The organism is Lactobacillus intestinalis, from assembly GCF_024397795.1.
GTDB lineage: Bacteria > Bacillota > Bacilli > Lactobacillales > Lactobacillaceae > Lactobacillus > Lactobacillus intestinalis.
This window is the reverse complement of the sequence record NZ_CP072983.1, coordinates 1557131-1614801: the sequence shown is the minus strand read 5'-3', so window position 1 is coordinate 1614801 and position 57671 is coordinate 1557131. Positions and strand designations below refer to the sequence as shown.

Annotated in this window: 56 protein-coding genes, 2 tRNA genes, 1 pseudogene and 1 other annotated feature (2 of these 60 running past the window's edge); of the genes and pseudogenes, 41 read left to right on the top strand and 18 right to left on the bottom strand. The window is 36.7% G+C overall.

The window, feature by feature from the left end:
- The 5 genes from KBW87_RS07655 to KBW87_RS07635 form a co-directional block, all read left to right on the top strand.
- Window positions 1-414 carry the end of an amino acid permease gene (locus KBW87_RS07655; RefSeq protein ID WP_157055107.1) on the top strand. The gene continues 882 nt to the left of window position 1, outside the view, so the window shows 414 of its 1296 coding nt (coding positions 883-1296); its start codon lies beyond the left edge, outside the window; its stop codon occupies window positions 412-414.
- A gap of 53 nt (window positions 415-467) precedes the next feature.
- Window positions 468-1844: an amino acid permease gene (locus KBW87_RS07650; RefSeq protein WP_004040042.1), complete on the top strand. Its 1377-nt coding sequence runs from the start codon at window positions 468-470 to the stop codon at window positions 1842-1844.
- 109 nt (window positions 1845-1953) lie between these two features.
- Complete coding sequence (locus KBW87_RS07645; RefSeq protein WP_057808972.1) at window positions 1954-2682, top strand: gamma-glutamyl-gamma-aminobutyrate hydrolase family protein; 729 nt, start codon at window positions 1954-1956, stop codon at window positions 2680-2682.
- Between the two features lie 9 nt (window positions 2683-2691).
- Window positions 2692-4086, top strand: coding sequence for an APC family permease (locus KBW87_RS07640; protein WP_057808970.1), 1395 nt, complete (start codon window positions 2692-2694; stop codon window positions 4084-4086).
- Window positions 4087-4152: 66 nt separating this feature from the next.
- On the top strand, window positions 4153-4860 hold the full coding sequence (locus KBW87_RS07635; protein ID WP_057808968.1) for a DUF4097 family beta strand repeat-containing protein: 708 nt from the start codon (window positions 4153-4155) through the stop codon (window positions 4858-4860).
- Window positions 4861-4930: 70 nt separating this feature from the next.
- On the opposite strand, the gene asnA is transcribed toward KBW87_RS07635, so the two are convergent.
- From asnA to KBW87_RS07615, 4 genes are all read right to left on the bottom strand, one after another.
- Window positions 4931-5941 carry an aspartate--ammonia ligase gene (gene asnA / locus KBW87_RS07630; protein WP_057808965.1) on the bottom strand — a complete coding sequence of 337 codons (1011 nt, stop codon included), beginning with the start codon at window positions 5939-5941 and terminating at the stop codon, window positions 4931-4933.
- A 57-nt stretch (window positions 5942-5998) separates the two neighbouring features.
- Window positions 5999-6235 (bottom strand) — a binding site (T-box leader).
- 72 nt (window positions 6236-6307) lie between these two features.
- Window positions 6308-6381: transfer RNA gene (locus tag KBW87_RS07625), tRNA-Pro, on the bottom strand.
- Window positions 6382-6390: 9 nt separating this feature from the next.
- Window positions 6391-6464: transfer RNA gene (locus KBW87_RS07620), tRNA-Arg, on the bottom strand.
- Between the two features lie 93 nt (window positions 6465-6557).
- Window positions 6558-7550, bottom strand: coding sequence for a GMP reductase (locus KBW87_RS07615; RefSeq protein ID WP_057808963.1), 993 nt, complete (start codon window positions 7548-7550; stop codon window positions 6558-6560).
- A 200-nt stretch (window positions 7551-7750) separates the two neighbouring features.
- Here KBW87_RS07615 and KBW87_RS07610 point away from each other — a divergent pair, with 200 nt between their 5' ends.
- The 7 genes from KBW87_RS07610 to KBW87_RS07580 all read left to right on the top strand — a co-directional run bounded on the left by KBW87_RS07610 (window position 7751) and on the right by KBW87_RS07580 (window position 14602).
- A complete protein-coding gene (locus tag KBW87_RS07610; RefSeq protein WP_057808961.1) occupies window positions 7751-9040 on the top strand; it encodes an adenylosuccinate synthase in 1290 nt (429 codons plus the stop codon).
- A 3-nt stretch (window positions 9041-9043) separates the two neighbouring features.
- Window positions 9044-10339 (top strand): adenylosuccinate lyase, encoded by a 1296-nt coding sequence (purB, locus tag KBW87_RS07605; protein WP_057808959.1) that lies wholly within the window; start codon window positions 9044-9046, stop codon window positions 10337-10339.
- A gap of 538 nt (window positions 10340-10877) precedes the next feature.
- The gene (locus tag KBW87_RS07600) at window positions 10878-11753 is read left to right on the top strand and encodes an SEC10/PgrA surface exclusion domain-containing protein (RefSeq protein ID WP_057808957.1); all 876 of its coding nucleotides are present in this window, start codon (window positions 10878-10880) and stop codon (window positions 11751-11753) included.
- A gap of 194 nt (window positions 11754-11947) precedes the next feature.
- Entirely contained in the window at window positions 11948-12301 is a 354-nt protein-coding gene (locus tag KBW87_RS07595) for a hypothetical protein (RefSeq protein WP_004040191.1), read from the top strand.
- 17 nt (window positions 12302-12318) lie between these two features.
- Window positions 12319-12660, top strand: a complete 342-nt coding sequence (locus tag KBW87_RS07590) for a hypothetical protein (RefSeq protein ID WP_004040192.1) — start codon at window positions 12319-12321, stop codon at window positions 12658-12660.
- Between the two features lie 82 nt (window positions 12661-12742).
- Window positions 12743-13675 (top strand): DMT family transporter, encoded by a 933-nt coding sequence (locus KBW87_RS07585; protein ID WP_057808954.1) that lies wholly within the window; start codon window positions 12743-12745, stop codon window positions 13673-13675.
- A gap of 3 nt (window positions 13676-13678) precedes the next feature.
- Entirely contained in the window at window positions 13679-14602 is a 924-nt protein-coding gene (locus KBW87_RS07580) for an EamA family transporter (protein ID WP_057808952.1), read from the top strand.
- Between the two features lie 67 nt (window positions 14603-14669).
- Here KBW87_RS07580 and KBW87_RS07575 read toward each other — a convergent pair whose 3' ends face one another.
- Both KBW87_RS07575 and thiD read right to left on the bottom strand, forming a co-directional pair.
- Entirely contained in the window at window positions 14670-15353 is a 684-nt protein-coding gene (locus KBW87_RS07575; RefSeq protein WP_057808950.1) for a type 1 glutamine amidotransferase, read from the bottom strand.
- Window positions 15354-15454: 101 nt separating this feature from the next.
- A complete protein-coding gene (thiD, locus tag KBW87_RS07570) occupies window positions 15455-16261 on the bottom strand; it encodes a bifunctional hydroxymethylpyrimidine kinase/phosphomethylpyrimidine kinase (protein ID WP_004040225.1) in 807 nt (268 codons plus the stop codon).
- A 137-nt stretch (window positions 16262-16398) separates the two neighbouring features.
- On the opposite strand from thiD, the gene glpK reads away from it, so the two are divergent.
- From glpK to KBW87_RS07520, 10 genes are all read left to right on the top strand, one after another.
- Complete coding sequence (glpK, locus tag KBW87_RS07565) at window positions 16399-17901, top strand: glycerol kinase GlpK (protein ID WP_057808948.1); 1503 nt, start codon at window positions 16399-16401, stop codon at window positions 17899-17901.
- Window positions 17902-18019: 118 nt separating this feature from the next.
- Window positions 18020-18793 (top strand): tyrosine-protein phosphatase, encoded by a 774-nt coding sequence (locus KBW87_RS07560; RefSeq protein WP_057808946.1) that lies wholly within the window; start codon window positions 18020-18022, stop codon window positions 18791-18793.
- Window positions 18794-18802: 9 nt separating this feature from the next.
- Complete coding sequence (locus tag KBW87_RS07555) at window positions 18803-19753, top strand: LacI family DNA-binding transcriptional regulator (protein WP_004040233.1); 951 nt, start codon at window positions 18803-18805, stop codon at window positions 19751-19753.
- A gap of 108 nt (window positions 19754-19861) precedes the next feature.
- A complete protein-coding gene (locus KBW87_RS07550; protein ID WP_057808944.1) occupies window positions 19862-21538 on the top strand; it encodes an alpha-glucosidase in 1677 nt (558 codons plus the stop codon).
- On the top strand, window positions 21529-23247 hold the full coding sequence (locus tag KBW87_RS07545) for a glycoside hydrolase family 13 protein (protein ID WP_057808942.1): 1719 nt from the start codon (window positions 21529-21531) through the stop codon (window positions 23245-23247). The genes KBW87_RS07550 and KBW87_RS07545 overlap by 10 nt, the downstream gene beginning before the upstream one ends.
- 173 nt (window positions 23248-23420) lie before the next feature.
- On the top strand, window positions 23421-25694 hold the full coding sequence (locus tag KBW87_RS07540; RefSeq protein ID WP_057808940.1) for a glycoside hydrolase family 65 protein: 2274 nt from the start codon (window positions 23421-23423) through the stop codon (window positions 25692-25694).
- 50 nt (window positions 25695-25744) lie between these two features.
- Window positions 25745-26851: an ABC transporter ATP-binding protein gene (locus KBW87_RS07535; RefSeq protein ID WP_004040240.1), complete on the top strand. Its 1107-nt coding sequence runs from the start codon at window positions 25745-25747 to the stop codon at window positions 26849-26851.
- An 86-nt stretch (window positions 26852-26937) separates the two neighbouring features.
- Entirely contained in the window at window positions 26938-28155 is a 1218-nt protein-coding gene (locus KBW87_RS07530; RefSeq protein ID WP_057808937.1) for an extracellular solute-binding protein, read from the top strand.
- A 69-nt stretch (window positions 28156-28224) separates the two neighbouring features.
- On the top strand, window positions 28225-29583 hold the full coding sequence (locus KBW87_RS07525; RefSeq protein WP_057808935.1) for a carbohydrate ABC transporter permease: 1359 nt from the start codon (window positions 28225-28227) through the stop codon (window positions 29581-29583).
- 3 nt (window positions 29584-29586) lie between these two features.
- A complete protein-coding gene (locus KBW87_RS07520) occupies window positions 29587-30444 on the top strand; it encodes a sugar ABC transporter permease (RefSeq protein ID WP_004040245.1) in 858 nt (285 codons plus the stop codon).
- 59 nt (window positions 30445-30503) lie between these two features.
- On the opposite strand, the gene KBW87_RS07515 is transcribed toward KBW87_RS07520, so the two are convergent.
- Both KBW87_RS07515 and KBW87_RS07510 read right to left on the bottom strand, forming a co-directional pair.
- A complete protein-coding gene (locus KBW87_RS07515) occupies window positions 30504-31124 on the bottom strand; it encodes a hypothetical protein (protein ID WP_057808933.1) in 621 nt (206 codons plus the stop codon).
- A gap of 27 nt (window positions 31125-31151) precedes the next feature.
- Entirely contained in the window at window positions 31152-31772 is a 621-nt protein-coding gene (locus tag KBW87_RS07510; RefSeq protein WP_057808931.1) for a hypothetical protein, read from the bottom strand.
- A 118-nt stretch (window positions 31773-31890) separates the two neighbouring features.
- On the opposite strand from KBW87_RS07510, the gene KBW87_RS07505 reads away from it, so the two are divergent.
- Window positions 31891-32394 (top strand): O-acetyl-ADP-ribose deacetylase, encoded by a 504-nt coding sequence (locus tag KBW87_RS07505; RefSeq protein ID WP_057808929.1) that lies wholly within the window; start codon window positions 31891-31893, stop codon window positions 32392-32394.
- Window positions 32395-32480: 86 nt separating this feature from the next.
- Window positions 32481-33521, top strand: a complete 1041-nt coding sequence (locus KBW87_RS07500) for a hypothetical protein (protein ID WP_057808921.1) — start codon at window positions 32481-32483, stop codon at window positions 33519-33521.
- Between the two features lie 33 nt (window positions 33522-33554).
- Here KBW87_RS07500 and KBW87_RS07495 read toward each other — a convergent pair whose 3' ends face one another.
- Window positions 33555-34796 (bottom strand): MFS transporter, encoded by a 1242-nt coding sequence (locus KBW87_RS07495; protein WP_057808919.1) that lies wholly within the window; start codon window positions 34794-34796, stop codon window positions 33555-33557.
- Between the two features lie 145 nt (window positions 34797-34941).
- On the opposite strand from KBW87_RS07495, the gene KBW87_RS07490 reads away from it, so the two are divergent.
- A complete protein-coding gene (locus tag KBW87_RS07490) occupies window positions 34942-35922 on the top strand; it encodes a cytochrome C5 (RefSeq protein ID WP_157055102.1) in 981 nt (326 codons plus the stop codon).
- A 58-nt stretch (window positions 35923-35980) separates the two neighbouring features.
- Here KBW87_RS07490 and KBW87_RS07485 read toward each other — a convergent pair whose 3' ends face one another.
- On the bottom strand, window positions 35981-36340 hold the full coding sequence (locus KBW87_RS07485; protein ID WP_057808918.1) for an aggregation-promoting factor C-terminal-like domain-containing protein: 360 nt from the start codon (window positions 36338-36340) through the stop codon (window positions 35981-35983).
- Between the two features lie 195 nt (window positions 36341-36535).
- Here KBW87_RS07485 and KBW87_RS07480 point away from each other — a divergent pair, with 195 nt between their 5' ends.
- The 3 genes from KBW87_RS07480 (at window position 36536) to KBW87_RS07470 (ending at window position 42042) form a co-directional block, all read left to right on the top strand.
- A complete protein-coding gene (locus KBW87_RS07480) occupies window positions 36536-39067 on the top strand; it encodes a M1 family metallopeptidase (RefSeq protein ID WP_057808916.1) in 2532 nt (843 codons plus the stop codon).
- Window positions 39068-39227: 160 nt separating this feature from the next.
- The gene (locus KBW87_RS07475) at window positions 39228-40706 is read left to right on the top strand and encodes a peptide MFS transporter (RefSeq protein ID WP_057809158.1); all 1479 of its coding nucleotides are present in this window, start codon (window positions 39228-39230) and stop codon (window positions 40704-40706) included.
- A gap of 82 nt (window positions 40707-40788) precedes the next feature.
- Window positions 40789-42042 carry a CPBP family intramembrane glutamic endopeptidase gene (locus KBW87_RS07470; protein ID WP_057808914.1) on the top strand — a complete coding sequence of 418 codons (1254 nt, stop codon included), beginning with the start codon at window positions 40789-40791 and terminating at the stop codon, window positions 42040-42042.
- A gap of 28 nt (window positions 42043-42070) precedes the next feature.
- Here KBW87_RS07470 and KBW87_RS07465 read toward each other — a convergent pair whose 3' ends face one another.
- Entirely contained in the window at window positions 42071-42223 is a 153-nt protein-coding gene (locus KBW87_RS07465) for a hypothetical protein (RefSeq protein ID WP_004040283.1), read from the bottom strand.
- A gap of 146 nt (window positions 42224-42369) precedes the next feature.
- The gene (locus KBW87_RS07460) at window positions 42370-43581 is read right to left on the bottom strand and encodes a L,D-transpeptidase family protein (protein ID WP_057808912.1); all 1212 of its coding nucleotides are present in this window, start codon (window positions 43579-43581) and stop codon (window positions 42370-42372) included.
- Window positions 43582-43724: 143 nt separating this feature from the next.
- Between KBW87_RS07460 and KBW87_RS07455 the strand changes: the two genes are divergently transcribed.
- Window positions 43725-44540 carry a DUF4931 domain-containing protein gene (locus KBW87_RS07455; RefSeq protein WP_057808910.1) on the top strand — a complete coding sequence of 272 codons (816 nt, stop codon included), beginning with the start codon at window positions 43725-43727 and terminating at the stop codon, window positions 44538-44540.
- Window positions 44541-44551: 11 nt separating this feature from the next.
- On the opposite strand, the gene KBW87_RS07450 is transcribed toward KBW87_RS07455, so the two are convergent.
- On the bottom strand, window positions 44552-45190 hold the full coding sequence (locus KBW87_RS07450) for a hypothetical protein (RefSeq protein ID WP_057808908.1): 639 nt from the start codon (window positions 45188-45190) through the stop codon (window positions 44552-44554).
- A gap of 60 nt (window positions 45191-45250) precedes the next feature.
- On the opposite strand from KBW87_RS07450, the gene yaaA reads away from it, so the two are divergent.
- The gene (yaaA, locus tag KBW87_RS07445; protein ID WP_057808906.1) at window positions 45251-46012 is read left to right on the top strand and encodes a peroxide stress protein YaaA; all 762 of its coding nucleotides are present in this window, start codon (window positions 45251-45253) and stop codon (window positions 46010-46012) included.
- Here yaaA and KBW87_RS07440 read toward each other — a convergent pair.
- On the bottom strand, window positions 46009-46764 hold the full coding sequence (locus KBW87_RS07440; RefSeq protein WP_057808904.1) for an alpha/beta hydrolase: 756 nt from the start codon (window positions 46762-46764) through the stop codon (window positions 46009-46011). The two genes, yaaA and KBW87_RS07440, sit on opposite strands and share 4 nt — an antisense overlap.
- A 100-nt stretch (window positions 46765-46864) precedes the next feature.
- Here KBW87_RS07440 and KBW87_RS07435 point away from each other — a divergent pair, with 100 nt between their 5' ends.
- From KBW87_RS07435 to KBW87_RS07420, 4 genes are all read left to right on the top strand, one after another.
- Window positions 46865-47464 carry a histidine phosphatase family protein gene (locus tag KBW87_RS07435; protein WP_057808902.1) on the top strand — a complete coding sequence of 200 codons (600 nt, stop codon included), beginning with the start codon at window positions 46865-46867 and terminating at the stop codon, window positions 47462-47464.
- 110 nt (window positions 47465-47574) lie between these two features.
- Entirely contained in the window at window positions 47575-48105 is a 531-nt protein-coding gene (locus tag KBW87_RS07430) for a TetR/AcrR family transcriptional regulator (RefSeq protein ID WP_057808900.1), read from the top strand.
- Window positions 48105-49166, top strand: a complete 1062-nt coding sequence (locus KBW87_RS07425) for an FtsX-like permease family protein (protein WP_057808898.1) — start codon at window positions 48105-48107, stop codon at window positions 49164-49166. The genes KBW87_RS07430 and KBW87_RS07425 overlap by 1 nt, the downstream gene beginning before the upstream one ends.
- Before the next feature lie 2 nt (window positions 49167-49168).
- Complete coding sequence (locus KBW87_RS07420) at window positions 49169-49843, top strand: ABC transporter ATP-binding protein (RefSeq protein WP_057808896.1); 675 nt, start codon at window positions 49169-49171, stop codon at window positions 49841-49843.
- Between the two features lie 56 nt (window positions 49844-49899).
- Here the strand turns inward: KBW87_RS07420 and KBW87_RS07415 are convergent, their stop codons facing one another.
- Window positions 49900-51309 carry a C69 family dipeptidase gene (locus KBW87_RS07415; protein WP_057808893.1) on the bottom strand — a complete coding sequence of 470 codons (1410 nt, stop codon included), beginning with the start codon at window positions 51307-51309 and terminating at the stop codon, window positions 49900-49902.
- Between the two features lie 79 nt (window positions 51310-51388).
- Between KBW87_RS07415 and KBW87_RS07410 the strand changes: the two genes are divergently transcribed.
- The 6 genes from KBW87_RS07410 (at window position 51389) to KBW87_RS07385 (ending at window position 55476) form a co-directional block, all read left to right on the top strand.
- Window positions 51389-51631, top strand: a complete 243-nt coding sequence (locus KBW87_RS07410; protein WP_004040295.1) for a hypothetical protein — start codon at window positions 51389-51391, stop codon at window positions 51629-51631.
- 125 nt (window positions 51632-51756) lie between these two features.
- Window positions 51757-52380 carry a TetR/AcrR family transcriptional regulator gene (locus tag KBW87_RS07405; protein ID WP_057808892.1) on the top strand — a complete coding sequence of 208 codons (624 nt, stop codon included), beginning with the start codon at window positions 51757-51759 and terminating at the stop codon, window positions 52378-52380.
- 163 nt (window positions 52381-52543) lie between these two features.
- Window positions 52544-53083, top strand: a complete 540-nt coding sequence (locus KBW87_RS07400) for an NADPH-dependent FMN reductase (protein WP_057808890.1) — start codon at window positions 52544-52546, stop codon at window positions 53081-53083.
- Between the two features lie 12 nt (window positions 53084-53095).
- Window positions 53096-53644 (top strand): NADPH-dependent FMN reductase, encoded by a 549-nt coding sequence (locus KBW87_RS07395; protein WP_057808888.1) that lies wholly within the window; start codon window positions 53096-53098, stop codon window positions 53642-53644.
- 93 nt (window positions 53645-53737) lie between these two features.
- A complete protein-coding gene (locus tag KBW87_RS07390) occupies window positions 53738-54529 on the top strand; it encodes a tyrosine-protein phosphatase (RefSeq protein WP_057808886.1) in 792 nt (263 codons plus the stop codon).
- A 2-nt stretch (window positions 54530-54531) separates the two neighbouring features.
- Window positions 54532-55476: an FAD:protein FMN transferase gene (locus tag KBW87_RS07385; RefSeq protein WP_057808884.1), complete on the top strand. Its 945-nt coding sequence runs from the start codon at window positions 54532-54534 to the stop codon at window positions 55474-55476.
- 43 nt (window positions 55477-55519) lie between these two features.
- Here the strand turns inward: KBW87_RS07385 and KBW87_RS07380 are convergent, their stop codons facing one another.
- The 3 genes and pseudogenes from KBW87_RS07380 to KBW87_RS07370 form a co-directional block, all read right to left on the bottom strand.
- A complete protein-coding gene (locus KBW87_RS07380) occupies window positions 55520-56278 on the bottom strand; it encodes an exodeoxyribonuclease III (RefSeq protein WP_057808882.1) in 759 nt (252 codons plus the stop codon).
- Between the two features lie 280 nt (window positions 56279-56558).
- Window positions 56559-56748 (bottom strand): annotated as a pseudogene (locus KBW87_RS07375) (IS3 family transposase); the annotation flags it as partial.
- Window positions 56749-56759: 11 nt separating this feature from the next.
- Window positions 56760-57296, bottom strand: coding sequence for a CvpA family protein (locus KBW87_RS07370; RefSeq protein WP_057808880.1), 537 nt, complete (start codon window positions 57294-57296; stop codon window positions 56760-56762).
- 163 nt (window positions 57297-57459) lie between these two features.
- Between KBW87_RS07370 and rsmG the strand changes: the two genes are divergently transcribed.
- Window positions 57460-57671 carry the start of a 16S rRNA (guanine(527)-N(7))-methyltransferase RsmG gene (gene rsmG, locus KBW87_RS07365; protein ID WP_057808878.1) on the top strand. It continues 511 nt past the right edge of the window, so the window shows 212 of its 723 coding nt (coding positions 1-212); the start codon lies at window positions 57460-57462; the stop codon falls past the right edge of the window.

The window sequence follows — 57671 nt, the reverse complement described above, 5'->3', positions numbered from 1 at the left end:
CTAGCTCGTGGTGGAAATGCTCCCAAGAGACTTGGTGAACTAAGTAATAAGGCAGTTCCTAATAACGCTTTAACCACTTCATCACTAATTTTGTTTGTTATCGTTATTCTGAATTATTTGATGCCAGCTAAAATTTTTGACATTGTATCTACAGTTTCAACTATCAACTTTGTGGTGGTTTGGATAATTATTATGTGGGCACACATTAAATATCGTCAAAAGAATAAAGATAATCTTGGCAGTTTTAGAATGCCAGGGTATCCAATTACGAGCTGGATTACAATTGTCTTTTATTTTGCAGTGTTAGTAATTTTATTCTTTATTCCTTCTACAAGATTGCCACTTATTTTATCGGCTGTCTTTATTGCAATCTTATGGGGAATCTATGGTTTTGTAGAAAAGCATAAAGCTTAAGGTTAGGATGAATTAGACTATTTCCAGGGAAATAAGTTGAGAGGGATACATTTATGAGTAAGAAGAAGGCGCCCGAGTTAAAACGATCGATGACTGCTGGGCAAATGGAAATGATCTCCCTTGGGGGAGCGATTGGTGTTGGACTGTTTATGGGATCGGCTTCCACAATTAAATGGACTGGTCCATCAGTACTATTAGCTTACATGTTTGTAGGGCTAATTTTATATATCGTTATGCGAGCTTTAGGAGAAATGTTGTATGTGGATCCAGGAACAGGTTCATTTGCGGATTATGCTTCTGAACATGTCCATCCCATTGCAGGGTATTTGGCTGAATGGGCCAACGTTTTTCAATATATCGTAGTTGGTATTTCAGAAGTTGTGGCTACAACCGAATATTTACGTTTTTGGTGGAAGGGAACTTCCGATTGGATTGCTGGAATTATCATTATCGTCTTTTTGCTTTTGGCTAATTTAGCTAGTGCTAAGGCTTATGCAACTTTGGAATTCTGGTTTGCGATGATCAAAGTTGTAACGATTATTTTAATGATTATTTTGGGCTTCATGGTTATTTTGTTTGGGTTTGGTAATGGTGGCCATCCAATTGGATTTTCTAACTTGTGGAGCCATGGTGGTTTCTTCACAGGAGGAGTTAAAGGGTTCCTCTTCTCGATGGCCATTATTGTAGGTTCCTATCAGGGAATTGAGTTAATTGGTATTTCTGCAGGAGAAGTTGCTAATCCTCAAAAAGCCATTGTTAAAAGCGTAAAATCTGTTTTATGGCGTATTTTGATTTTCTATGTGGGAGCAATTTTTGTAATTGTTACAATTTATCCATGGGATCAAGTTGCAAGCATTGGTTCTCCATTTGTAAATACTTTTGCAAAAGTAGGAATTACTGCAGCCGCATCTGTAATTAACTTTGTTGTATTGACTGCTGCACTTTCTGGAGCAAACTCTGGGATTTATTCTTCAAGTAGAATGTTATATAAGATGGCTCATGAAGGTGAAGCACCAAAGACTTTCGGATATGTTTCAAAGCATATCGTTCCAAGCCATGCTATTTGGGGAATTACTGGCGGAATTTTCATTGGTTTTATGATCAATGTTTTGATTCAATTCTTTAATAAATCACTCGCTAATATCTTTGTTGTAGTATATAGTTCATCCGTTTTACCAGGGATGGTAGCGTGGTTCGTGATCTTACTTGCAGAACTTCGTTTTAGAAAGAAGAATCCACACTTAATGAAGAATCATCCATTTAAGTTACCACTCTATCCATATTCAAATTATTTTGCATTATTGATGTTAACTATCATTGTGATTTTCATGTTTATCAATCCGGATACTCGAATTTCAGTAACTGTTGGAGCTTTATTCTTAATTGCGGCCGCAGTAATTTATGTTATCCGTCACAAAAAACAAAAATAAAATGCACAACAAGCTTATCGTTAAGGTGAGCTTGTTTTTTAGTTGTTTACTCTCATTAAAAACTTTATAATGAACTTATGAAAAATAAGTTAAATTAGGGGGCTTTTTTATGACAAAACCACTTATTGGAGTTTCCGGTTCTGTGATCATCGATGATGGTGGAATCTTTCCAGGTTATCATCGTAGTTATGTGAATGAAGATTATATTGATTCAGTAGTTAAAAATGGCGGTGTGCCATTCATTATTCCATTTACTGAGGATGATGGTGTAATCAAGCAGCAATTAGATAATGTACAAGGATTAATTTTATCTGGGGGTCACGATGTAGATCCTCATCTTTACGGTGAAGAGCCTGAACAAAAATTGGGTAAAACTTGGCCTGCTCGTGATCGTTTTGATATGCGATTACTTAAATTAGCTGAAGAAAAGGGAATTCCTGTGTTAGGAATTTGTCGTGGAGCTCAAATTATTAATGTTTATCATGGTGGAACCCTTTATCAAGATCTATCTTATCGTCCAGAGCATACCTTGAAACATATGCAAGGGCACGATCCAAGTTTGGCAACTCATGGGATGCAAGTTGAGGAAGACAGTAAATTAGCCTCTATTCTGGGTAAGACTAACTTCATGGTAAACTCTTTCCACCATCAGTTGATTAATCGTGTAGCGCCTGATTTACGCGGGGTAGCCGTGGCTCCTGATGGCGTGGTAGAAGGAATTGAGAATTCAGCCGGTACAGTGGTGGGGGTTCAATGGCACCCAGAAATGATGCATAATAACCCAGAATATAAATTTATTAACAATTTATTCAAGTGGGTTGTCGATAACGCAAAATAGAAGGTAATTATGAGTGAAAAAGAAAATGATAAACTAGGCTTTTGGTCCATAGTGTTGTTGGCGATTAACGCGATTATTGGTTCAGGAATTTTCTTGACGCCAGCTAGCGTAGTTCAACAAGCTGGTTCAAGGGCACTCTTGGTATATTTTATTGCAGCTATCTTTGCGGCGGTATTAGCCATTTCTTTTGCCGCAGCTGCTAAATATGTCACCAAATCCGGTGCGGCTTATGCTTATGCCAAGGCTGCTTTTGGTGATAAAATTGGCTTTTATATGGGAATTGTGCGTTACTTTTCAGCAAGTGTTGCCTGGGGAGTAATGGCCGTTGGGGTTGTGAGATCTACAATTTCAATTTTTGGTGGTAATTCAGAAGACTTTTTAACTGTAACAGTCGGTTTTATCATTCTGATGTCAATTATCACTGTGATCAATTTATTTGGGCAAAAAGTTGTTAAATACGTAATGAACTTGGCCACAATTGGTAAGTTAGCTGCCTTGGTATTGATCATTGTAGCTGGAGTGATTTTGTTGATTGCGACGGGTGCCTCAAGTAATATGAGCGAAGTTGATACAATCACTCAAAATGGCCACCGCATTGTTCCAACTTTGACCATGACAACTTTTGTAATGGCAATTGTGTCAGCCTTTTATGCTTTTACTGGCTTTGAATCAGTTGCTTCTGGGTCAGAAGATATGAAAGATCCACAGAAGAATTTGCCGCGTGCGATTCCTCTAGCAATTTTTGTAATTGCTGTCATCTATATTGGCGTTGTTGCCGTTGCGATGATTTTGAATCCTAAGGCTTTGATGACAACTCAACAAGTTGTTGCGATTGCTGCAATTTTCAAAAATGAAATCTTAAGAGATATTATTTTGGTGGGCGCCTTGGTTTCCATGTTTGGGATCAATGTTGCCTCTAGCTTCAATGCACCAAGAATTTTGGAAGCAATGGCTCGCGAAAACCAATTGTCTAAATCATTAACTAAGAGAACTAAGAATAATTTCCCAATTCGGACATTCTTTATCTCGGTTTTATTGGCGATTTTAATTCCAATGGCCTTCCAATACAGCATGTTTAACTTGATCACGTTGAGCGCGATGGTTAGATTTTTAGGATTTATCATTGTGCCTTTGGCTGTAATTCGTTTTTATCAAGGAAAAAGCAAAGAAGAAATCCTTGATGCAGATAAAAACGTTTGGACCGACGTGGTAATTCCTGTTTTGTCAGTGATTATCGTAATCTTCTTACTCGTTGAATATAACTGGAAAGCTCAATTTGGTGTGGTAGTTAATGGCAAGACAGTCGTTAACTGGTATGCCGTTGCAATGATGGTCTTTGGCTTTGTAATTTTACCATTGTTCATGTCATTTGTTTCTAGATATGAAAGAAAAAATGAAAAATAGAAAAAGTCCCGGTTTTAGCTTACTGGGGCTTTTTTGCTTATAATTGAAGTGAAGAAGGTGAAGTTCATGGAAAAAATGAAGAGAAGGTATTTATTAGTTCTGGTGGCGCTCGTGATGGTTTTAATTGCGGGATGCACTATACAGAAGAGTGAGAAAAAGGCGGATAATATTAGCAAGATTTTGACTAATGAAGCATTTAATAATGTGCTTCTTAATACCAGCGATAGTGATGTAATTATTCAAACTGGTAAAAATTATCAAGTTAAATATCATGGCAGTAAAAAGATTGAGCCTAGTGTAGAAATTAAGAATGGACAGCTTTTTGTCAAGCAACAGGGCAATGTCAGTTCTAGGAATAATTTTTCTGAAATAGTGATTATTATTCCTAAAGCTGTTAAATTGACTCAGCTGGAGATCAAAGCTGAAGAAGGCGACATTACTGCGACTGGAATAAACATGAACTTAGGCCAATTAAAGTCCGAAGAAGGGGATATTACCTTGCGGGATGCCAAGATGACCTCGGGTGAATTAAGTTCTGAAGAAGGCGACATTACGTTGAAGAATAGCAAGATTGATAAAAACTTGCATGCAAGTTCCAGTGAAGGGGATGTAGCCGTTTCGGAGACTAAGTTTACCGGATATAACTTGTCAACAGAAGAGGGTAGTATTGCCGTTAATGGCAATCGCTACGCAAGTTCTAGTTATAAGAAGCACACTGCTAGCAAGAATGTTTTAACTGTAAAGTCTCAAGAAGGCGATATTACAGTTAAGTAGAGAATTTATAATTTTTATAAAAAAGTCCATTTGTGACCTTTGATTTAACAGGTCCGAATGGACTTTTTTCTTAAAGTAATTCAATATTGTCTTCTTCACAAGCTTCGATCATTTCTCGTGGCCAAGTGCTTGCTTGTACTTCGCCGATATGAGCTTTCTTCATGAGCATCATACATAAACGAGATTGACCGATTCCGCCGCCAATGGTGTAAGGAAGTTTTCCTTCTAAAAGCATCTTGTGGAATGGTAATTCGGCACGCTCTTCACAGTGGGCCTTCTTTAATTGTTCACGTAAGCTTTCCTCGCTAACACGAATACCCATACTAGAAATTTCGATTTTTCGTTGAAGAGGTTCATACCAGAACATGATATCACCATTTAATTGCCAGTCATCATAGTCGGGTGCACGACCATCGTGAGGCTCGCCACTACGCTTTAATTTATCACCAATCTTCATTAAGAAGACTGCCTTTTTCTCTTTGGTAATCTTATCTTCACGTTCTTCTGGGGTAAGTTCAGGCCAGCGATCTTCCAATTCTTGGGTAGTAACAAAGTAAATCTCATCAGCTAAATGGTAAACAGATCCTGGATAACGTTTAGCGACTGCTTTTTCAATTTGCTTAATAGTTTTGAAAATTGTTTCAACAGTAGCCTTTAAAGTTTCTTCGGTACGTTCTTCTTTGGAAATAATCTTTTCCCAATCCCATTGATCAACATAAATGGAGTGGAAGTTGTCTAAATCTTCGTCGCGGCGAATGGCGTTCATGTTGGTGTAAAGACCTTCATGCATCCCAAAACCATATTTCTTAAGTGCCATCCGCTTCCACTTAGCCAGTGAGTGCACAATTTCTATCGGCTCTTCTGGCATTGCCTTCATATCAAACCTCACTGGTCGTTCAACTCCGTTCAAATTGTCGTTTAAACCAGTATCTTTTCCAACAAACATTGGCGCAGACATACGTTGTAAGTTTAAGTTGTTAGATAAGAGATCTTGGAAAGTTTCACGAATATAAACAATTGCAGCTTCAGTGTCTCTTACAGTTAAAGTTGGGTGATAATCCTTAGGTAAAATTAATTCCATTTTTAGTTCTCCTTATATGTTTTTGGAGTAAAGAAAAAGCCCTTCATCTCCCATTTTTCAAGGGACGAAAGGCTTTTTCCGCGGTACCACCCAAATTGTCTATTACATAGACCTACTCAATAGAGCACTATCATGCTCTACCGGTGTGGTAACGTGCCGGTGACGTTTCAACTTACTAAGATTTCAGTGAAATAGCTCAAAGTGTTTTTCGATAATTCAGGGTCTGCCAATTTCCCACTAACATTGACTCACTTAAAGAATGAATTATGTACTCGTCTTTTTCATCGCTCTTTAATTTATTGAAACTAATTTTAAGGGAGAAAAACAAAAAAGGCAAGTACTTTTTTCGTACTTGCCTAAAAATTATCGGGAAGACAGGATTCGAACCTGCGACCCCCTGGTCCCAAACCAGGTGCTCTACCAAACTGAGCCACTTCCCGTTAATTAAGTGCGCCCTGAAGGATTTGAACCTTCAACCTTCTGATTCGTAGTCAGACACTCTATCCAGTTGCGCTAAGGGCGCGTCACTCAACTTCAATAGTATAACATAAAATTTTATGCTGTCACTAGTATTTTTTAGAAAAAATAAAAAAGACTGCTAAAAGCAGCCAATTTCTTAATAATCGCCATCCATAATAGTATTTTTCACAATCACATAATCCACTAGCTTAATCGCATTTAAATCTTTGCCACCAGCGTAAGAAATAGAGGATTGAAGGTCTTCTTGCATTTCATGAAGAGTATCTTTGATAAAGCCACGATATGGCACAAGCATTTGCTTACCTTCAACGTTGCGATAGGCGCCTTTTTGGACTTCAGAAGCAGATCCCCAGTATTGTTTATAAGTTTTGCCATCAATTTTAATAATATTTCCTGGGGATTCTTCATGACCAGCTAGCATTGAGCCGATCATTACCATTGTTGCACCAAAGCGGACAGATTTAGCAATATCACCGTTATGACGAATTCCTCCATCCGCGATCATTGGTTTGCTAGCAGCTTTAGAACACATTCTAAGTGCTGCTAATTGCCAGCCGCTAGTGCCAAATCCAGTTTTAAGCTTTGTGATGCAAGCTTTACCAGGACCTACTCCAACTTTAGTAGCGTCAGCACCTGCATTTTCTAGTTCACGAACTGCTTCAGGAGTGGCAATATTTCCTGCAGTTAAAAATGAATCAGGCAACTTCTCCTTAATGTAGCGAATCATTTTAATGACAAAAATTGAATGGCCATGAGCAACATCGATAGTAATGTATTCAGGAATAACATTTTCTTTTGCAAGTTGATCAATAAATTTGTATTCGTCATCTTTAATCCCAACGGAGATTGAAGCAAATAATCCTTTTTCATGCATCCGTTTAATAAAGTCAATTCTAGTTTCTGGCTCAAAACGATGCATTACATAATAATAGCCGTTCTCAGCTAGCCAGACTGCTAGATTTTCATCAATAACGCTCTCCATATTTGCAGGTACTACTGGAATCTTGAATGTTCGGTTTCCAAATTTAACACTAGTATCTGCTTCTTTTCTACTTTTGATAATTCCTTTATTAGGAACTAGTTGAATGTCATCATAGTCAAAGGCTTCCATGCTAAAATAGTTACTCACGCTGGTTGATCTCCCTTTAATTAAATCTATTATCAAACGAGAGTAACTATAAGTTAAAAAATACCTCTTGTCAAGAAAAATAGCGAACTATGCTTTTTGGATAAATAAAGATAATTCGGATTTCACATTGACTATTATTTTTTTAATTGCTAGAATATCTCACGTAACATTTATAGATATTTTATGAGGTGAAGTTAGAAATGACAGCAGTTGCAGTTGTAGGTAGCCAATGGGGCGATGAAGGTAAAGGAAAGATTACTGACTTTTTAAGTAAAGAAGCTTCAATGGCAGTACGTTCTAATGGTGGAAATAATGCAGGCCACACTATTGATATTGATGGTAAAACTTTTAAAATGCGTCTTATTCCATCCGGAATTTTTGCTGCTAAAGAAGGTGCAGTAATCGGTAACGGAGTTGTAATTAATCCGGAAGTTATGTTTGGTGAACTTGATAACTTGGAAAAAGAAGGAATCGACACCAGCAAGCTTAAGATTTCTAACCGTGCCCATATTATTATGCCTTACCATATCCTACAAGATGAATATCAAGAAGAAGCAAAGGGTGACAAGAAGATCGGTACTACCAAGAATGGTATTGGTCCTTGTTACATGGATAAGGCTTCTAGAGTTGGTATCAGAGTTTGTGATTTGCTTGAAAGAGATACTTTTGAAGAAAAATTACGCGCAAATTTAGCTGAAAAGAATGCTTTATTTACTAAGGTTTATGGTAAACCTGCTTTGAAGTTTGAAGACATCTTTGAAAAGTACTTAGAATATGGTCAAAAGATGAAGAAGTACGTTACTGATACCTCTGTTCTTGTTAATGATGCTTTAGACAAAGATGAAAAGGTTCTTTTTGAAGGTGCGCAAGGTGTAATGCTCGATATCGACGAAGGTACCTACCCATACGTAACTTCATCTAATACTATTTCCGGTGGTATTTGCTCCGGAATCGGAATGGGTGCTAACCGTTTAAAGACTGTTATCGGTGTATGTAAGGCTTATACTACTCGTGTTGGTGAAGGCCCATTCCCAACTGAACTTCTTGATGAAGTAGGTGACAGAATTCGTGAAACTGCTCATGAATACGGTACTGTTACTGGTCGTCCACGCCGTGTTGGTTGGTTTGACTCAGTTGCTCTTCGTCACGCTAAGCGTGTTGCCGGTATTAATGGCTTAAGCTTGAATTTGCTTGATGTGTTCTCAGGCTTTGACAAGATCAAGATTGCCACTGCTTATGAACTTGATGGTGAAAAGATTGACTACTACCCAGCAAGTTTGAAGGAATTGTACAGATGTAAGCCAGTTTATGAAGAACTTCCTGCATGGGAAGAAGATATTACCCAAGTGAAGAAGTGGGAAGATCTTCCAGAAAATGCTAAGAAGTTCTTGAATCGTGTTTCAGAATTAGTTGGCGCTCCACTTGTCACTGTTTCAGTGGGTCCTGACCGTGAACAAACTATTGTATTGAAGAATCCATGGGAAATGTAACTTATGCTTGAACGTTATACTCGCCCAGAAATGGGCAAAATTTGGTCCTTAGAAAATAAATATGCTGCTTGGTTGAAGGTGGAAATTGCCGCAACTAATGCTTGGGTAGAACTTGGTGAAGTACCAGAAGCAGATGCTAAGAAAATTGCTGAGAATGCTTCTTTTACAGTTGAACGTGTTTCAGAACTTGAAGCAATTACTCATCATGATGTGGTTGCTTTTACTAGAACCGTTTCTGAAAGTTTAGGTGAAGAAAAGAAGTGGGTTCACTTCGGTTTAACTTCAACTGATGTTGTTGATACTGCACAAGGCTATATTTTAAAGCAAGCTAATGAGATCATTTTGAAAGATTTAGAAGCTTTAAAAGAAACTATTGCTGAAAAAGCTAAGAAGTACAAATACACTGTTGAAATGGGGAGAACTCACGGAGTTCAAGCAGAACCAACCACTTTTGGTTTGAAGCTTGCTCGCTGGTATGCCGAGATTAACCGTGACATTGAACGCTTTAAAGTAGCAGCTAAAGATGTAGAATCTGGCAAGATTTCTGGTGCTGTTGGGACCTTTGCTAATGTGCCACCAGCAGTTGAAACTAGCGTTTTAAAGCAATTAGGCTTAACTCAACAACCAATTACTAGCCAAGTTTTGCCAAGAGATTTACATGCTTACTACATTGCTACTATTGCATTAATTGCAACAAGTATTGAGAACTGGGCTACTGAAATTCGTGGTTTACAAAGAAGTGAAATTCACGAAGTAGAAGAACATTTTAGAGCTGGTCAAAAGGGCTCTTCTGCAATGCCTCACAAGCATAATCCAATTGGTTCAGAGAATCTATGTGGTATGGCGAGAGTCATGCGTGGTTTTATGGTTCCAGCCTATGAAGATGTGGCTTTATGGCATGAAAGAGATATTTCTCATTCAAGCGCGGAACGTGTAATTTTGCCAGATGCAACTATCGGAATTGACTATATGCTTAATCGCTTTAACCGTATTTTGACTAATTTAGATGTTTTCCCAGAAACCATGCTCAAGAATATGGACCGCACTTACGGTTTGATCTATTCACAACGTTTATTGTTGAAATTGATTGATGAAGCTGGCCTTTCTCGTGAAAAAGCATATGATATGGTGCAAAAGCTTGCTAATAAGTCATGGCAAGAACAAACTTCATTTAGAAAATTGGTTGAAGATAGTGAGATTATGAATTATCTTTCAGAAGAAGATCTTAATGATGCCTTTGATTATCACTATCACTTACGCCACGTTGATGAGATTTTTGAAAAACTCGGATTAGAATAGTCGTATATGAATGCAACTGATCAAGTTGCATTTTTTGTAATGTTTTTAATGGAAAGATACTGAAATAACAATAACAAGTCGAACTAAAATAATACAAACAAGCTTCTGTATAGCTTGTTTTTTATTTTACATATTTATATAGATATAAGAAATTTAGCTTGTGTAGACCTTGGTATCATTGAATTTAAGAAATAAATAATTATCTAAATTAAATAACAATTATTATAATAATGTATTTTAGTATATATTTTTTAAAAAAATAAAAAAATCGAAAATTATTTAACTTTGTATAGTTATTCATAACGGGTGTGATGAAACTTAAAACTATGCATGAGTAGAAAATAACAATGGTTATGTATAGTAATAACATTGTTATTTAATATATATCTTCATAGACATTCCCTTTAACCCTGCTATCCTTATAGATGAAGAGACTTATAGGACTAATTGAATTGAAAAAAGAAACCGACTACTTCTTTTAATCAATTCAAAAAAACATAGCAAATGGTTATTTATAGTAGATTAGGGGATTAGGAAAATGAGAAAGAATATTAAGTTTTTAGCATTATTTGGTGTTGCTGTCGGTTTGATGGCTGGTGGAATGATGAGCAATGAAGTAGGGACTAATGCTTCAGCTCAAGAAGTTAGCGCAGCTACTATTAATATGAGCGCTGCCAAGAAAGCTGGATACACTAAGAGCAGAGTTTTAAAAGCCAATCAAGGTCGTATGTCTGGTTCAGACAAGAATAAGTTAATTAAGGGTTCAATGGCTGGTATGAAGCAAAATAAGTGGATGGACACTGATCCTTCAGATAGAACTCGCATTGTCACTGTAACTAACCTTAGTTGGAATGACAAAGTTGAACTCAGCCACTTTACTATGGGCCTTATTAACTCGGCCCGTAGACAAATGGGTAAAAAAGCTTGGACCTATAAGAAGGGTGCTTTGAAGTTTGCAGATCGTACTGCTAAGCAATACTACGATAACAATCGTTCATGCTGGGACTCAGATCACTATGTACCAGGTATTGAACGTGCTGCAAAGCAATCAGGCCTTAACTCAACTGTAGGTCAAGTTTACGAAGACGAAGCAGGGTTACCAATTACTAGTGAATACAATGGTCAAACTCGTAGTATGGCAGCTTTGAAGAACCAAATTTACTTCAATGTAAAGCAAATGATCTTCGGTGGTTACTGGGGTGATGATTCCCAAGTAAACCAAGCTTCAAGATATACGGAATGGCAACACGCTGGTGACTTGCTTGGATTACGTAGCTCACAAGGCTTTGACGCAAAGACTAAGTACTTTGGTGTAAGCTTCAGTGGCTTAAAGAATGATCAAAGTAAGATCAGTGTTCACATGATGGGCGTTGCAAAGCGTTACATCAAGAACTACAAGAAATTTAATAGATAAAGACGGTAGTTCAAAAAATTATAAAGTTTCCTAATCCGAGAGGTTGATGGCTTAGTCCCCATCTAACCTCTCTTTTAATTTTTCTGAAAAAGTAATTTCAATAAAATTAGAATTCGCGCAAAAGCTTGCTACCATGCAGAAAATCAGCTATAGTTTTACTAATTTAAAGATTGGGGTTGATGTAATTGAAAAAGATGGCAGTATGGATTGTGCGCTTAATTATTCTACTTGCAGGCTTAGCTTTGGCAGGTTTTATGATTTGGCAATTGTTCACAGGCGCTAGAATGTTAGATTTCGACGTGGAAACTCGTGGTCCATTAATCGTGGTTGTATTCAGCTTATTACTTTTGATTACATTAGGTAGTGCTGTCAGCTTTTTTGCTAATCGTCACATGGCTTCAACCCTTTTCTTGGGCACACTTTTGGCCGTTATGTCCTTTATCTTGTGGATTCGTCATCCTGAACAAGCGGACATTTATCGGTTATACTTTATTTATGGTTTAGTGGTGGGCGTGCTTAGTCCATTCGTTTTAGATCGTGAAAAATAAAGAAGAAGTAAGAATTAATGAAGGAAATTGAAAAATCGTTACGCTACTTTTTTCTGATTATTGCCTTATTATTATCTAGTCAGGTATTTGGCAGTAGCGTTTCACAAAATGGATCGTTTTTTTATGCGATATTTGCCATAATTATTTTTGGTTCAGGCATTACTGGTTTATTTAGAAAATGCGATTTAATTACTGCAGGTTTATGTATCATAATTTTATTAGTAGTGATTGTATTTTGCGTAATTATGCCACAACTCTGGCCACTTTATTTGCTCTATTTTGCCTATTGTTTAACTGATGGAATTATGTGCATTGTGAGATACAAAAAACGCAAAAATGCTGATGAAGAAAATGAATAAATAAGAATTTTGAATTTGACAGCTGTCTTTTTAGGCAGCTGTTTTCGTGTTATTATTAGTAAGTTAGAAAAGAGGAATAAGGATGATAACGCAAAAACAGCGGAGATTGTGGGCATTTTTAGCTGCTTTAGCATGTGTAATGTGGGGAGTCTCAGGTTTATTTGCTAAAGAGTTATTTAATATAAGCTCAGATATTACACCAATGTGGTTGTCACAAATCAGAATGATCGTCTCGGGCATAATTTTATTAATTGTGGCTGGCATTATGAAACAAAAGCCTATTGCAACAATGAAAAATAAGCGTGATGCTTTAACAATAATTGCCTATGGTGTTTTTGGATTATTACCCGTGCAATTGTTTTATTTTATTGTGGTTCAAAAGGCTAATGCTTCAATTGCGACCATTTTGCAATTTATTGGACCGTTTTTTGTAATGGGATATTTGGCGATAACCCACAAGCAAGTAATGCGAAAAATGGATATTATTGCATCAATTGCGGCTTTTTTGGGTGTGGTATTACTTGCAACTCATGGAAAGTTTAACAACTTTGCACTGAGTCCCTCAGTACTTTTTTGGGGGTTACTTTCAGCAGTTGGAGTTGCAACCAATACTTTGATTCCAATTGGGGTGTTAAAAAGAGTCTCAAGTCTAGTTGTAACTGGATGGGGACTACTTTCATCAGGAATTTGTTTACTTTTAGTGCATCCCCAAATGCCGCACATTCCTAATCAACCTAATGTATGGTGGTGTACGATTGCCGTTATTATCATTGGGACGATTGTGCCATTTCAATTAATGACAAATTCTCTCCGTTTCATTAAACCTTCAACAGCTAGCTTACTAGACGCATTTGAGCCTTTTTCAGCCACAATTGGCTCAGTCTTGGTGTTTGGCTTAGTAATGACAAAAATGGACTGGATTGGTTCAATTTTGGTTGTAGTGGCGGCTATGGCACTGAATGTTTCACCTAAAAAGAAAAAATCAAGAAAAGTTCACCAGCAAGAAAGAGCATAAGTTATGGTAAGTCAAAAACAGCGCAGATTATGGACAATTTTAGCAGCGATTGCAGCTACCATGTGGGGTATTTCTGGTATTATGGCTAAAGCTTTATTTGATATTAGTCCAGCTATTACTCCACTGTGGTTAACGCAAGTGCGTTTAATTACGGCTGGAGTTGTTTTATTGATAGCTGCAGGGATTTCAAAGCAAAAGCCGATTGTGACACTTAAAAATAAGCATAACGCCTGGGTTATTTTAGCCTACGGCTTATGTGGACTGTTACCAGTTCAACTTTTTTATTTTATTGTAATCAAGCAGGCTAATGCTTCTGTTGCAACTATTTTGCAATTTATTGGGCCATTTTTTGTGATTGGTTTTCTAACTTTTACTCATAAACAAGTTATGCGACGCTTGGATATTTTAGCGGCAATTTTGGCTTTTATGGGCGTCTTTTTGCTGTCAACGCATGGTCACTTTAATCAATTGGCAATTACGCCAGCAGCTTTGTTTTGGGGCCTTTTATCTGCTGTGGGGGAAGCAAGTTATACTTTGATTCCTGTCAATATTGTTAAGAGAGTTTCGAGTATGGTAGTGACTGGATGGGGGATGGTTATGGCAGGATTGGGACTTGTCTTGCTTCATCCGCATTGGCCAGCTATTCCGAATGAACCTAATGTTTGGCTGCTTACAGGATCAATTATTGTAATTGGAACTATCATTCCGTTTCAAGTAATGGCAAATGCCCTACGTTATGTAAAACCAGCAACAGTCAGTTTGCTTGATGCATTTGAGCCGCTTTCTGCAACAGTCGGATCCGTATTGATTTTTAACTTAGTAATGGTGCCCGTTGACTGGATAGGTACATTGTTAGTAATTATTAGTGTATTAGCTTTGAATATCACACCTAAGAGTAAAATTAAGAAAGTAGATAAAATTGAATAGAGAAAAACCTCATAGTAGTTAACTATAAAAGTAGGCTACTATGAGGTTTTATTGATTATAAAGTGTTTTATTTTACAGCGTTTTCGTCGCTAATGCGATCTTGATGACGTTTAATGATCATTTCCGCAATGGCATTTGCGACATTGGTGTTTTTAAGAAGTGGACCATGCGAATATGAACCGATGAAATTGCGATAACGTAGTCCTTCAACATGATCTTGAGGATTGTTGCCATAGCCTTCAATCATTTCACCCAAGGGATGAAGCTTGTTAGTGTTATCAAAGTATGTTTGACCTGAGTGGTTTTCAAAAGCGGTAACTTCTCCCCATTCAGTCATGTAACGAGTGTCCCCGATCATACGCTTATCTGCTTTAAAAACAGTATGAAGGGGTAAAATACCTAAACCTTTAATGGTTATACCAGAATTAGTCTTGTAGTAATCGCCCATTAATTGGTAGCCACCACAGATACAGAGCATTGGATTACCACCATTAATGTATTTATCTAAAGTTAACTTGTGGCGTGGTAAGTCCTTGGCCACAACAGTTTGTTCAAAATCTTGTCCCCCACCGAAGAAGACAAAGTCATAGTCAAAAGCGTTGAATTCATCACCAAGTGAAATATTGTCTACCTGAGTATCATAGCCTTGACGTTTCAACAAAAAGCTGAGGATCTTTACATCACCAGAGTCACCATAAGTGTTCATGAGATCTTCATATAAATAAGCAATCTTAATCAAATTCTCGTTCATCGTTTCTCGTTCCTTGTTTTGATATATAGATTTTAGTATACTCAAAAGCTGATCAATAGGCAAAAAATAAGCCAATCTTAAGATCGGCTTAATTATTTATCTTAGTTATTTTTTTGAGCTGCTAGGTGATTTATTGGTCCCCATTTTGATCCGACTTCGATTGGATGAGAAATTGCATTGTAGGTAAATTCCTTGGCGATCTTAATACTTTCCAGAAGCGGAGTATTTTTGGCAAGTTCCGCCGCAATCACAGCTGATAAGGTGTCGCCAGTACCGTTTACACGGTCAGTCTTAAAGTAAGGCTTAACAAAAGTATGGAATTCACCATCTTCAGTTAACAAAAGATCCACTACTTCGTCGCTGCTGCCATCATGACGACCCTTCATGATGACGTTCTTTGCGCCCATCTCTTGAAGCATCTTGGCGCCTTTTTTAACTTCTTCGATATCGTTTAGTTCAAGGCCCGTAAGCTTCTTTTGTTCATAAAAGTTTGGCGTAATCACATCAGCCAGGGGCACTAAGCGGTTGATGAAAGTGTTATAAGAATCATCGTCCATTAAAGTGTTCCCATGTTTGGTTGAAATTACTGGGTCGATAACAATCTTACCAAAATCATATTTTTCTAAATTGTCAGCTACGCAGTTCATAATTTCAGAATCGGCAACCATCCCAGTTTTAGCAGCTTTAATATCAAAATCATCAGCTAAAACATCGAATTGCTTTTGAATGAAGTCAACTGGCATTACTTGTTGGGCATAAATCCCGGTGGTGTTACCAGCAACGGCTGCGGTCAAAAGTCCCATTCCATATACGCCGCGTGCGTAAAAAGAGTGGAGGTCTGCAGGCATTCCTGCACTTCCATCACTGTCGTTTCCTGCGATTGTTACTGCAATTGGTTCTTGAGTCATTAAAGTTGTTCCCCCTTAATTTCTAACTTATATAAAGTATAACTAATAAGTGTGTATTAAGGCAAAAAAATACTTTTATCAAAAGACACAAAACATTAAAATAATAAGAAAACGTTTTCTTAAGGGGAGTCTTGATTTTGGCAGAAAAATATATAATGGCGATTGATGAAGGGACTACATCAACGCGTGCAATGATTATTGATCATGAAGGAAAAGAAGTAGCGAGTTCGCAGAAAGAGTTTCCGCAATATTTTCCTGAACCTGGCTGGGTAGAACACAATGCGGAAGAAATTTGGACGGCAGTCCAAACTACAGTTGCAACCACTTTTATTGATTCAGGAATTCGTCCCGATCAAATTGCAGGTATTGGAATTACTAATCAACGTGAAACTACGGTTATCTGGGATAAAAAAACAGGTCGTCCCATTTATAATGCAATTGTTTGGCAATCACGTCAGACAACAGCTTTAGCAGAAAAATTAAAAAAAGAAGGTTACAGCGAAGAAATCCGTCAAAAAACGGGTCTAGTAATTGATCCATATTTTAGTGCCACAAAAATCAGATGGATTTTGGATCATGTTGAAGGCGCGCAAGAAAAAGCAGAAAAAGGTGAGCTTTTATTTGGAACCATTGATACCTGGCTTCTTTGGAAGTTAACCAATGGAGAAGTTCACGTGACTGACTACACCAATGCTTCTAGAACTATGCTTTATAATATTCATGATTTAAAGTGGGATGAAGATATTTTGAAATTGCTTAATATTCCTCAAGCGATTTTGCCAGAAGTTAAATCTAATTCTGAAATCTATGGATATACCAAGCCCTATACCTACTTTGGGGGAGAAGTTCCTATTGCAGCAATGGCGGGTGACCAGCAAGCCGCTTTATTTGGGCAACTTGCCCTAAAACCAGGGATGGTAAAGAACACATATGGGACTGGGTCATTTATTGTGATGAACACAGGAGACAAGCCAACTGAATCTAACAATAATTTGTTAACGACAATTGCTTATGGAATTAACGGTAAAATTAATTATGCTTTGGAAGGATCTGTTTTTGTAGCGGGATCAGCAATCCAATGGTTGCGAGATTCGATGAAGATGATTAAGACTGCTCCTGAATCAGAAGCAGCCGCGTTAAAGTCCGTATCTGAAAATGAAGTTTATGTGGTTCCAGCCTTTACAGGCTTAGGTGCACCTTATTGGGATTCGGAAGCCCGAGGAGCAATTTTTGGTGTTACACGTGGAACAACAAATAATGATTTAATTAAAGCGACTTTACAGTCCTTGGCTTATCAAACTAGGGACGTAATGGATACCATGCAAAAAGATTCCGGAATTGAAATTCCAATTTTACGCGTAGATGGCGGTGCTTCCAACAACAATTACCTAATGCAATTTCAGTCCGATATTTTAAATACTAAAATTGAACGGGCAAAAGTCCTAGAAACTACAGGAATGGGAGTTGCTTTTTTAGCAGGACTAGCTGTGAAATACTGGCAAAATATTGATGAAATCAAGCATATCTTTGTCATTGGACAAGCATTCGAATCACGGATGGGTGAAAATGAACGCGAACGTCTTTATCATGGTTGGCAAAAAGCGGTAAAAGCTACTCAAGTTTTTGCACATGGAGAATAATTATGAAAATGAGAAGCAAGTGCTTCTCGTTTTTTAGTGTATTTTTTCTGACTATAATAAATGTTATAATAGAAGTTATATGTTAGCGTTTGCAAAAAACTAAAAGGAGTGATGTTTTATGCCACATAATCGAATCGTGACTTTAGATGGAGCACTCAATTTTAGAGATATTGGTGGTTATAAAAATGACAAAGGCCAAAGCGTTAAATGGAACAAAATTTATCGTTCTGATTCACTTAGTTCCTTATCCTATAAAGATAAAATTAAATTAGCTAAATTGCACGTTACTGTTGATTGTGACTTGCGTTCAAGCTATGAAAAGAATTCTTCGCCTGACGATCTTTGGTCAGGAGTAAAATATGTTGATGTTCCTTTATATTCAAATAATGTGAGTGAAGATAAAGGAGAAAATAAACTTTATCGCTTCTTTCACCATTTTCCCGACTTTAAAGACAACTTTATTGGTCAGATTTATCAGAGAACTTTGCTTAATTCTCATAGTCAGGATGAATTCGCTAAGGTATTTGCAAACTTACTAGAATTACCAGCAGATGCGGCTTTAGTTTATCATTGTAGCGCGGGAAAGGACCGTACTGGAATGACAACTGCACTAATTCTGATGGCTTTAGGGGTTAATGATGATATGATCGCCCGCGACTATTTATTAACTAATAAGCTCTATGACTTTGCTGTTTCGCGTAATCTGCCAAGTAATGGTGAAATTTCTTCGATGATTGCTAAAATGAACGTAACTAAAGGCGAAGGAACTGCCATTAAAGGTATTACCGAAACCATTCGTCAAGGTTGGGGAAGTTTTGACTCTTTCTTTAAAAAAGAGCTTGGTTTTAGTCAAAGTGATTTAAAACAATTTCGTAAAATGTACTTAGAATAGGGAACGAGTATGGTAACTTTATCAGATGTAGCTAAACAAGCAAATGTGTCAAAAATGACAGTCTCTAGAGTGATTAATCATCCCGAGCAAGTCACTGAGGAGTTGCGAGGACTAGTTGAAGCGGCCATGGTAGAGTTGGATTATCATCCTAATTCAGTAGCTCAAGCTCTAGTTAATAATCGCACTAATGTGGTTAAATTTGTGACTTTAGAAGATATAGATACAACCGAACCCTACTATATGAATCTGCTGTTTGGTTTTGCTCGAGGATTGACAAAAAAGCAGTATGCTTTTCAGTTAGTGACTGATTTGAATAGAATTGAAGAAGGGAGAGCGGATGGTTATCTCATCACCGGATCGAGAACTCATAATTATGAATTATTTGATAAGTTGAAGAAGCCGTTTGTTTTATTTGGTGAAAATCACCGTGGTTATGATTTTGTTGATACTGATAATCAATTAGGTGAAAAAACTGCGACTGAATACGCTTTGTCGCGCCTATATAAACAAATAATTTTTATTGGGTTGGACGTGAAAGAACCATTTGAATATTCTCGTGAAGCTGGATATATCAATACTTTGCAGAAAAATCAGCTAATTCCAAAAATTTATCGAGTAGATAATCATAGCCACGCTGCGCAGAAGGTTATTCAAGATCACTTTAGGGAATTTAAAAAAGATACTTGCTTTATTTGTGCAAGTGATCGAATTGCAATTGGAGTTGTACGTGAATTGGAATATCAAGGTGCAAAGATTCCAGAAGATTTTGGTGTGATTGGATTTGATGGAGTATTTTTAGACCAAGTTTCTAATCCCAAGTTGACAACTATTAAACAACCAATTTTTAAAATGGGTGAATTGCTAGCCAGCATGCTTTTACAAAAGATCGCCCAGTCAGGATCTCCTCAAGGTGAATTACTTCTTGAACCTAAATTAATTAGACGTGAGTCAACGAGATAACAAAAAGACCATTGCCAAGGCAATGGCTTTTTTTGATACCGGTAACATTCAAATAACTATTGAAAGCGATTGCATAATTCTCTTAGACTTATTTTGGAGGACAAAATTATGAAGCACTGGTACGATAACGCAATAATTTATCAAATTTATCCTAAATCCTTCCAAGATACAAATGGAGATGGAATAGGTGACTTAAATGGTATCAAGAAGCGAATCCCATATTTAAAAAGTTTAGGAGTTAACGCAATCTGGCTCAATCCGGTTTTTGTTTCGCCACAGGTCGATAATGGCTATGACGTTTCAAATTATTTTGCAATTGATCCGCAAATGGGGACGATGGCTGATATGGAAAGTTTGATCCATGAATTACACAAAAATGGTATTCATTTAATCATGGATTTCGTGTTAAACCATACTTCTGATCAGCATCCCTGGTTTCAGGATGCAATTAGTGATCCGGAGAGCATTTATCGAGACTATTATATTTTTGCTGGACATGATAATCAGCGTCCGAATAATTGGGGAAGCTTTTTTGGTGGAAGTGTCTGGGAAAAGGATCCTGCTAAAACGGGGCAATTTTACTTTCACTTATTTGATAAAAGAATGCCTGATTTAAACTGGAAAAATCCCGAAGTCCGCCATGCAATGCTTGAAATTGCAGAATTTTGGTTAGAGAAGGGAATCGATGGATTAAGATTGGATGCTTTTATTCATATTGCAAAAGCCGATCTTAGACAGAACTTCCCAACTAAAAATAATAGCAACAAACCTGTGATTGCAGAGCCATTTTTTGCTAATTTACCTCAAGTTCAAGAATGGTTGCGTCCATTTTGTGAACGGATTAAGCAAGATTATCCTGACACACTTTTGTTAGGAGAAGCGGCTAGTGCGAATGTAAATCTAGCAGTTGACTATACGCAAAAGCGAAATCATTTGATGGATAGTGTGGTTACATTTCGTTATTTCACCGAAGATGAAAGCGACGTTGACCCAAATTTCCCAGGAAATTATCAGCCTAAGAATTTAGATTTGGTGCAATTTAAGCAAAATCAAACTGTGTGGCAACAAACTGTGGCTGGAATTTCCCAACCAACACTTTATTGGTCTAATCATGATATGGCACGCCTTAGAACTAGAGTGGCTCAAACCGATACTCAAAACCGCAGTCTGGCAATGCTTATGTATCTCCAGCGCGGAATTCCCATTATTTATTATGGAGAAGAGTTAGGATTAAAGAATCTCAAGTTTAATAATATTGAGCAATTTAAGGATCAAACGGTGCACGACTTTGTTGCTCAGGCAATTCAAGCTGGGCTTGCTCAAGAAGAAGCACTAGAAATGGTAAGTAAAACTCATAAAATGCCAGCACGTGGAATTATGCCTTGGAATGATGAAGAGAATTACGGCTTCAGTAAAGCTGCCCCTTGGATTAGAGGTGAAAAGCAGGATGACTTCACTGTAGCAAATGAAATTGGCAATGCTAATTCGATGATTAACTTTTATCGTCAACTAATTCAATTAAAGAAGACGGCTCTGTTTCAAAAGGGAAGCTACTACTTACTAGCAACTGATAAAAATTCTTATATTTATCAGCGTGATTATCACCAACAAAGTGCACTTGTGGCAGTTTCTTTATCGAATTCTGAAATTCAAGTCCAAATTCCACAAGACTACAAAAATGAAGAACTTCTTGCAGGAAAGTATAAATTAAATAAAGGTCAATTAACATTAGCACCATATTCAGGTGTAGTTTTAAGTAAAAGTGAGGGAGAAAAATGCAATTAGCTGCGTTAAGACACCGAAGTGAGAGCGAAGACTGTTTTATTCTAGATGAAAATCGGGTAAGAGTAAGATTTCATACAGCCAAAGATGATGTAAAAGAAATAATTGTGCATTATGTTGACAATTATTTACCCACTACACAAACTAAGTCGGCTAAAATGGAAAAAGTTGGTATCGGGGCGGTTGATGATCATTGGGTAGCCACTTTGGAAGTACCATTTCACCGAATTAAGTATACTTTTGAAGTAATTGGAAATGATGGTAGTCATAAAATTGTCGGCGATCGGGGAATTTATGATTTTAATAAAAAGAATCTTGAAGCAGATGGCAGTTACTTTAGAGTACCTTATTTTCATTTGATTGATATGGATACTACTCCAGAATGGGTAAAGAAAACTGTCTGGTATCAAATTTTTCCAGAACGTTTTGCAAATGGTGATAAATCTAATGATCCGGTAGGTACTAAGCCGTGGAATCCGCAAGATCACCCAACTCGAGATGCATTTTATGGCGGAGACTTACAAGGTGTTCTAGATCATCTAGATTATTTAAAAGAGTTGGGAATCAATGGTATTTATTTCTGCCCGGTTTTTAAAGCTAGTTCGAATCATAAATATGACACAGTCGATTATTTGGATATTGATCCTAACTTTGGGGATAAAGATTTATTTGCAAAAGTTATCAATGAAGCCCATAAACGTGGAATTAAAGTTATGCTGGATGCTGTCTTTAATCATATTGGTGTGAACTCGATGCAATGGCAAGATGTAGTGGAAAATGGACCTAAGTCTCGTTTTGCAGATTGGTTTCATATTAACTCCTATCCTGTTGAACCTTATCATAAACCAACTAAAGATAAGCTTGCACCCTATGAGACATTTGCTTTTGAAAAAACAATGCCTAAGCTCAATACTGCTAATCCTGAGGTACAAGATTATTTGTTAGAAATTGCGACTTATTGGGTGAAGTATTTTGATATTGATGCTTGGCGTCTTGATGTCGCAAATGAGGTAGATCATCATTTTTGGAAGAGATTCCACAAAGCTGTAACTGAAATTAAGCCTGATTTTTATATTGTAGGAGAAATTTGGCATTCAGCTCGGCCATGGCTGAATGGGGATGAATTTTCTGGAGTTATGAATTATCCATTTACTTTACAAGTGGAGGAACATTTCTTTAAGCACACTTTATCAGCTCAAAAATTGGTTGAACAGTTAACAGATCAATTAATGATGTATCGCGATCAAACTAATCAAGCCATGCTTAACACGCTTGATAGTCATGATACTGCGCGGATTAAAACAGTTGCTGGTGAAAATGAAGAATTAGCTCTGCAGGCAATGACCTTTATCTTTATGCAAACAGGAAGTCCATGTATCTATTACGGAACTGAAATGGGAATGAGTGGTGATAATGATCCAGATTGTCGCAAACCAATGGATTGGGAGAAAAAATACAGTCCTGTCTGGCAAGAAGTTCATGAATTAGTTGAATTCAGATTGAAGTATGCTTCTACCCTTGGCCAAGGAACTACTACCCTTGAAGTAACAAAAGCTGGGGTGATTAAAGTAACACGGAAACGAGAAAATACTATTACTGCATACTTTAATACTACTGGAAAAGACCAAAACTTAACCATCGATCCTCAATTATCTCAAAATTATCAAGATGGAGTTTTAGCTAAAGATGGCTATGCTATCGTAGTTGAGTAGTGTTTTTTGAATTGAATAAGTAAGAAAAAAGAAGTCGAGAAGTAATGACTTCTTTTTTTATAACATAATTCTGATACCGTTAACATCCCAAAATATATTGTAAAACGCTTTCAATAGATCGATAATGAAAGCGTAAACAAATGAGAAACCTGATAGTTTTGGAGAGAGCGAGTATGAAACGAATTTTTGAAGTTGATCCTTGGAGGGTCGAAACACATCAATTCAATCAAGAAGATAAAAGATTGCAAGAAAGTATGACTGCAATCGGAAATGACTACATGGGGATGCGGGGTAACTTTGAAGAAGGCTATTCTGGTGATACTCTCCAGGGTACTTATCTTGCAGGTGTTTGGTTTCCTGACAAAACCCGTGTTGGTTGGTGGAAAAATGGATATCCAAAGTATTTTGGTAAAAGTTTAAATGCACCAAGTTTCATCGGGATTGGAATTACTGTCAATGGAGAAAAACTTGATTTAGCTAAAGTTAAGTTTAGTGATTTTTATTTATCACTCGACATGCATCAGGGGCTTTTGTCAAGAAGCTTCGTATATCATGGTCATGATGTTGACGTTAAGTTTGAATTTGAACGATTCTTACATATCAATTTAAAAGAAGCTGCTTTGATCAAAGTTAAGGCTACTGTTTTAAAGGGACATGCAAAAATTGATTTTGATTCAACTTTAGATGGCACAATCGTTAATGAAGATAGCAATTATGATGAGCACTTTTGGATGTCACTTGGAGAAAATGATTCTGATCGTACTATCCAAGTTAAGACAAAGCCAAATCCTTATAAAGTTCCTCAATTTACAGTTTTGCTTAAAGAAGGATTGCGTCACGATAATGAAAAGATTGAAGGAAGGGTTTCAACTGAAGAAGCTAAATTAAGTGAAAAAGTTTCAGTTGAACTTGAAGAAGGGCAATCTTATGACTTGGAAAAAGATGTCATCGTAGTTACTAGTCGTGACGTTGAAGATGCTAATCAATTAGCTAAGGCTAATGAATTAATGGAGAAGCTTCAAAGTAAGAGTTTTGATGAAAATTTAGCTGACCATACTGCTAGCTGGCAAAAGCGTTGGAGTAAGAGTGATGTAGTTATTGCTGGTGATGACGCTGCTCAACAAGGGATTCGCTTTAATATTTTGCAACTCTTCATGACTTATTATGGTGAAGATAAGCGCTTGAACGTTGGTCCAAAAGGCTTTACTGGAGAAAAGTATGGCGGTGCAACTTATTGGGATACTGAAGCATATATTGTTCCTATGTATTTAAGTGTGACTGATCCAGCTGTAACGCGCGCATTGCTTCAATATCGCCACGATCAACTCGCTGGAGCTTATCATAATGCAGCACAGCAAGGATTAAAAGGTGCTTTGTTCCCAATGGTAACCTTTAACGGAATTGAATGTCATAACGAGTGGGAAATTACTTTTGAAGAAATTCATCGTAACGCCGATATTCCGTTTGCTATTTATCAATATACCAACTATACCGGCGATGAAAGTTATGTCAAAAATGAAGGAATGGACGTTTTAGTTGGAACTGCAAGATTTTGGGCTGATCGAGTACACTTCTCTAAATTGAGAAATAAGTATGTCTTGCATGGAGTAACCGGTCCAAACGAGTACGAAAACAACGTTAATAATAATTGGTTTACTAATACCATGGCGAAATGGCTTTTAGAATACACCCTTGAAAGATTGCCAAAAGCTACTAAAGAAGCCCAGGTTAGAGTGAACGTTTCTGATGAAGAAAAAGCTCACTGGAAAGATATCGCGGACAATATGTACTTGGGTGAAGATAAAAAGCGTGGAATTTTCTTGCAGCAAGATGATTTCCTAGATAAAGATATTCGTCCGGTAAGTACAATTCCTGAAAATGAGCGTCCAATTAATCAACATTGGTCTTGGGATAAGATTTTAAGATCACCATTCATAAAACAAGCTGATGTTTTACAAGGTATTTACTTCTTGAATGATCGTTATACCAAGGAACAAAAGGAGAAGAATTTCGATTTCTATGAACCACTTACAGTTCATGAAAGCTCGCTCTCACCATCGATTCACTCAATCTTAGCAGCCGAACTTGGTAAAAAAGAAAAGGCAGTTGAACTTTATGAAAGAACTGCTCGCTTGGATCTAGATAACTATAACAATGATACAAGTGACGGCTTACACATTACTTCAATGAGTGGATCATGGCTGGCAATTGTTCAAGGCTTTGCGGGGATGCGATATGATCATGATCAATTGAAATTCAATCCATTTATTCCAAAGAACTGGGATCATTACAGTTTCAAGATTAACTATCGTGGTCGATTAATTGAAGTTTATGTAGATCATCAAGAAATCAAGCTTACTTTAATTGAAGGTCAAACAATTGATGTTTGGGTAAAAGGTGAAAAAGTAACACTAAAAAAAGGTGAGAGTAAATGCTTAAAGGCCTAATTTTTGAAGCTGCCTTTGATAAAAGTATAGATAGAAAGTAGGGGGGAAATATGGTTGAGGTTGATTTAAACCATATCTATAAAAAATATCCGGGCAATGATTATTATTCAGTAAATGACTTTGATTTACACATTAAGGATAAGGAGTTCATTGTATTTGTTGGTCCTTCCGGATGTGGTAAATCCACTACCTTGAGAATGATTGCCGGACTTGAAGATATTAGTAAAGGTACTTTGGAAATCGATCATAAAGTGATGAATGATGTTGCACCAAAGGATAGAGATATTGCAATGGTGTTCCAGAACTATGCTCTTTATCCCCATATGTCAATTTATGACAACATGGCCTTTGGGTTGAAACTTCGTCATTACAAAAAAGATGATATTGATAAACGAGTAAAGCATGCCGCAAAAATCCTTGGTTTGGAACAATATCTTGATAAAAAACCAGGCGAATTGTCTGGTGGTCAACGCCAGCGTGTGGCTTTGGGACGAGCAATTGTTAGAGATGCGCCAATCTTCTTGATGGACGAACCTCTTTCCAACCTTGATGCTAAGCTTCGTGTTTCGATGCGCGCAGAAATTGCCAAACTTCATCAAAATCTAGGTACAACTACTATCTATGTAACTCACGATCAAACTGAAGCTATGACGCTTGCAGATAGAGTAGTTGTGATGTCAGTAGGTGAAGTTCAACAGATTGGTACCCCACTTGAAGTTTATAACAAGCCGGTTAACCAATTTGTGGCTGGTTTTATCGGCTCTCCTCAAATGAACTTCTTTAATGTTCATTATAAGAATGGCCGAATCAGTGATGGGAAAGGTTTGAATATTGAAATTCCAGAAGGTAAGGCCAAGATGCTGGAAGAGAAGGGGTATGGAGATAAAGATTTAATCTTTGGAATCCGTCCAGAAGATATTCACTCCGAGCAAGCATTTCTTGAAACTTGGCCAAATGCCGTTGTGGAATCAGAAGTTGTTGTATCTGAACTTCTGGGTGCTACAATCCAGCTTTATCAAAAAGTAGATGGAACAGAATTTGTTGCGATTGTTAATGCTCGTGATTATCACGAACCTGGCGACAAAGTGAAGATGGGATTTGACGTAAATAAGGCACACTTCTTTGACAAAGATACAACAAAGACAATTGTTAATTAATTGTTATTACTAAGCTTACAACCACTTGTAGCAGGTAGCTACAGTTGCTAAGAAATATATAGTTAGATTTTTCAGGAGGAAAAGTCATGAAAATTTGGAAGAAAGTCGCTTTAGGAAGTGCCGCAGTTTTGGCCTCAATGTCACTTGCAGCTTGTTCAAATGGATCATCAAATTCATCGTCAAGCAATAGCAAGAGTGCTAATTTAACTTTATGGGTGGATACTGAACAGGTACCATACTACAAGCAAATTGCAAAGGACTTTACTAAGAAAAATAAGAATATCAAAGTTCGTGTTGTTCAAAGTCCTAATGGTTCAGCTAATGCCAAGACTGATGTAGGTAAGGACCCTTCAAAGGCTGCCGATGTATTTGAAGTTCCTAATGATCAATTAGGTCAAATGGCCGAAGCTGGTTATATTAATCCACTTTCACCATCTGATACGAAAGATATCAAGGCAAACTATGTAAGTGTTGCTTCTAAGGGTGTAACTTGGAAGAACAAGATTTATGCATATCCATATGCTCAACAAGCCCAAACTATTTACTACAATAAATCTAAGCTTTCTGCAAATGATGTAAAAGATTGGAAGACTTTAACTTCAAAGGGAGTTGTAGCTACCGACTTTACTAATGCTTATGTAATGTGGCCAGTAATGTTCTCAGCTGGTACAAAGCTTTATGGTAATAGTGGTGAAGACCTGAAGGGTTCAACCTTTAACTCACAAAACGGTGTTAATGCTTTGAAGTGGTATGCAGCCCAAAAGAAGAACAAGGGCGTAATGCAAACTTCAAATGCTTTGAACCAATTAAAGAAGGGTAATGCTCAAGCTATCTTGGACGGTCCTTGGAACGCAGCTAACATTAAGAAGATTTTAGGTAAGAACTTCGCTGTTGCTAAGTATCCTAAGATCGATGTTGGCGGTAAGAGTGTTCAAATGGAAGCATTCCTTGGTATTGAAGGTTTCGCTGTAAACTCACACACTAAGAATGCAAAGGCTGCTTCAGAACTTGCTGCTTACATCACTAACAAGAAGTCACAACTTATCGCTCATAAAGAAGCTGGTCAAATTCCTGTACTTAAGGCTGCTGTAAACTCAAATGCTGTTAAGAGTGATCCAGTTGCTGAAGCAGTAATTGAAATGGCTAAACCTGGTAACTCAGTATTGCAACCTAAGCTTCCACAAATGGCTACATTCTGGAATGATTCTGCACCATTAATCAGTGGTACTTATGATGGTAAGATCAAGCCAAGTCAATACAAGGCTCAACTTGCTAAATTATCTAAGGCTATTGAAAAGAAATAGTTGATTGCAAAGTGTAAAAGGTTGGTCTAGAAATTGCTCCAACCTTTTAGCTTAAGAAGGGGAGAAATTATGTTTATAAGAAAAAAGCATGTAGCTCCTAAAGCAACTTATCGTGAAGTATGGTCTAAGGGAGACTTTGCTACCAAACTTTCATTTTTCATTATGGGTAGTAATGCTTTAGAAAACAAACAATGGGCAAAAGGATTTGCACTTTTACTTTCAGAAGTTGTTTTCATTATTTGGTTCATCTTTAGTGGTATTTCTACATTAAGTATGCTCGCTACACTTGGAACAAATAAAACCAAGAAAGTCGTCTATGACGCAGCACAAGGTGTGTATGTGACTAAGCAGCCATCAAACTCAGTGTTGATTTTACTGTTCGGTGTCTTAGCCGTAATGCTTTGTATTGCAATTATTTGTTTGTACATTGTCAACTTAAAATCAACTAGACACAACTACATCTTGAAGCGCGATGGTGAACATATTCCAACTAATATGCAAGAGTTAAAGAGCTTGTTTGATAGTAGACTTCATGCTACTTTGATGTTCCTTCCTTTACTTGGAATCTTGTTCTTCACGGTATTGCCAACGATCTTCATGATTTCTATGGCATTTACTAACTATGATCGTCAGCACCCAATTGCCTTTTCTTGGACTGGCTTTCAAGCATTTGGTAATGTGCTTGGCGGTGATTTAGCTGGTACTTTCTTCCCAGTCTTAGGCTGGACTTTGGTTTGGGCAGTGGCTGCTACTGCAACTACTTTCTTCTTTGGAGTTTTGCTTGCGTTGCTTATTGAATCAAAAGGTATTAAGCATAAAAACTTCTGGAGAACAATCTTTGTTATTGTTTGGGCTGTGCCACAATTTGTTTCCTTATTGATGATGGCACAATTCTTAGACTATCAAGGTGCACTTAACAACATCTTGATGAATATTGGATGGATTTCTCATCCAATTCACTTCATTGACAACCAGGCTTCGCCATTGGTTGCTCGAATTACGGTAATCATTGTCAACATGTGGATTGGTATTCCAGTTTCTATGTTAGTTTCAACCGCGATCATTCAAAACTTGCCTCAAGATCAAATTGAAGCTGCTAAGATTGATGGTGCGAATGCTGTACAGATTTTTAGATCAATTACTTTCCCCCAGATTCTATTTGTAATGGCACCATCTCTTATCCAACAATTTATTGGTAACATCAACAACTTCAATGTCATCTTCCTTTTGACGGGTGGTGCACCAATGAATAGTAAATATAACGGTGCTGGATCGACTGACTTATTGGTAACGTGGCTTTATAACTTAACCTTTGGTCAAGAGCAACGATATAATGCCAGTGCTGTATTAGGTATTTTGATCTTTGTGATCAGTGCTGTAGTTTCTCTTGCAGCTTATAGACGTACGAATGCTTTTAAGGAGGGCTAGAAAATGAAGTCTTATAAAAATCAAAGACGGCTCTCACTAATCTTTCGGTATATCTTATTGATTATTTTAGCGATCATCTGGATTTTACCGATTATCTGGATCGTCTTGGCAAGTTTCTCATATAATGATACGGGATTTGTTTCGACATTTTGGCCTGACAAATTTACCCTGCAGAACTATATTGGGATCTTTACGAATCCGCAATATCCCTTTGTTAACTGGATTATCAATACCTTGCTAGTATCCCTTGCATCGATGGTAATCTCAACGTTCTTAACAATTTCGGTTGCTTATGTATTATCAAGATTACGCTTTAAATTTAGAAAGCCGTTCTTACAAATTGCCTTAGTTTTGGGGATGTTCCCAGGATTCATGTCAATGATTGCCTTGTACTACATCTTAAAAGGCTTAAACATGTTAAACCTCTTCGGACTTTTACTTGTTTATGTTGGTGGTGCAGGTCTTGGATTCTATGTCGCTAAAGGATTCTTTGATACTATTCCTCGGGCAATCGATGAAGCTGCAGAAATTGACGGTGCAACTGAATGGCAAGTATTTATTCATATTGGATTGCCATTATCCAAGCCAATGATTGTTTATACTGCCTTGACCGCATTTATTGCTCCATGGACAGACTTCATCTTCTCTGGAATTATCCTTTCTACTTCAGGAAATGCCAAGAATTACACAATTGCTTATGGACTTTACAATATGGTTCACACAGCTAAAGGTAATGCGACGGCATACTTTGCCCAGTTCGTTGCAGGATGTGTGATCATCGCAATTCCAATTACAATCCTCTTTATCTTTATGCAGAAATTCTATGTTAACGGAATTACTGCTGGTGCAGATAAGGGTTAATGCAAAAATTAGATACGAAAAAACACTTTGCTTGTTAGAAGCAGAGTGTTTTTTGATGATTAATGTTCAGATTTATTTTTCTCAAGGTATTGAAGTTTTAGAGTAAGCTCGTTCTTTCCAGAATGATGGAGCAGGATATTAAGGACTAATCTAGCAATTCCATAAACGATAACTATTGCGGAAACAAAAATTGCAAATGCTAGAGAAGAGATCGATGCAAGGATGATTAAAATGGTACTAGTAATGATGGTAATTACTAAAGCAAGAGATACTAGAGTTTTGGTTTGAAAGGGATGATCTTTTAGTAGTTGATCAATCGACATCAGAGAACTAAGTAGTCGTAATGCAAAGTAAATGCCACTGAAGCCACCAGCTAATAGTAAAAAGATGAAGATGTTCTTGAATTGAAAATAAATTAATGAAATTGTTGCAGCTATGGCAATGATGACCATTATTACTGTAATCCACGGAGCGAGCTTTAAATTATGAAGCTTTTGAAATTCTTTTAGCTGATGAAATGCTTGAAAGATGTAGTAGAAAACAGCGAAGTCAACTATCAAATTTAAAAAAAGGGGAAAGTTTAAAAACCATAAAGTTAGAATGGCAAAGCCAGCAATTAGAGGAACGATTGACGAGATGATTTTTAGAAAGTGTTGTGGATTCCAGTGTCGAGAAAACATGTAGATCAGTCCTTTCGTGAAAATATGTTATTTAGATTTTCTATTCTTTTCGGCGAAATTAATCATATATCCCATTTCGTTTCGTCCAAGTTTTTCAGAAAAATGTTCAACCAGTAAATCTGAAATACTGTATAAGATACCTAAAGAGATCACGATAATTGCAAATGGGAGCCATCCTACAATGCTTAGAGTACTCAAAAGAACTGCGGTAGAAAGAGTTGTTATGAAAGCTATCCACAAAAAATCATTAACTCTAAATATGTAATTAGATATAAACTGATATAGGATTAGTAAGTCATTCGTTAAACCATATGTAAAATATACTCCTGTATATCCTCCAGCTAAATAAAGAAAAACCGTTATATCTCTACTTTCAAAGTAAATTAATAAGGCAAATTCAATAATGCCAACTAATACTAATAATATTTGTTGCCATGGTTGAAATGTGAAATTATCGAATTTTTGAAATATGTTCAAGTGATTAAAGATTTGAAACAAATAATATAGGGTAGCAACATACACAACCATTTTAATAAAGAGGGGCATATTGAAGAGCCATAAAAGTAAAACTGTAAAACCAAAAATTAACAATCCTAATGAAGACACTGCTTCTAGAACGCGGTGTGTTTTACGATGTCGATAGAACATTTTAATCACTCCTTTAAAAACTAATTTTTCTATAATGTTAATACAATAAAAAATAAAAGCAATACTATTTTATTTTAGTGGTAATATAGAATTACAAACGGAATACGAGGTAATCAAGATGCAAAAAATAAACATAACACAGAGTGACATTACCAAGATGGCCGCTGATGCAATCGTCAATGCTGCCAATAATTCTCTTTTAGGAGGAGCGGGCGTCGATGGCGCTATTCATAAAGCAGCTGGTCCTAAACTTCTAGAAGAGTGCATGACTTTGAACGGATGCAAAACGGGCCACGCGAAAATAACTAAAGGTTACAATTTACCTGCTAAGCATGTGATTCATACAGTTGGTCCGATTTATTCGGGAACCGACTTAGATAAACAGCTTCTGGCAATGTGCTACGAGAATTCGCTCAATGTAGCTAAGGAAAACAACTTACATAGTATAGTCTTTCCAGCGATTTCAACGGGAGTGTATGGATATCCAGCACAAGAAGCTAGTGAGATTGCATTTAGCACAGTTAAGAAATGGTTGAAGAAGCATCCCGATTACGACATGGAAGTGACTATGTGTGCTTTTGATCAAGGGATGTATGATCTTTATCGAAAATTGAATGCATAGAAAAATCCACAACTATTTGAATTAGTAGTTGTGGATTTTTGATTGATTAAATTATAATAATTGCCAATAGTGAGGTGACTTAAGAAGTGACAACTTTACATATTATTACTGTTTCAGGTCAAGATGTGTACTACATTGGGGAAATCGTTAGCGAGAAAGAAAATTGGTTGTGTATTAAAGCAATTGATGAAAACGATCGCTTTAGTGGAATTCATATTTTTAGAAGAGACTGTATTCAAATTCTCTCTACAGGAGCGTCCATAAATTATTACAATGCTTTAGATAAAGCGAATGCACTAAAAACTTTACTTCCTCAAACTGATCTTAATTCTGAATTTTTCTCTTGGAGATGGGATTTGATTAACGAATTATTTCAGATTATTCTTGAAAAAGAAATTTATGTTAGCTTGGAATTAACTAATGGTGAGTATTATTCGGGAAAAATAATTTACGTAACTCCTACTGATTTAAGAATGCAGGAATTATCATATTTGAAACTAGAAAAGCAAGCGATTACACTTCCTATCAAAAATATTGTATCTATCTCGGTAACGGAATTTCCAAATTACTTGGCAAAAAAATGGAATGAAGAAACAAATAACTTTTTGTATCATCAAAATTTGGTAAATATTTATTTGGATTATTATGATGATACCCGAGAAAATTTGATAATTGGAGAAATTATTCAAGAAAATAACGAGAAAATATTATTAGGAGCAATTGATGGATTAGGAATTTTAGATTCACTTACCGTAATAGAGAAGCGGTTTATTCGTCAAATTAATAGTCAAAATTTGAAATATGAAAATTTCATTGTTTATGAAAGTAAGAAAAATGGATATTTTGATCTATATCAGCTTCTGAGTACTACTGTAGAAATTTTGGATTTTTCAACAATTATTAAAGGAATGCAAATAAATCAAGTTTTTTCAGTTAACGGTTATTATTTTGATAATCAAAATGTAGGAATATTAAAAAAAGCAAATAATAGGAATTTCAAAATTCAAAATTTTGATAATTATCAATTAGGTAATGAAAGTGAATTTGAGTATCAGGATTTAGTAAGTGTAGATTTGGTGAGTTCACAAATTAAGAATTATAATCTTTGGTTTAATAAGCAACGGTAGTAAAAAACATCCCTATTTTTTAAGGGATGTTTTTTATTCTTGATAACTTTTGCCCCAAGCAAAAATGAGGACAAGCAGGAAGTTAAGCAATAAAGTAAAGCCGGTTACCCAGAAGACGGTAGAGTAGCTTGATAACCCTGAAATGGTTGATCCCATCAAAGATCCCAAGACTGCCCCAATTGCTTGGAAAGACTGGTTATATGAGAAAATTCGGCCGAAACTTTCACTTGGTGTGCTTAAAGTGAGCACAGTCTGCGCAGCTGGCAGCATCCCCGCACTGGCAATTCCCAATAAGAATCTTAATCCTGCCAAGACCCAAGGATTATTAGTCAAAGCCATCGGGATAAAGAGCACGAAGCCAACGATCAAACCGATTCTCAATACCTTAAGTGGTCCAATTTCATCCATTTTATGACCAATTTTTGAAGCAGCGATCAAAGTTCCCAGCCCCGGTGTTGCAGCTACGATACCAGCCACTAAAGCGACATCTCTACTATGAGGCATCATCGATTTTACATATAATGAAACAATTGGGTCGATTGACATGGTTGAAGATTGCACAAGCATAGTAGTGATGAACATAACTACGATCAATTTTACACTTGGCAAACTTTTCATGATTTCTTTCATTGGTTTCATCTTTTCGCGAGAAATTGGCGTGAAGTCTTCATGAACAAAGAATGTCGTGCCTAAAAAGACTAAAAACATTAAAACCCCAGTAATAAAGAATGGAATTCGGTATCCCCATGCGCCACCGAATAAATTGCCAAAGAAACTAGAGAGCGCACCACCAAGTAATGGTCCTACCAAGTTGCCGGCAGTTCCGGCGGTCATCATCTGACTCATTACCCATCCGCTGCGCTCATGGGGAGTTTCTCCAGCCATTAATGCAGTAGCGTTATTGATATATCCCGAAAAAGCACCCTGAATAAAACGCATAACCACGATATAAATGGCATTTGGTGCTAGTCCAGTCAAAGTAATCGTTAGCGCCATAACACCGGAAGCTCGCATACACATGAGTTTGCGACCTTTTCTATCGGCTAAATTTCCCCAATATGGTGAAACTATTGCCTGGGCAATAAAAGTCATCGCAAATGCCAATCCTGAATAGAGGTTGATTTGCAGTTTGCTATAATTTCCTAAATCTGAGATAAACAATGAAATAAATGGCATCGTCATCGAATATCCCATTCCAGTAATAAAACAGCCTAACCAAAGTGTGTAGAACGCTTTGTGCCAACCTTTTGGTAAATTTGTTTTATCCTTTTGCAAAAAATCATTTCCTTTAAATTGAAATCAGTGTTTGAATCCTATTGTAGCACACAGAATTTCTAAAAATTTTTCAAGAAAAGTGAGAAAGTGCACAAGATTATTTCAAAACATGGTAGGATAGTAGAGCAAGAAGGGAGTGTGTCACATGGCACATATGTCACGACGCGAGTATCGCATGAAGCATAACCATAACTCTCAAAGTGCGATGCAATCAAAAACTAAATATGAAAATGCAAAATCTAAAAATATCAATCAGTTTCGAAAATCAAGAGGGCTAAGTACCAACAATATTTCTATTGATACTAGTTCGGCGACGCAAGCAAATGAGCAACATTTAAAGCTGAACTTTTGGAATATCTTTGCGGATCGGCCCTATATTTCAGTTGCTGTAATCGTAGTGGCGATCTTTTTGATTATGGCTAAACTCTGGTGGGGACTTTTAATTTTAATGGCCATCGTTGGAATTGGGATCTTTGTGATTGGGCACAGTCACCATCCTAATCAAGTCTTGAGTTTAGAATTTAAGATGAAGGCGTCTCGAAAATTGAGCATGCTTAGGGCTATTCAGTTTGGATGTTCAATTTTGATGTTTTTAGCTACCTATATGAAGCAGGTTGTTTCTGTAAACTTTTCTTCTGCTGGCTCAACAGATAGTTTTAATGTGATTACTAATATTCTTTCTAATCGAGGAGGAAGTTATGGTCAACAAGGGACCTATTTTTTGAACCTGTTGAATACTTTTAGTGGAGGACAACTCTGGAGTTCATATCGCTATGCGACAAATAGTGCGCAAATGATGAATTCGCCATCAGGTAGATGGATCGTGATGTGGGTTTTACTATTAATGATTGCGCCAGCCTTTTGTGTATTGGCTCAATTTTTCAAAGAGCCCTATTCACGCAATGCTAGTTTGGTAGCAGCCATTATTTCTACAATCAGTTTCATTTTGACGCCGATAGTCATGCGTCGATGGATTGTTGGGTATGCCGTTGAAAATCAGATGGATGCTCAAGCGGCAAATAGTGCCATTACAGTGGGACCAATGGCCTATGTAGCGATTGCATGTAGTTTGATCGTTTTAGTTATTGCGACATATCGCTTCATTAAAAAAGATAATTTTGAATAAAGAAAAACAGCCTAGTCAATTTGACTAGACTGTTTTTTAAATGGGAATAAATAATGCATTAATACCAGTGATGAGTTAACCAAAACTTTTTAGCATTTACCCATGAACCATAACGACCGTAAACATAGTTATCAGCAGTTCTTTCTTGATTCTTCTTTGAGTAGTCACCGTGAAGGTAACCAATGTTTAATTGATATCTACCGTAACAAACACCATTTCTAGCAGTGTAGCTACCGCCAGATTCACGCATTGCGATCCAGTGCTTAGCAGCCTTTTCCTTCTTTGATAACTTGATGGCAGCTTGAGCTGTTTGAGAAGTTGAAGTGTTAGCATTGAAAGCTTGAACTGTAACAACAGTTGCTAAGACAAGTGCTAAAGCTGCAAATAATTTTACTAAAGTAGATTTAACGTTTTTCATGTAATTTATTCATTCCCTATAAACTTAATTAATTCTTAATGACTATGCTTTTATAGTACAGGTCAAATATGACAGCAATGTTACAAAACGACCACGCAACTCTTACAATCCCTCAAAAATCGCCTTTTTAATGTAACACTTCCCCTTTTTTGATAAAATTGAATAAATTAGTTCCGTATAATAGGAGGTATTTTAATGGCAGTAAAACGTTTTTACGAAACTTTCCACCCAGAACATTATGATCTTTTCATTGATGTCAACCGGGCAGATAAAACAATCAGTGGTACTTCAACCATTACTGGTGAAGCGCAAGATGACACAATTTTCATCAATCAAAAGTATATGAAGATTTCTGCAGTTCGTGCCGACGGCAAGGATGTGGATTTCACAGTAAATGATAAAGATGAAGCAATTAAGATCGATTTGGGCAGAACTGGTGAAACAACAATCGCAATTGATTATAGTGCACCTTTAACTGATTCCATGATGGGTATTTATCCTTCATATTACGAACTTAACGGCGAAAAGAAACAAATTATTGGTACTCAATTTGAAACTACTTTTGCTCGTCAAGCTTTCCCATGTGTGGATGAACCTGAAGCTAAGGCTACCTTTACCTTGTCACTTAAGTGGGATGAAAAGCCCGATGAAATCGCTCTTGGTAACATGCCAGAAACTAGCGTAGAAAATGGCGTTCACCACTTTGAAGAAACTGTACGTATGTCAACTTACCTTGTTGCTTTTGCCTTTGGTGAACTTCAATCTAAGATCGCTGAAACTAAAGGTGGCATTAAGGTCGGTGTCTTTGCTACTAAAGCTCACAAGCCAAAGGAACTCGACTTTGCTTTAGACATTGCTACGCGTGCAATTGACTTTTATGAAAAATTCTACGAAACTCCATATCCATTGCCACACTCATGGCAATTGGCTCTTCCAGACTTCAGTGCTGGCGCCATGGAAAACTGGGGACTGATCACTTACCGTGAAGCATACTTGCTTTTAGACCCAGACAACACTTCACTTGAAATGAAGAAATTAGTTGCTACAGTTATTACTCACGAACTTGCTCACCAATGGTTCGGTGACTTGGTAACTATGAAGTGGTGGGACAATTTATGGCTTAACGAAAGTTTTGCCAACATGATGGAATATTTGTCAGTTGATAACTTAGAACCAGACTGGCACATTTGGGAAATGTTCCAAACTAGTGAAGCTCCTGCAGCTCTTCAAAGAGATGCTACTGATGGAGTTCAATCAGTTCACGTTCAAGTTAATGATCCAGCTGAAATTGACGCTTTGTTTGACTCAGCTATTGTTTACGCTAAGGGTTCAAGAATGCTGGTGATGGTTCGTTCACTCTTGGGCGATGAAGCACTTAGAAAAGGCCTTAAGTACTACTTTGACCACCACAAGTTTGGTAATGCAACTGGTGATGATTTATGGAATGCTCTTTCAACTGCAACTGATTTAAATATTGGTGAAATCATGCACTCATGGCTTGAACAACCAGGTTACCCAGTTGTAACTGCTAAGATTAATAATGATGGTCACCTTGTTTTAAGTCAAAAGCAATTCTTTATCGGTGATGGTGAAGACAAGGGAAGAACTTGGCAAATTCCATTGAATGCCAACTTTGATGCACCAACTATTGTGGCTGAAAAAGAAATTGACTTAGGCGACTACAAGAAGCTCCGCGAAGAAGCAGGTCATCCACTTAGAATTAATGTTGGTAACAACTCACACTTTATCGTTAACTACGATAAGACTTTACTTAACGACATTTTGGCTGATGCAGACAATCTTGATTCAATTACTAAACTTCAATTATTGCAAGACTTGCGTTTGCTCGCAGAAGGCAATGTTGTTTCATATGCTGACTTGGTACCACTTTTGGTTAAATTTGCTGATTCTAAGTCAAGTTTGGTCATCAACGCTTTGTACACTACTGCAGCTAAGCTTCGTCAATTTGTAAAGCCTGGTTCAGCTGATGAAGAAAACTTGAAGCAATTCTATAATGATCTTTCCATTAAGCAAGTTGAACGCTTAGGTTGGATTCCTAAGAAGGGCGAAAGTGATGAAGATGCTCAAATTCGTCCATATGAATTGAGCGCAAGCATTTATGCTGGTAACGCAGAATCTATTAAGACTGCCCATAAGTTATATGAAGAAAATAGTGATAACTTAGAAGCTCTTAACGCGGATGTACGTCCATACGTTTTAATCAGTGAAGTAAAGAACTTCGGTAGTCACAACTTGATGGCTAAGCTTATCAGTGAATACAAGAAGACCAACGATGCTTCTTACAAGGCTGATATTCGTGCGGCTGCAACTTCAACCATTGATATTGCTGAAATTCACAAGATTGTTAGCTACTTTGAAGATGCGGATGTAATTAAGCCTCAAGACCTTCGTGGTTGGTACCGTGGTGTGCTTGCTAACAGTCATGGTCAACAAGCTGCTTGGGACTGGATTAGAGAAGATTGGAGCTGGCTTGAAAAGACTGTCGGCGGTGATATGGAATTTGCGACATTTATCACTGTCACTGCAGCAATCTTCCACACCCCAGAAAGACTTAAGGAATTTAAGGCTTTCTTCACTCCAAAAATCAACACTCCAGGTCTTACTCGTGAAATCAAGATGGACACTAAGGTGATTGAATCTAAGGTAGACATGATTGCAAGAGAAAAGGACGCTGTTAATGGCACAATCAAGGTTGCAATTGACTAAATTTGAATAAATATTAAAAAGTATTGGAAAATTCTCCGATGCTTTTTTCTATATAAAAATACCTTATCTTGACTAAAAACAAACTTTTAGTATAAAATTAACCTTTAAACTCAGAGAATACCTAATTAGGGGGGTTTTTTGTTTAGTGAGTGAAAAAAATATGGATACGGCTTTCTTTGGTCAGCCGAGAGGACTTTCTACATTATTCTTCACTGAAATGTGGGAAAGATTTAGTTACTACGGTATGCGAGCAATCCTGCTCTTCTACATGTACTATGCGGTAACTAAGGGCGGACTTGGCATGGACCAGACTACAGCAGCGTCTGTGATGTCCATTTATGGTTCATTGGTATATTTATCCAGTGTAGCTGGTGGATGGCTCTCAGATAGAGTATGGGGGCCTAGACGAACTGTGTTTATTGGTGGTGTCTTAATTATGTTAGGACATATTGTTTTGGCACTTCCAATGGGAATTGGAGCATTATATGTTTCTATTGCTTTAATTGTAGCCGGTACAGGTTTATTGAAGCCTAACGTTTCTGATATGGTTGGTGGTCTTTATTCAGAAGATGACCGTAGACGAGATGCTGGGTTCAGTATGTTTGTTTTTGGTATCAATTTAGGTTCCGCTATTGCACCATGGGCAGTTCCATGGGCTAGTGAAGGTTTTGGACTTCATTTATTTGGTGACCATTTTAATTTCCATGCAGGATTTTCTTTGGCTGCTGTAGGTATGTTCCTTGGACTTCTTCAATATTACTATGGTGGTAAGAAGTACTTGCCTCAAACGGGTCTAGAACCAACTGATCCAATTAAGAAGAAAGATTTAAATAAAATTATGGGCCGTGTAGGCCTGGGCGTCTTGGCATTAGTGATTGTGATTGCTATTATGGCCATGGTTGGTCAATTGAATATTGACAATATCATTACTTTGATCACTATTTTGGCAATTGCGATTCCTGTTTACTACTTCGTTTTGATGCTTCGCAGCCCAAAGGTAAGCAAGGTTGAACGTTCTCGCGTTTGGGCTTATATTCCTTTGTTCATTGCGGCAGCTATTTTCTGGGGAATAGAAGAATCAGGTTCTGTTGTTTTAGCACTTTTTGCAGAACAAAGAACTGTCCTTCACATTGGTGGTTGGCACTTTGCTGCTGCTAACTTCCAGACTTTAAACCCAGTCTTCATTATGATTTTGACGCCTTTCTTTGTATGGCTTTGGGAAAACTGGAAGAATCAACCAAGTGCACCAAGTAAGTTTGCAGCTGGGTTGGTCTTTGCAGGATTATCTTATGTCTGGATGGCTCTTCCTGGTACTTTGTACGGAACTAGTGGCCGTGTAAGTCCATTCTGGCTGGTAGGTTCATGGTTCATTGTTGAAATTGCGGAAATGTTAATTTCACCAATCGGACTTTCAGTAACTACTAAGCTTGCCCCAAAGGCATTCAAGTCACAAATGGTGAGTATGTGGTTCTTGGCTGACGCTACGGGACAAGCTGTTAACTCACAGATCGTTAAATACTACTCGAGTGCAACTGAAGTACCATACTTCTTAGCAATTGGGATTGTAAGTGTATTTGTCGGAATTGTGATGTTCTTCTTTAGTAAGAAAATTCACAGCCTAATGGCTGGTGTAAATTAAAATTATAAAATGAGCAAGCATGCTATTGTGTGTTTGCTCGTTTTTTTGTATATTGGCAAAAACAGAAAATAGGGGAATAAGAATGAAACGATGTTTGCAAATTCAAATTGCGGGTTCAGGTCTTTTGTGTATGTTTTTGCTAGGGATGCAGATTCGAACGGGAATTTTAAATCCTGTGAAGAGTGGGATTATCATTAGTACTTTGATGATAGCACTGATTTTATTGCAGTTAAGAGCTAAGAATAAATACTTTTTTAATATAAGTCAGATTATTAATGTATTGTTTCTGCCCTATGACTTGGCAATGACGTATTTGGCTTTCTTTCAACTGCTCTTTAAATCTTTTCCGCAAATAACTAATTTGATTGGAATATTAAGAATTGTGGGATTTGCTTTTGTGCTAGTTCCTGTAACCGTTGTGAGTTATGGAAAACTTCGATATTGGTTGAGCAGGTTGATTAACATTGAGATGGTAGTTTTTACCTTTTTGATATTTGATGATTATCCGTTGATTTCTCCCAACTCATTTTTACGAAATTTTGAATATAGCGGATTAGTTTGTGCCCTTTCCTTTATAGTTTTTCTGTATTTAGTCTTGAAGGGATGGGGATTAAAATTATGGATTAACATTAGACAAAAATGGACGAGAGTATTTACCTTTACTACGATTGGATTAATCGCTTTTGGCATTTGGTATGACTTTTTTGCTGCTTTCATTCAGATTGCGGATAATTTTTCTGAAGCGATTTGGAATTGGAATTTTAGTCTATTGAATCCAAATCAATCCTTGTTTTTCCCGGGAAATCCTTCTCTTGTATATTTTGCTACACTTGATGCAGGCATTTTTGAAGAATTAGAACGGTATGCCATTTTAGTAGTTTTAGCTGGTACTTTAAAAAATAAAAAGTTTCGTGCGCAAGGAATGGTGTTAATCAGTGCATTGATTTTTAGTTTGAGTCATTATCCAAATATGATTTCTGAACATAAGGATTTTATAACTACTTCCTATCAAGTAATGGATGTGTTTGCTATTGGGTGCCTTTTGGCAATTATCTATCTATATACGGGAAAGCTGTGGCTAGCAATGATTGTTCATGGTGTGTGGGATTTCTTAGTGTTTGCGATGATTCCCGCGACAATGGATATCGCGAGTTTCTTAGATTTATATGTGCCAAGTGGAATATTAGTGCCAGTGGTTATTAATGCTGTAGGAATTCCAGTAATAATTTTCATGTTGAGTGGAAAGAGGTTGAGTCATATTGAAAAGAATATTTATACACTCCTGAAACCTACTAAATCCGTTATGGTCGTAAATAAAATTATCCCCCAAAATTAAAAAGCTGCCCCGTAGAGGGCAACCTTTTTTAGTGATGAAAAATCCCAACACCCAGCAAGATAATACCAAGCACTAAGAAGATAATGGCTAAATACTTCTGCCACGCGTTTTCTACGCTTTCTCTAGCTTTCAAAGCTGAAATTGCGGCAACAATTATACAAAGAACTCCAATTGTAATCATAATGTTTCCTCTTTTACATACTTTCTCTAGAAAAAGTATATCATTTATGCCAATTACTATATGGGAAATTTGTATTGAATTTAGACGTCAGATGTTTATGTAAAGCCAAAAAATAAGACCTCTATTGGAGGTCTTATTTAGTATTTCTAGTTGTAAATAATAACAGGCATATCCTTAGTTACGTTGCTCCAAACGCTGTGAATTTCGCTAGGGCGAATGTTAACACAGCCATGGGAACCACCATTTAAGTAGGCAGTCTTGCTCCAGTCGTTTCTCCAGCTGGCGTCATGGAATCCACATCCACTAAGTGTAAATGGCATCCAGTATTGAACTGGGGATGCATATTTGGAACCATCATCATTGTAACCACGAAGAGTACTTGGTGATTCCTTGTACATTACATACCACACACCACTTGGGGTTTGGTTACCTTTACCACCATTTAAAGTACCAGTTACAACATCATTTAAGTGGACAACAACCTTATTGTTGTTAACGATCCATAATTCCTGATTCTTAATGGAAACAACAGCATAGTGCTTACCAATACCGTGATTAGATTTACCATAACCATGAGCATAAGTACTAAAACCTTCACCGTAAATGTAATCACTACCGTCAATTGATTTAGTGCCTTTCATAAAGGCATCTTCTACAGCTGCACGAGCTTTTTTAATATAAACTCCCCAGCCGTAGCTTTCGTTTTTAACGGTAATAGTGCGACCATTGACTTTATTGCCGCTTGGAACGGTAAACTTATAACTCTTGTGAAGAGTTGAAACTTCCTTGTCGATATCTTTTAGCTTATCAGTTAACTTATCAACATTTTGGAAGTCATACTTTCCATCCTTATAACTAGCTTCATCAATTAAATCTTTAGCTTTTAAATCATACTTCTTGCCTGCGATGTTGTAAGTAACGCTAGACTTATAAATTTGATTCAAACGTTTTTTGGCTTGATCAAATTCTTTGGAAGTATAATTGTAATTGGCCTTATTTGGTACATCAGTGTGTTGCTTAGCAAAATACTTTTGTACTGTCGCCTGATCAATGGTAGTAATCTGTGGATCACGTTCAGTCACGACTTTGTCATTCTTTAAATGAACCACATTGTCGGCTTTTTGATTGATCTTGTCAGTTGCTTTCTTAACAGTTAAATTACCAACTTTAACTCCATAAATGGATACGTTGGGGTTGAAGTGAGTAGTTGCAAACTTGCGCGCCTTAGCTTCAGCTTGTACGTGTTGATTATGAATCGCAAAACCAGCGACAACTCCAACGATGATTACGACAGCCGCAATAATCAAATAGAGACTATTACGCTTGGAGCGTTTTCTTAAATTTTCTCTTGATTGCATGAATTTTTACACCTACTATAATTAAAGTTATGCTTTCGAATATGCGTTTGCTTCAGCATAGTTTACCATCTATTTTTATTTTGGTAAAGCGAACATGGTTTTATAACATATAAAATTAAGATATTCAAAGAAAAGGTGAAAATATGACTAATAATGATCCGCTTGTATTTGAATTAGCAGTGGCAAAAGATAAGCCACAATCATATCGTAAATTCCACTCTCATCAAAAAAATATTTGTCCATTTTGTGATGTTGATCATCTTACTGATGTCTATAAACGTGATGGAGATCTAATCTGGCTTCATAATAAATATCCTACTTTACGTGATACTACGCAGACGGTTTTAATTGAATCTCATGCCCACCATGGCGATATTTCCACTTATACTAAGGAGCATAATCGCAAGATGATCAAATTCGCCTTGGAATGTGCTGAAGAAATGGTGAATACCAAAAAGTATAAAACGGTTCTTTGGTACAAAAATTTTGGACCAAATTCTGGGGGATCATTAATTCATCCCCATATGCAAATTGTAGGCCTTAATCATGAAAATGGCTACAAGTATATTCATTCTAATAATTTTGAAGGTGTGACTGTTTTTGAAAATAAAGACATTGAAGTCAACGTGGCTCAACATCCAATCCAAGGATACACAGAACTTAATATTAATTTATTGACGCGAAATAACATTGATTTATGGGCAGATTGGATTCAAAGCGGCACCAAATACATGCTTAATGTCATGTATAACGGCAGATGTGATTCTTACAATTTGTTCTTTTATTCACGCCTGGATGGTGGAATTTGTGCCAAGCTTATCACTCGCTTTAATGCGTCACCATATTTTGTTGGCTATAAACTTTCCCAAGTTAATGATGAAGCTACTTTGAATATGGAGGCCAAAAGATTTAGAGAGTTTTTTGATAATGGTTCTCAAGTAAAAAAGCATGCTAATTAGCATGCTTTGGTTTAGAATTTGGTTTCTGCAATGTCATCTTCTGGACGATGAGCTTGGATGCGTAACACTTGCCATTCAAAATCATCTTCAGGTTGAGTTAGCGCGATTGATAAGTCATTATCTTCAAACCCAAATTTTAAATCAGTACGATTTTGAATCCATTCAACACGATTTGGCTCTTGGCTTAAGCCAGAAACAGTGATCTTTTCTGGAAGTGGACTCTTTAAAAAGACGTACTTTTGGTAGACGGCATGGCGATTTTGTAAAACGAAACCATCTTGGTCCACAGTTAATTCTGAAATTTCACTTTCATTGAAAGCATGGCCAAACATGTGCATCCACTTGTTGATAACTTCTAGCATTTCTTCATCTTTAGGTGAAATTTTACCATCTTGAAGATGAATGTTGATCACCGTTGACTTGCCGTTTTTACGATTTTGAACTAAAGCGTCGATCACATCATCAGCAGATAAATCTACTCCATCTTGATTGACTAATTTAATGGTGTATTTATCAGCTGCTTTTTGTAAAATATCGCTACCACTAATTGCGCGCACACCGATATCACGCGCTTTTTTAACTAAGGCATCAGCGTTTACGTTATCAGTATTTAGTTTGAAATTTAAGACAATTGCAAAATCAGGATTCATATAAATTCCCCTTTCTCAAATACTTACTCATTGTAACCGAAAAAAGGATTGATTAAAAATATGCAGATTATTATTTCCCCAGCTAAAAAGATGAAAGTTGATCGTGATAGTTTTCCAGTTTTATCTAAGGCGAGTTTTTTAGATGAAGCGCGGATGTTAGAGCGCTTCTTAAAATCGCGGACGCCAGAGCAGCTAAAGCAGTTGTGGAAAGCCAGTGATAAAGTTGTGGAAGAAAGCACCTTGCAGCTTAAGCAAATGGATTTAGAAAATAATTTAACTCCAGCTATTTTAGCTTTTTCTGGAATTCAGTATCAATACATGGCTCCAGATTTATTTACTCAGCCAGCATTAGACTATATTCAAGAGCATTTAAAGATCTTATCGGGATTTTATGGTGTATTGCGGCCATTTGATGGAGTCTGTCCTTATCGTTTAGAATTAAATACTCAAATGTCAGGCTTTATCATGTATAGTTTGCTTAATTTTTGGGATGATATGATTGCCCAGGAGGTTTTTAAGGAAGATGATGTGGTAATTAATCTTGCTTCTAAGCAATATGTACGCTTAATCAAGCCTTATGTGACGGGAAATCGGCGCATGATTACTATTGATTTTCAAGAAATGCATAATGGAAAATGGCGCGTAATTGGAACGCATGCTAAGATGGCACGCGGAGAAATGGTGCGTTATATCGCAGAAGAGCAAATAAAAAATCCTGAGCAATTGCAGGATTTTCATGATTTTGGTTTTAAATTTGAGCCTAAGGTAAGTAGTGAAGATCACTATGTATTTAGAACCACTTTTAACTTTAAGCGACGCTAAAAAAGTGGCTTCACAAAGTCGCTAGCAAGTTTGGCAGCTTGATCTTTATATTGATTGCTAAATCGGTGATCGGCACCGTTAATGATGTGAAGCTCACTATTTTGATAAACCTCATCGTACTTCTTACTGTATTTTGGATCAACTACCTGATCATCTGATCCTACGATGATCGAAGCTAGTCCAGTGTAGCGTTGAGCTACTTCATAAATTGGCAATACTTGGGCAGTTCTTATATAGAAGCCACCAATCTTTAGACCAGTTTTGTTTCCGACTAAGGGAACTACGTCAGGAACGTGATTGGGATCGTAGATTGCGCCTTGGGTGTTTCCCTTTAAAGCATCGTCTTTTAATTGTGCTGCAGGGGCTAGCAAAACGACTTTTTTGATCACATCCGGATAAAGCCCTGCTAGCATTGAAGCAACTACACCGCCTTGGGAATGTCCAATTAAGTAAATATCACGGACATGAGGATCAGTGCGAACATAATCAAGGATTGCTTTTCCATCGGCAATTTCGTTATCAACCGTCATATCTTCAAGCTTTCCGTCACTTTCGCCTTGGCCGTTAAAGTCAAACCGAACGCTAGCTACATTTTCATCGCGCAAGTCATCAGCAATTTTTCTAAGCAATGGAGTATTTTTATTTGCAGTAAATCCGTGCATTAAAATTGCCATATTATAAACTTCTCCAAAGGGTTCTTCGCGTTCACCCACTAGGGTTAAACCATCTCTCTTAATTGTAATACGTGCCATAAAATTCTCCTTATTCGTCCTTTACTAAAGATTATTGTATACTTTTTAGAAACGATTATTAGTAAAATGTAAATTAAGAATGAGTAAAGAGGTAGTAACTATGGAAATTGTGTTTATTAGACATGGACAAACCGATCTCAATAAGTCTGGTAGAATTCAAGGTTCATCAGTAAATCTTAGTTTAAATAAAGAAGGACGGGAGTATGCGGAAGAAGCAGCTAAGAATTTTGATCCGAGTGAGTTTGATGCAGTTTATGTAAGTCCACTGGATCGTGCAGTAGAAACTGCTGAAATTTTTACTAAAGGACAAAAGAAGCTTATTCCTGATGACCGTTTGCTTGAGTTTGATTATGGTGAATGGGATGGGGAGCTTTTGACTGAAATGAAGAAGAGGCATCCAGATGCTATCGATCCCTGGGGAAAAGTAGCCAAGAATTATGTCGACTATGCTTCAAATGGTGAGACTCATGAAGAGTTAAATAAGCGCTGCGGAGACTTTTTAGATGAAATGTACAAAAAGTACCCGGATGGCAAAGTTTTAGTTGTAGCGCACGGAACTTTGATTAGAATGATGGCTGCTCATTACTTAACCCATGGGGACATTAGTGGATTTGATACAATTGCTAATTGTGGCTTAGTTAAATTTAGTGTACGTGAAAATATTGCTCGGATGATTTACTATAATCGCATTTTAGCGTAAAAAATAACGGCTATTAAGCCGTTTTTTTATACAAAAGTATTGACACGATGTCAAGATGTTACTATGATGAATGTACTAAGTGACAGAGTGTCAATGAAAGGGAGAATAACATGGTTAAGTCGACATTTTTAAATTTACCAGAAGAAAAAAAGGAGAGAGTCACAGAGGCGCTTTTGCATGAATTTAGTACCCATGCTCTTACTGAAGCACAAGTGGCTCGGATTGTAAAAGAAGCTGGAATTGCGCGAGGCGCATTTTACAAATACTTTGATGATTTAACGGATGCTTATACATATTTATTTAAAATTGCAATTCAAGAAATTCATATGAATATGCAGCCCACAGATAAGTTTGATCCCGATTTTTTCTACGATCGAGTATGCAAATTTATCAGTAAAACTCAGCACAGTAAGTATGAACCAATGATGAAGCTTCATATGCTTAGAAATGAAGCTGTAGTTCCTGGCAGTATGAAGACGAACTCTGAGCAATTGCTTCACATGACTCCTGAAATTTGGAGTGCGATGGTTTTAAGTCATGAAGTAATTGTGTCTGTTTTTGCTGATCCAGATAATCGAGAAGCTAACTTAAAACGTTATAAAGAGAGCCTCTATTTAATTGATAAGGGGGCTAATAAATAATGTATCTTGCATTTAAAGAAATCAAAAAAGAAAAGCTGCGTTATGGGCTAATTATTTTGATGATCTTTTTAATTAGTTATCTAATTTTTATGTTATCGTCTTTAGCATTAGGATTAGCTAGTGAAAATACGCAGGCAATTAATTCATGGCAAGCTAAAAGTGTAGTTTTGAATAAAAATGCCAATATTAATATGTCGCAGTCAGTCCTTACCCAAAAAGATCTGAAGAATGTCAAAATGGGCAAAAATGAAGCAATTGTAGGTGAAACACCAGTTGTTGCTAAAGCAGACAAGCATGCTTCAATTTCAGCTCAGTTCTTAGGAGTTAACAAGTCACAATTTATTTATAAGGATCAAGAATTAATTGCTGGTCGAAAGGCTAAAAAAGCTACTGAAGTAACTGTTGATCAAGCTTTTAAGATAAAAGGTTATAAATTAGGTGACAAGATTACTTTAAACGATTCTAAGAAGAAGTATAAAATTGTTGGCTTTGTCAAAAATGCCAAGATTAATATTGCTCCAATTATTTATGGTCGGATGGCTACTTGGAAGAGTTTGCGTGAGGGAATGGTCAATGTTAAAGCTTCGGCAATTATTTCTAAGAGTAGTAAGTTTAATTACCATTACAAGAATGCTAAAACTTATCCAATTAAGACTTTTATTAATAAACTTCCAGGCTACACAGCTCAAAATGCAACCTTTGAATTGATGATTGGATTTTTGTTTGTAATTTCCTTAATCATCATTGCTGTATTCTTGTATATTTTAACAATGCAAAAGATGCACAACTTTGCCGTAATGCGTGCACAGGGGATTCCATCTAAAACCTTAGTTGGGGCCACGATTAGCCAATCAATTATCTTGGTTGTAGTCGGCGTTATTATTGCTTTAATTGCAATGGGAATTACCGCTGTTGCGTTGCCAAAATCTGTACCAATGGACTTTACGCCAGCAATTATGATTGTAGGTAGTTTAGGGATGCTTTTGATGGGAATCATTGGTAGCTTAATTCCTATTAGATCTATTTTGAAAGTTGATCCTGCAAAGGCGATTGGAGAATAAAAATGGCAGTAATTGAATTAAAAAATATTGATAAGTTTTATGGAAAAGGCTTAGCCAAAGTTGAAGCCTTAAAGGACGTTAATTTTAAAGCTAACAAAGGTGAAGTAGTATTAATTATGGGGCCTTCTGGTGCCGGAAAGAGTACTTTTTTGACAATTGCAGGGTCACTGCAAAGACCAACTTCAGGTGAAGTTTTGATTAATGGGCAAGATATTAGTCATTATTCAGAAAAGCAAAGAGGGAATTTACGTTTAAATGAGATTGGTTTTGTTTTACAAGCTTACAACTTAGTACCATTTTTGACAGTGAATGAACAATTTGTTCTAGTTGATAAAGTTAAAAAGCAAAACAATTTGTCGAAGGAAGATTTAGCTAAACTCTTTAAAGACCTTGGAATTGAAAAATTGGTCAAGAAATATCCCAATGAATTATCTGGTGGCCAGCAACAAAGGGTTGCGATTGCTCGGGCATTATATGCTAATCCCGAAATTTTACTGGCTGATGAACCAACCGCGTCATTGGATAGTCAGAATGTAGAAGAAGTAGGAAAATTGTTTAAAAAGCTAGCCAAAGAACGAAATAAAGCAATTATTTTAGTTACTCATGATCCTCGTTTGGAAAAATATGCCGATCATATTTATGAAATGATGGATGGAAAGATGAGTCAAAAGAAATAATTTTCAAGAAAGTAAAATGCGCTGAGGGTATTCTCAACGCATTTTTGTATCATCGATTATAAGTTTGGATCCATCTTGAATCTCAATGGGGAATCAGCAGTTTGAGCTGTAATTAATTGAGCTGATAATTTTTGGTAGATATCAATGGCTGCTTTAGCCATGTCATTGTTGGCTTTATTAACAATTTCAAGTTTATTATCAGGATCAGTTTCTTGAGCAAGCTTTTGGTCCGCTTCGTAGCGAATACGTATGGTTTTTTGACTAGCTGCCTTTTGGGCATTTACAAGCTCAGTTCCATATTTGCTCCAGCTGCGGTCAACTAAATTGCCAGCAAGCTTAAATACCCAGTAAGCAGAATTAGTTGAGTAAGTTTCCTTGCCATATTTATACATGCGAGGCACCTTAGTACCTTGTGGGTAAAATGGCACATAAACACTTTGTGCACTAACACCCATTGCTAGCCAGTGGGTCATATCTTCATCTTTTAATTCAAGTAGGTGAGATTCTTGGGTGGTTGCCACTGAAATTGGCCGGAAAGTAGCATTATTTTTATTCTTTGGATTAGTTAAATCGTATGGAGTATTTTGATAGTGATTGCTTAAAACAGCCTGTGCATCTTGAATAGAAATAGGATGATCTGGTTTTTGGATAAATGGTAATTCAAAGCTTTCAGGATTTTGTTCAACTGATGGGGTGAGGAGTTTTTGACCAATCCAAACCCTTGGGGTGTTGTAGTGAAGATCACTATCATCATGAGTACCAAAAATTTTGCGCCAATTGAAAACAGCATCTTCAGGCCAGAGCTTGTTATCATACACGAAGTTCTGTAAATTCTTAGAATACATGAAGTCATTACCGTTAAAAACAACGGATTGAATAGAAAGTTGATTGGCTACGACAGCATAAGAATCATCTGGAATTCTTTGTGCTACCCATTGATGACCTGAACCAATTTCCATATACCACGCTTCTTTATTATCGCTGAACAAAATTCCATTTGCTTCAGCGGCCCCATGCTTTTCAACGATATCACCTAAACGCTTTACGCCTTCTCGCGCAGACTTGATATAAGGTAAAATTACGGTAATCATCGCCTCTTCTAAAATCCCTTTTTCGGTGTCAAAAGGATCAATTGCCATTACACGATTATTAGCGTAGGCACTTTCAGTAGCGCTCATTGCTACATGGTATTCATTAATTCCATCTTCTTCAAAGATACCGTACTTATCTGTCCATTCTGGAGTAGAAGAGTAAGCAAATTTTTCATTTGGTAAATCAATTTCAAACTTGTTGTCTTTAGATTTAAAATGGTTATTTTCAATAGTTTCATGCTTATTAAAAGCAAGATGCTTTGGCCACGCAGTCTTGGCGTCTTCGTTTCTTCCAATGATCACGCTGCCATTAAGGGAGGCCTTTTTCCCAATTAAAATTGAAGTACATGATGAACGACCGATTTTTGTAGACATGATTTCACACTTTCTAATGTAAGGATTATAATTATTGTAACTTAATGTTACTGGATTTTGTAAAAAGACGAGGATTAATATGGATAATCAACCAGAAAATAAATCAATTCAATTAGACACCGATTATGAAAATCATGCAATTAATATGAAATTTTCAAATAACTTAACCGATGATCGTGAACGTGGCTATATTCTTTCAGCTGCATTTTTTTCATATTGCGCTTCACAAGGTCTAGACAAACAAGAAGTTATTGAAATGGTTAACTCAAATTATGACCAATTTACTGGAGCTCGTGATACTTCTTTGTTTAAAAGATTATAAATTAAAAAACAATAGTCATTTAACCCTTGAATTTGTTATTTAATCGTACTATTATAGTCAGTGAAGAGAAAAATAACGACTGTAACTAGAAAGCACAGTTAAATTTATGATTGAGGTGTATTAAAATGGCAAGAAAGAAAGAAATAAGTAGAGATAAGATTTTAGATGTCGCCTACAAAATGGCAGTAAAAGATGGTATCGAAGGTTTGACTGCTCGTAGTATTGCAAAAACAGGTCACTTTTCAACTCAACCTTTGTACCTTGAATTCAACAATATGAATGATTTGCGTGAACAAGTTCTTAAAAGAATCTCAAATGATTTGAGAACTAAGACATTGCAACAAAGTTACACAGGGGATGCATTGATCGATTTAGATCTATCATACATTGAATTTGCACAAAAGCACGTTAACTTATTCCGTGCTATGTTTGTAGATGGCAAATTTGGTAGCAAAGTTATCTCAGATACTTTAATGGACCTTGGAACTGAAACGTTTAAGGAACAATACCCAGATACTCAATATGATGAAGACAGAGTTCATGATATTGTAATTGCTAACTGGATTTCAACTACTGGTATGGCTGCATTAGTTGTAAATAAGATTGCAACTTTCAATCAAACTCAAATTATTAACGTACTTAATGCACAAATTCACGATGCTATGCTTAACAATCGTCTCAGCGAAACTCAAGAAAACCCAATGTTTGCTGCAGACGAAGATGCATCTCTTAAGGATCAATTGGCTTAGGTTCATTGATTCACTGTGCTTTCGGTCATTAGAAGACGCTCCTATTACTTGGGGCGTCTTTTTTTGCTATAAAAATTTGTTATTAAACTGAAGAAAATACGCAAAGTTATATACTTAGGCTATAATTAATTATAAGGAATTAGTTTTCGAAAGGTGGTTTTTTATGAAAATCCTTGCATTATCAGGCTCAAATGCCGATGGTTCATTTAATGAGGCTCTACTTAAATATATTGTTAAGCACTTTGGCAATAAATATGATTTTGAATTAGCAACTGTTAAAGGCTTACCAATGTATAAAGAAGGTGTAGATGCTCCAGCCGATGTTTTGGCTTTAGGTAAACAAATTGAAGATAGCGATCTTGTTTTAATTGCATCTCCTGAACAACAACACTCAGTAACTAGTGCTTTAAAGAGCGCTTTGGAATGGTTATCAAGTTCAGTTCACCCATTCCATAACAAGCCAGTTGTTATTGTTTCAACTTCTCCAATGCCTCAAGGGGGTAGTCGTTCCCAAACTCGTTTGAAGAGTATCTTAGCATCTCCTGGTTTTAGCGCAGTTGTCTTTAACGGCGATGAATTCATGATGGGTAACGCACCAAAGCAATTTGATGAAAATGGTGACTTAGTTAACGAAGGCACTGTTAAGTTCTTAGATCACTTCTTTGACGAAGTAGATGATTGGTACAAGCAAGTTACTAAGTAAGGAAGGTAAATCATGAAATTATTAGCAATTGTTGGAACGAATGCACCTTTTTCATATAACCGCTTTTTAGCAAAATATATCGCAAAGCGTTATGGTGATAAAGCTGATATTGAAGTAAAAGAAATCGATAAGATCAAGCCGTTTTGCAGAACTGAAGAACCTGATGAAGTTACTAAACAGTGGATTCAAGATATCAAAGATGCTGACGGGATTATTTTAACTACTCCAGAATATGATCATGCAATTCCTGCAGCTTTAAAGAGTAGTCTTGAATGGCTTGGTTCACATGCTGGCCCTAATGTAATGAAGATGAAGCCAGTTACTGTGGTTGGTACTTCTTACGGTATTCAAGGTACAAGTCGTGCTCAAGAAGATGCTCGTGAAATTTTGCTTTCACCTGATATGAGTGCTAACGTTTTGCCAGGTAATGAAGTTTTAATTGGTAGTGCAGCAAATAGTTTCGATAAGGAAAGTGGCGACTTAATTAACGAAGATGCAATTAAGCAACTTGATGCTGCAATGGACAACTTCTTTAAGTTTGTTAAGCAAACTCAAAAATAAAACTTTTGCCATGAATTTTGTGTAAGTTGTAAAATGAAGTCTGAGACAAAAAGTCCCAGACTTTTTAAATTGCTAAGAAAGGATGTGCGCAGAATGCTAAAGCCAAACATATTGCCCCTTAAAAGCGTGCGCAATCCCCGTGATCTAGGTGGATATAGGGGACTAGATAATCGAAAAATTAAGTCTCATCGCTTGTTGCGAACTGGAAATATTAGTCAGATAACTGAAAAAGATGAGGAATTTTTAAAGGACTACGGTTTAGTTAAGATTATTGATTTACGTTCTAAACTTGAATGTAAAAAACATCCCGATAAAGAAATTGATGGGGTTAAACATTATAATTTAGCCCTTTCAGAAAGTGATAATACTGCCGGCGGTAAGAAAAACCTCGAAGAAATTTTTGAAAAATATCGCGTTGATGAATACGCTGGATTTAGAATGATGTGCGAACGGTACCATAATCACATTGCTAAAAAACATGCGCAAATAACTCTCCACAAAATTTTAGAAGTTCTTGCTAACACGGAAGAAGGAGCAGTCCTCTATCATTGCTCAGAAGGTAAAGACCGTACAGGACTAGTGACGGTTGTTTTGCTTTATATTTTAGGTGTAGATATGGAAACCATTCGGCAAGATTATCTTTATTCTAACTATATGCTTAACGATTATCGGGCTAAGCGCGATCGCATAATGAAAGAAAATGGCGAGAATTTATATTTTCGTGCTAACATGAGGATATTAGGATCAGTAAGCGATGCTTTTTTAGATACATCATTGATCACTATTGAAAAAGAATTTGGTGGATTTGATAATTATCTCAAGAATGAATTGGGAGTAACCCTAGATCTGCAAGAAGCATTACGTGAATTATATTTAGAGAAATAAAAATGGAAGATAAATTTATTAAAGATTTAGCGTTAGAACAGGCAGTTGGCCACCATCATGCTTTAGGTACTTCAATTACTTTACAAGTTTTTGGGACAACTGATGATAGAATTGTTCAAAAAACTTTTGATTTGATTGATCACTATGAAGATTTATTAACCGTAAATCGTGATCAATCGGAAGTAATGGATGTGAATCATGCCGCTGGAGACCATCCAGTTCAAGTTTCAAGTGGAACTTATGATTTGATTAAACTGGCAGTGGAAAAGAGCCGCGAAAATTTTGGCTTTAATGCTTTAATTGGGCCAGTAGTAAAGTTGTGGCATATTGGCTTTAAAGGTGCACATGTACCAAGTGATGGTCAAATTAAAGAAAAGATGCGTCTGACAGATCCTTATAATGTGGAACTAAATGATGATAATCAGAGCGTATTTTTGACACAAAAAGGCATGGAACTTGATTTAGGTGGTATTGCCAAAGGCTGGATCGCTGATCGAATTCGCGATTTTTGGCATGCATATGGTGTAAATGCGGGAATAATCAATTTAGGTGGAAACATTCTTTTAGTAGGTGATTCACCAAAAAGACCCAATGGTCAATGGACAATCGGAGTTCAAGATCCTAAAGAACCACGGGGCGACAACATTACATCTGTGATGGTGCCTAAGTGTTCTGCGGTAACGAGTGGGACTTATGAACGCTATTTAGTTGTAAATGGCAAAAAATATCATCACTTAATTGATCCACGAACTGGCTATCCAGTTAAAACTAATTTAGCTGGAGTAACAACTTTTACTAAAGATTCTGTAGAAGCTGAAATTGAGTGTAAGAGATTGTTTTTTGCGGGACATCCAATTAAGGGCTGGCATGATAATCCAGATCGAATTGGAGCAATCTTTGTTTACAATGATGAGCATGTTGAATATGATAATTTTGGTAATAAATAAAAGAGCAGCCGCTGGACTGCTCTTTATTGTTAGTTTCATAAAACTAGTTCATGTTCAATTTAAGACTAATTGGACAGTGGTCTGAGCCAGGAATTGTACTTAAGATTTTGGCCTTTTTAATGCTTGATTTAAGTGAATCAGAAACTAAGAAATAATCTAATCTCCAACCTTTATTCTTAGAACGTGCATTGTAACGATAGCTCCAATAAGTATACTTGCCAGCCTTTTCGGGATGCATGTATCTAAAGGTATCGACTAAACCAAGCTTAAGTAATTTCTTGAAATCACTGCGTTCTTGTTCAGTAAAACCTGCGTGATGACGATTTTCGTCAGGTTCCGCCAAATCAATTGGCTCATTAGCCACGCTCATGTCACCACCAATAATTACTGGTTTATTCTTCATTAAGTCAGCAACATATGCTCTAAAAGCATCATCCCAGCCCATTCTAAAGCCTAAACGGGATAAGTCTTCACCTGAAAATGGCACATAAGTATTGATATAGTAGAAATTAGAGTACTCAAGAGTAATTGTGCGTCCTTGTCTATCATAAGGAGGGATACCAATTCCAAGAGTAACAGCTAAAGGCTTCTTTTTGGTGAAAATAGCTACACCATCATAACCTTTTTCATCTGAATAGTTCCAATACTCATAATAGCCTGGGAACTGGAGATGAACTTCATCTTGACTTAGGCGAATATTTTGAATACCAAAAATATCCGCGTCAAGTTTATCAAAAGTACCGATAAAGTCATGTCTTAAAGCAGCGCGAAAGCCATTAACATTCCACGAAATAAATTTCATAACGATTCTTCTTTCTTTAAAACTTTATCCTATTTCAATTTTTATTGTACAAGTTATAGTTCAAAGTTTTAAATATTTCGAATCTGATTCCGTAATTTTATGCAATGTGAAAAGGTGGAGCAGGCTAAAAAAGAACTAGTGGATTATACACTTAACCATGTTATCAAATCGTTGTGCAAGCTTGCTTTCTTCTAGTGAATTGTCTATTTAGTTGCTTAATTAGTAAGACTAAAATAGTTGAATAATACAGAATATGACGACTTTCAGTATGAACTGAGATCTAAAAAGTAACCAATTTAAAAGAGGCTTGATTCCGATATTCTTTCGGAGTTAAGCCTCTTAATTTATTCTTCTTGTACTCTTGGTCATAAAACACATTGGTATTTTGGATTCCGATATTGACAGACTTGATCAGTATGGAAGATACAATTATTAAGAGCTGTTTCTTTAACGAAAGCTTTATCCAACATTAGGAAGTCTTTTATCCGACGGTCTTTCCGATACTGAATACGCTGTTAAAGATACCATTAGATAAACCTGGAGTGTTGTAAATGATAAAGCGCAATATAGGAGAATCCACAGTTTGTTGCAAAAACCATGGATTCTGGATTGCATTAAACATTGATAACACTACATATACTAAGAAGTAGCCAGCAATTAGGGATGCAATTGCTCCTAAAACTCCGTCTAACATACTTCCCACACTTGTAGCGTGAGGATTTTGACTTGGTAGCCATGATTTGAAGATTTTAACTATTTCTCTACCGACAAATAAAACAATAAAGAAGGCAATAAATCTGAAAATCATCAAATTAGTTTCCACAGTTAAATTGGTTTGGATTTGATGACCTGTGATTTCAGAATATAGCCAGTTGCCCAATGGATTTTGGGTAAAAATCGCAATCATAAATACCAGCGCACTAAAAATCAAATTAATAATATAGCGCGTAAAGCCAGTTTTATAGCCCATATATGCTCTGTAGGCTAAATACAACAAAACAATAAGAGTAACTATCATATTTTCAACCTTCCTTTTCACAAAATTATACCTTATTTTTGGTTGTGAAACTTTGACGATTTATAAAAAATAATTCATAATTGTACTTAATGAACTAGCCTTCATTGAGGGCTGAAAAAGTGTTAAATTTAGAAAGTGTGAAACACGGTTTCACGGGTGAAAAATGAATCCTGATAAATTTATTGAAGAATTGTCAAAACATAACATTGATTTAACTGAAAAACAAAAAAAGCAGTTTCAATTATATTTTGAGGATTTAATTGAAACTAATAAGCATGTTAACCTTACGCGCATTACTGAAGAAAAAGATGTTTATTTAAAGCACTTTTACGACAGCATTACGTCTTTATTTGAATTTGGGGATGTATTTAAAGA

Excerpts from the sequence above, each read along its gene's own strand:
- KBW87_RS07650 (WP_004040042.1), top strand. The coding sequence starts at position 468 with ATGAGTAAGAAGAAGGCGCCCGAGTTAAAACGATCGATGACTGCTGGG.
- KBW87_RS07645 (WP_057808972.1), top strand. The coding sequence starts at position 1,954 with ATGACAAAACCACTTATTGGAGTTTCCGGTTCTGTGATCATCGATGAT.
- KBW87_RS07640 (WP_057808970.1), top strand. The coding sequence starts at position 2,692 with ATGAGTGAAAAAGAAAATGATAAACTAGGCTTTTGGTCCATAGTGTTG.
- KBW87_RS07635 (WP_057808968.1), top strand. The coding sequence starts at position 4,153 with ATGGAAAAAATGAAGAGAAGGTATTTATTAGTTCTGGTGGCGCTCGTG.
- asnA (WP_057808965.1), bottom strand. The coding sequence starts at position 5,941 with ATGGAATTAATTTTACCTAAGGATTATCACCCAACTTTAACTGTAAGA.
- KBW87_RS07610 (WP_057808961.1), top strand. The coding sequence starts at position 7,751 with ATGACAGCAGTTGCAGTTGTAGGTAGCCAATGGGGCGATGAAGGTAAA.
- purB (WP_057808959.1), top strand. The coding sequence starts at position 9,044 with ATGCTTGAACGTTATACTCGCCCAGAAATGGGCAAAATTTGGTCCTTA.
- KBW87_RS07600 (WP_057808957.1), top strand. The coding sequence starts at position 10,878 with ATGAGAAAGAATATTAAGTTTTTAGCATTATTTGGTGTTGCTGTCGGT.
- KBW87_RS07595 (WP_004040191.1), top strand. The coding sequence starts at position 11,948 with ATGGCAGTATGGATTGTGCGCTTAATTATTCTACTTGCAGGCTTAGCT.
- KBW87_RS07590 (WP_004040192.1), top strand. The coding sequence starts at position 12,319 with ATGAAGGAAATTGAAAAATCGTTACGCTACTTTTTTCTGATTATTGCC.
- KBW87_RS07585 (WP_057808954.1), top strand. The coding sequence starts at position 12,743 with ATGATAACGCAAAAACAGCGGAGATTGTGGGCATTTTTAGCTGCTTTA.
- KBW87_RS07580 (WP_057808952.1), top strand. The coding sequence starts at position 13,679 with ATGGTAAGTCAAAAACAGCGCAGATTATGGACAATTTTAGCAGCGATT.
- KBW87_RS07575 (WP_057808950.1), bottom strand. The coding sequence starts at position 15,353 with ATGAACGAGAATTTGATTAAGATTGCTTATTTATATGAAGATCTCATG.
- thiD (WP_004040225.1), bottom strand. The coding sequence starts at position 16,261 with ATGACTCAAGAACCAATTGCAGTAACAATCGCAGGAAACGACAGTGAT.
- KBW87_RS07560 (WP_057808946.1), top strand. The coding sequence starts at position 18,020 with ATGCCACATAATCGAATCGTGACTTTAGATGGAGCACTCAATTTTAGA.
- KBW87_RS07555 (WP_004040233.1), top strand. The coding sequence starts at position 18,803 with ATGGTAACTTTATCAGATGTAGCTAAACAAGCAAATGTGTCAAAAATG.
- KBW87_RS07550 (WP_057808944.1), top strand. The coding sequence starts at position 19,862 with ATGAAGCACTGGTACGATAACGCAATAATTTATCAAATTTATCCTAAA.
- KBW87_RS07545 (WP_057808942.1), top strand. The coding sequence starts at position 21,529 with ATGCAATTAGCTGCGTTAAGACACCGAAGTGAGAGCGAAGACTGTTTT.
- KBW87_RS07540 (WP_057808940.1), top strand. The coding sequence starts at position 23,421 with ATGAAACGAATTTTTGAAGTTGATCCTTGGAGGGTCGAAACACATCAA.
- KBW87_RS07535 (WP_004040240.1), top strand. The coding sequence starts at position 25,745 with ATGGTTGAGGTTGATTTAAACCATATCTATAAAAAATATCCGGGCAAT.
- KBW87_RS07530 (WP_057808937.1), top strand. The coding sequence starts at position 26,938 with ATGAAAATTTGGAAGAAAGTCGCTTTAGGAAGTGCCGCAGTTTTGGCC.
- KBW87_RS07525 (WP_057808935.1), top strand. The coding sequence starts at position 28,225 with ATGTTTATAAGAAAAAAGCATGTAGCTCCTAAAGCAACTTATCGTGAA.
- KBW87_RS07520 (WP_004040245.1), top strand. The coding sequence starts at position 29,587 with ATGAAGTCTTATAAAAATCAAAGACGGCTCTCACTAATCTTTCGGTAT.
- KBW87_RS07515 (WP_057808933.1), bottom strand. The coding sequence starts at position 31,124 with ATGTTTTCTCGACACTGGAATCCACAACACTTTCTAAAAATCATCTCG.
- KBW87_RS07510 (WP_057808931.1), bottom strand. The coding sequence starts at position 31,772 with ATGTTCTATCGACATCGTAAAACACACCGCGTTCTAGAAGCAGTGTCT.
- KBW87_RS07505 (WP_057808929.1), top strand. The coding sequence starts at position 31,891 with ATGCAAAAAATAAACATAACACAGAGTGACATTACCAAGATGGCCGCT.
- KBW87_RS07490 (WP_157055102.1), top strand. The coding sequence starts at position 34,942 with ATGGCACATATGTCACGACGCGAGTATCGCATGAAGCATAACCATAAC.
- KBW87_RS07485 (WP_057808918.1), bottom strand. The coding sequence starts at position 36,340 with ATGAAAAACGTTAAATCTACTTTAGTAAAATTATTTGCAGCTTTAGCA.
- KBW87_RS07480 (WP_057808916.1), top strand. The coding sequence starts at position 36,536 with ATGGCAGTAAAACGTTTTTACGAAACTTTCCACCCAGAACATTATGAT.
- KBW87_RS07475 (WP_057809158.1), top strand. The coding sequence starts at position 39,228 with ATGGATACGGCTTTCTTTGGTCAGCCGAGAGGACTTTCTACATTATTC.
- KBW87_RS07470 (WP_057808914.1), top strand. The coding sequence starts at position 40,789 with ATGAAACGATGTTTGCAAATTCAAATTGCGGGTTCAGGTCTTTTGTGT.
- KBW87_RS07465 (WP_004040283.1), bottom strand. The coding sequence starts at position 42,223 with ATGATTACAATTGGAGTTCTTTGTATAATTGTTGCCGCAATTTCAGCT.
- KBW87_RS07460 (WP_057808912.1), bottom strand. The coding sequence starts at position 43,581 with ATGCAATCAAGAGAAAATTTAAGAAAACGCTCCAAGCGTAATAGTCTC.
- KBW87_RS07455 (WP_057808910.1), top strand. The coding sequence starts at position 43,725 with ATGACTAATAATGATCCGCTTGTATTTGAATTAGCAGTGGCAAAAGAT.
- KBW87_RS07450 (WP_057808908.1), bottom strand. The coding sequence starts at position 45,190 with ATGAATCCTGATTTTGCAATTGTCTTAAATTTCAAACTAAATACTGAT.
- yaaA (WP_057808906.1), top strand. The coding sequence starts at position 45,251 with ATGCAGATTATTATTTCCCCAGCTAAAAAGATGAAAGTTGATCGTGAT.
- KBW87_RS07440 (WP_057808904.1), bottom strand. The coding sequence starts at position 46,764 with ATGGCACGTATTACAATTAAGAGAGATGGTTTAACCCTAGTGGGTGAA.
- KBW87_RS07435 (WP_057808902.1), top strand. The coding sequence starts at position 46,865 with ATGGAAATTGTGTTTATTAGACATGGACAAACCGATCTCAATAAGTCT.
- KBW87_RS07430 (WP_057808900.1), top strand. The coding sequence starts at position 47,575 with ATGGTTAAGTCGACATTTTTAAATTTACCAGAAGAAAAAAAGGAGAGA.
- KBW87_RS07425 (WP_057808898.1), top strand. The coding sequence starts at position 48,105 with ATGTATCTTGCATTTAAAGAAATCAAAAAAGAAAAGCTGCGTTATGGG.
- KBW87_RS07420 (WP_057808896.1), top strand. The coding sequence starts at position 49,169 with ATGGCAGTAATTGAATTAAAAAATATTGATAAGTTTTATGGAAAAGGC.
- KBW87_RS07415 (WP_057808893.1), bottom strand. The coding sequence starts at position 51,309 with ATGTCTACAAAAATCGGTCGTTCATCATGTACTTCAATTTTAATTGGG.
- KBW87_RS07410 (WP_004040295.1), top strand. The coding sequence starts at position 51,389 with ATGGATAATCAACCAGAAAATAAATCAATTCAATTAGACACCGATTAT.
- KBW87_RS07405 (WP_057808892.1), top strand. The coding sequence starts at position 51,757 with ATGGCAAGAAAGAAAGAAATAAGTAGAGATAAGATTTTAGATGTCGCC.
- KBW87_RS07400 (WP_057808890.1), top strand. The coding sequence starts at position 52,544 with ATGAAAATCCTTGCATTATCAGGCTCAAATGCCGATGGTTCATTTAAT.
- KBW87_RS07395 (WP_057808888.1), top strand. The coding sequence starts at position 53,096 with ATGAAATTATTAGCAATTGTTGGAACGAATGCACCTTTTTCATATAAC.
- KBW87_RS07390 (WP_057808886.1), top strand. The coding sequence starts at position 53,738 with ATGCTAAAGCCAAACATATTGCCCCTTAAAAGCGTGCGCAATCCCCGT.
- KBW87_RS07385 (WP_057808884.1), top strand. The coding sequence starts at position 54,532 with ATGGAAGATAAATTTATTAAAGATTTAGCGTTAGAACAGGCAGTTGGC.
- KBW87_RS07380 (WP_057808882.1), bottom strand. The coding sequence starts at position 56,278 with ATGAAATTTATTTCGTGGAATGTTAATGGCTTTCGCGCTGCTTTAAGA.
- KBW87_RS07370 (WP_057808880.1), bottom strand. The coding sequence starts at position 57,296 with ATGATAGTTACTCTTATTGTTTTGTTGTATTTAGCCTACAGAGCATAT.